The 53,956-nt window shown below is 73.2% G+C and carries 59 protein-coding genes, 1 tRNA gene and 2 riboswitches (1 of these 62 cut by a window edge); of the genes, 41 read left to right on the forward strand and 19 right to left on the reverse strand.

Going from position 1 to position 53,956, the window contains the following annotated elements:
* The first annotated feature begins 279 nt into the window (after positions 1-279).
* From fdh to AC5RWQ_RS25875, 10 genes are all read left to right on the forward strand, one after another.
* On the forward strand, positions 280-3,582 hold the full coding sequence (gene fdh / locus AC5RWQ_RS25830) for a formate dehydrogenase (protein WP_494285240.1): 3,303 nt from the start codon (positions 280-282) through the stop codon (positions 3,580-3,582).
* Positions 3,575-4,672, forward strand: a complete 1,098-nt coding sequence (locus tag AC5RWQ_RS25835; protein ID WP_494285241.1) for a 4Fe-4S dicluster domain-containing protein — start codon at positions 3,575-3,577, stop codon at positions 4,670-4,672. Before fdh ends, AC5RWQ_RS25835 begins: the two co-directional genes overlap by 8 nt.
* 221 nt (positions 4,673-4,893) lie before the next feature.
* Complete coding sequence (gene nrfD, locus AC5RWQ_RS25840; protein ID WP_494285325.1) at positions 4,894-6,039, forward strand: NrfD/PsrC family molybdoenzyme membrane anchor subunit; 1,146 nt, start codon at positions 4,894-4,896, stop codon at positions 6,037-6,039.
* A 45-nt stretch (positions 6,040-6,084) separates the two neighbouring features.
* Positions 6,085-6,180, forward strand: a tRNA-Sec gene (locus tag AC5RWQ_RS25845).
* A 24-nt stretch (positions 6,181-6,204) separates the two neighbouring features.
* Positions 6,205-7,503, forward strand: coding sequence for an L-seryl-tRNA(Sec) selenium transferase (gene selA / locus AC5RWQ_RS25850; RefSeq protein WP_494285242.1), 1,299 nt, complete (start codon positions 6,205-6,207; stop codon positions 7,501-7,503).
* Position 7,504: 1 nt separating this feature from the next.
* Positions 7,505-9,268, forward strand: a complete 1,764-nt coding sequence (selB, locus tag AC5RWQ_RS25855) for a selenocysteine-specific translation elongation factor (protein ID WP_494285243.1) — start codon at positions 7,505-7,507, stop codon at positions 9,266-9,268.
* 42 nt (positions 9,269-9,310) lie between these two features.
* On the forward strand, positions 9,311-10,018 hold the full coding sequence (locus AC5RWQ_RS25860; RefSeq protein ID WP_494285244.1) for a hypothetical protein: 708 nt from the start codon (positions 9,311-9,313) through the stop codon (positions 10,016-10,018).
* A 36-nt stretch (positions 10,019-10,054) separates the two neighbouring features.
* Positions 10,055-10,252, forward strand: coding sequence for a hypothetical protein (locus AC5RWQ_RS25865; RefSeq protein ID WP_109944258.1), 198 nt, complete (start codon positions 10,055-10,057; stop codon positions 10,250-10,252).
* A 57-nt stretch (positions 10,253-10,309) separates the two neighbouring features.
* Entirely contained in the window at positions 10,310-11,578 is a 1,269-nt protein-coding gene (locus AC5RWQ_RS25870) for a hemolysin family protein (protein WP_494285245.1), read from the forward strand.
* 88 nt (positions 11,579-11,666) lie between these two features.
* The gene (locus tag AC5RWQ_RS25875; protein ID WP_494285246.1) at positions 11,667-11,840 is read left to right on the forward strand and encodes a hypothetical protein; all 174 of its coding nucleotides are present in this window, start codon (positions 11,667-11,669) and stop codon (positions 11,838-11,840) included.
* Between the two features lie 3 nt (positions 11,841-11,843).
* Here the strand turns inward: AC5RWQ_RS25875 and AC5RWQ_RS25880 are convergent, their stop codons facing one another.
* Positions 11,844-12,503 (reverse strand): hypothetical protein, encoded by a 660-nt coding sequence (locus AC5RWQ_RS25880; protein ID WP_494285247.1) that lies wholly within the window; start codon positions 12,501-12,503, stop codon positions 11,844-11,846.
* A 126-nt stretch (positions 12,504-12,629) separates the two neighbouring features.
* Between AC5RWQ_RS25880 and AC5RWQ_RS25885 the strand changes: the two genes are divergently transcribed.
* Positions 12,630-12,833, forward strand: a complete 204-nt coding sequence (locus AC5RWQ_RS25885; RefSeq protein WP_494285248.1) for a hypothetical protein — start codon at positions 12,630-12,632, stop codon at positions 12,831-12,833.
* On the opposite strand, the gene AC5RWQ_RS25890 is transcribed toward AC5RWQ_RS25885, so the two are convergent.
* The 3 genes from AC5RWQ_RS25890 to AC5RWQ_RS25900 form a co-directional block, all read right to left on the reverse strand.
* Complete coding sequence (locus AC5RWQ_RS25890; RefSeq protein ID WP_494285249.1) at positions 12,830-13,306, reverse strand: hypothetical protein; 477 nt, start codon at positions 13,304-13,306, stop codon at positions 12,830-12,832. The two genes, AC5RWQ_RS25885 and AC5RWQ_RS25890, sit on opposite strands and share 4 nt — an antisense overlap.
* The gene (locus AC5RWQ_RS25895) at positions 13,303-13,512 is read right to left on the reverse strand and encodes a phosphatidylethanolamine-binding protein (protein WP_334491361.1); all 210 of its coding nucleotides are present in this window, start codon (positions 13,510-13,512) and stop codon (positions 13,303-13,305) included. The genes AC5RWQ_RS25890 and AC5RWQ_RS25895 overlap by 4 nt, the downstream gene beginning before the upstream one ends.
* A gap of 76 nt (positions 13,513-13,588) precedes the next feature.
* Positions 13,589-14,470, reverse strand: coding sequence for a universal stress protein (locus AC5RWQ_RS25900; protein ID WP_494285250.1), 882 nt, complete (start codon positions 14,468-14,470; stop codon positions 13,589-13,591).
* A 114-nt stretch (positions 14,471-14,584) separates the two neighbouring features.
* Between AC5RWQ_RS25900 and AC5RWQ_RS25905 the strand changes: the two genes are divergently transcribed.
* From AC5RWQ_RS25905 to AC5RWQ_RS25980, 16 genes are all read left to right on the forward strand, one after another.
* Positions 14,585-15,070, forward strand: a complete 486-nt coding sequence (locus AC5RWQ_RS25905) for an SAM-dependent methyltransferase (protein ID WP_494285251.1) — start codon at positions 14,585-14,587, stop codon at positions 15,068-15,070.
* Entirely contained in the window at positions 15,009-15,329 is a 321-nt protein-coding gene (locus tag AC5RWQ_RS25910) for a class I SAM-dependent methyltransferase (protein WP_494285252.1), read from the forward strand. Before AC5RWQ_RS25905 ends, AC5RWQ_RS25910 begins: the two co-directional genes overlap by 62 nt.
* Positions 15,330-15,404: 75 nt before the next feature.
* Entirely contained in the window at positions 15,405-16,580 is a 1,176-nt protein-coding gene (locus AC5RWQ_RS25915; RefSeq protein WP_494285253.1) for a PP2C family protein-serine/threonine phosphatase, read from the forward strand.
* 59 nt (positions 16,581-16,639) lie between these two features.
* Positions 16,640-17,110 (forward strand): MarR family transcriptional regulator, encoded by a 471-nt coding sequence (locus tag AC5RWQ_RS25920; RefSeq protein ID WP_494285254.1) that lies wholly within the window; start codon positions 16,640-16,642, stop codon positions 17,108-17,110.
* Between the two features lie 309 nt (positions 17,111-17,419).
* Entirely contained in the window at positions 17,420-18,049 is a 630-nt protein-coding gene (gene clsA / locus AC5RWQ_RS25925; protein WP_334491356.1) for a cardiolipin synthase ClsA, read from the forward strand.
* Positions 18,046-18,996 (forward strand): DUF881 domain-containing protein, encoded by a 951-nt coding sequence (locus tag AC5RWQ_RS25930; RefSeq protein WP_494285255.1) that lies wholly within the window; start codon positions 18,046-18,048, stop codon positions 18,994-18,996. The genes clsA and AC5RWQ_RS25930 overlap by 4 nt, the downstream gene beginning before the upstream one ends.
* The gene (locus AC5RWQ_RS25935) at positions 18,993-19,325 is read left to right on the forward strand and encodes a small basic family protein (RefSeq protein WP_494285256.1); all 333 of its coding nucleotides are present in this window, start codon (positions 18,993-18,995) and stop codon (positions 19,323-19,325) included. Before AC5RWQ_RS25930 ends, AC5RWQ_RS25935 begins: the two co-directional genes overlap by 4 nt.
* A gap of 10 nt (positions 19,326-19,335) precedes the next feature.
* A complete protein-coding gene (locus tag AC5RWQ_RS25940) occupies positions 19,336-20,364 on the forward strand; it encodes a DUF881 domain-containing protein (RefSeq protein WP_494285257.1) in 1,029 nt (342 codons plus the stop codon).
* A gap of 56 nt (positions 20,365-20,420) precedes the next feature.
* Entirely contained in the window at positions 20,421-20,801 is a 381-nt protein-coding gene (gene gcvH, locus AC5RWQ_RS25945) for a glycine cleavage system protein GcvH (RefSeq protein WP_494285258.1), read from the forward strand.
* A gap of 218 nt (positions 20,802-21,019) precedes the next feature.
* Positions 21,020-21,472 carry an oxoglutarate dehydrogenase inhibitor Odhl gene (gene odhI, locus AC5RWQ_RS25950; RefSeq protein ID WP_494285259.1) on the forward strand — a complete coding sequence of 151 codons (453 nt, stop codon included), beginning with the start codon at positions 21,020-21,022 and terminating at the stop codon, positions 21,470-21,472.
* A gap of 50 nt (positions 21,473-21,522) precedes the next feature.
* Positions 21,523-22,221 carry a transcriptional regulator FtsR gene (ftsR, locus tag AC5RWQ_RS25955; RefSeq protein WP_494285260.1) on the forward strand — a complete coding sequence of 233 codons (699 nt, stop codon included), beginning with the start codon at positions 21,523-21,525 and terminating at the stop codon, positions 22,219-22,221.
* 179 nt (positions 22,222-22,400) lie between these two features.
* The gene (locus AC5RWQ_RS25960) at positions 22,401-22,865 is read left to right on the forward strand and encodes a bifunctional nuclease family protein (protein WP_088979125.1); all 465 of its coding nucleotides are present in this window, start codon (positions 22,401-22,403) and stop codon (positions 22,863-22,865) included.
* A gap of 197 nt (positions 22,866-23,062) precedes the next feature.
* On the forward strand, positions 23,063-23,653 hold the full coding sequence (locus AC5RWQ_RS25965; RefSeq protein ID WP_494285261.1) for a MerR family transcriptional regulator: 591 nt from the start codon (positions 23,063-23,065) through the stop codon (positions 23,651-23,653).
* Between the two features lie 449 nt (positions 23,654-24,102).
* Positions 24,103-25,275 carry a nitric oxide synthase oxygenase gene (locus AC5RWQ_RS25970; protein WP_494285262.1) on the forward strand — a complete coding sequence of 391 codons (1,173 nt, stop codon included), beginning with the start codon at positions 24,103-24,105 and terminating at the stop codon, positions 25,273-25,275.
* Between the two features lie 2 nt (positions 25,276-25,277).
* Positions 25,278-26,507, forward strand: coding sequence for a globin domain-containing protein (locus tag AC5RWQ_RS25975; protein WP_494285263.1), 1,230 nt, complete (start codon positions 25,278-25,280; stop codon positions 26,505-26,507).
* Complete coding sequence (locus AC5RWQ_RS25980; protein ID WP_494285264.1) at positions 26,504-27,148, forward strand: hypothetical protein; 645 nt, start codon at positions 26,504-26,506, stop codon at positions 27,146-27,148. The genes AC5RWQ_RS25975 and AC5RWQ_RS25980 overlap by 4 nt, the downstream gene beginning before the upstream one ends.
* Here AC5RWQ_RS25980 and AC5RWQ_RS25985 read toward each other — a convergent pair.
* Positions 27,145-27,801 (reverse strand): NAD(P)H-binding protein, encoded by a 657-nt coding sequence (locus tag AC5RWQ_RS25985; protein ID WP_494285265.1) that lies wholly within the window; start codon positions 27,799-27,801, stop codon positions 27,145-27,147. The two genes, AC5RWQ_RS25980 and AC5RWQ_RS25985, sit on opposite strands and share 4 nt — an antisense overlap.
* Positions 27,802-27,916: 115 nt before the next feature.
* Here AC5RWQ_RS25985 and AC5RWQ_RS25990 point away from each other — a divergent pair, with 115 nt between their 5' ends.
* Complete coding sequence (locus tag AC5RWQ_RS25990) at positions 27,917-28,804, forward strand: NAD-dependent protein deacetylase (RefSeq protein ID WP_494285266.1); 888 nt, start codon at positions 27,917-27,919, stop codon at positions 28,802-28,804.
* 54 nt (positions 28,805-28,858) lie between these two features.
* Positions 28,859-28,957, forward strand: a riboswitch (glycine riboswitch).
* Positions 28,958-29,029: 72 nt separating this feature from the next.
* Complete coding sequence (gene gcvP, locus AC5RWQ_RS25995; RefSeq protein ID WP_494285267.1) at positions 29,030-31,852, forward strand: aminomethyl-transferring glycine dehydrogenase; 2,823 nt, start codon at positions 29,030-29,032, stop codon at positions 31,850-31,852.
* Between the two features lie 121 nt (positions 31,853-31,973).
* Here gcvP and AC5RWQ_RS26000 read toward each other — a convergent pair whose 3' ends face one another.
* On the reverse strand, positions 31,974-32,174 hold the full coding sequence (locus AC5RWQ_RS26000) for a DUF5999 family protein (protein ID WP_200214490.1): 201 nt from the start codon (positions 32,172-32,174) through the stop codon (positions 31,974-31,976).
* 123 nt (positions 32,175-32,297) lie between these two features.
* Here AC5RWQ_RS26000 and AC5RWQ_RS26005 point away from each other — a divergent pair, with 123 nt between their 5' ends.
* From AC5RWQ_RS26005 to def, 3 genes are read left to right on the forward strand one after another with little or no spacing between them, the layout of a single operon-like run.
* Positions 32,298-33,530 (forward strand): chorismate-binding protein, encoded by a 1,233-nt coding sequence (locus AC5RWQ_RS26005; protein WP_494285268.1) that lies wholly within the window; start codon positions 32,298-32,300, stop codon positions 33,528-33,530.
* 9 nt (positions 33,531-33,539) lie between these two features.
* Entirely contained in the window at positions 33,540-34,295 is a 756-nt protein-coding gene (locus AC5RWQ_RS26010; protein WP_494285269.1) for a TetR/AcrR family transcriptional regulator, read from the forward strand.
* Positions 34,296-34,345: 50 nt separating this feature from the next.
* Entirely contained in the window at positions 34,346-34,855 is a 510-nt protein-coding gene (def, locus tag AC5RWQ_RS26015) for a peptide deformylase (protein ID WP_494285270.1), read from the forward strand.
* Positions 34,856-34,919: 64 nt separating this feature from the next.
* Here the strand turns inward: def and AC5RWQ_RS26020 are convergent, their stop codons facing one another.
* The 3 genes from AC5RWQ_RS26020 to AC5RWQ_RS26030 form a co-directional block, all read right to left on the reverse strand.
* Complete coding sequence (locus AC5RWQ_RS26020) at positions 34,920-36,500, reverse strand: VWA domain-containing protein (protein ID WP_494285271.1); 1,581 nt, start codon at positions 36,498-36,500, stop codon at positions 34,920-34,922.
* A gap of 94 nt (positions 36,501-36,594) precedes the next feature.
* Entirely contained in the window at positions 36,595-37,425 is an 831-nt protein-coding gene (locus tag AC5RWQ_RS26025; protein WP_494285272.1) for a GNAT family N-acetyltransferase, read from the reverse strand.
* Positions 37,426-37,429: 4 nt separating this feature from the next.
* Complete coding sequence (locus tag AC5RWQ_RS26030) at positions 37,430-37,786, reverse strand: winged helix-turn-helix transcriptional regulator (RefSeq protein WP_494285273.1); 357 nt, start codon at positions 37,784-37,786, stop codon at positions 37,430-37,432.
* A gap of 98 nt (positions 37,787-37,884) precedes the next feature.
* Here AC5RWQ_RS26030 and AC5RWQ_RS26035 point away from each other — a divergent pair, with 98 nt between their 5' ends.
* Positions 37,885-38,499, forward strand: a complete 615-nt coding sequence (locus AC5RWQ_RS26035; protein ID WP_494285274.1) for a malonic semialdehyde reductase — start codon at positions 37,885-37,887, stop codon at positions 38,497-38,499.
* Positions 38,500-38,532: 33 nt separating this feature from the next.
* Here AC5RWQ_RS26035 and AC5RWQ_RS26040 read toward each other — a convergent pair whose 3' ends face one another.
* Positions 38,533-39,306 carry a sulfite exporter TauE/SafE family protein gene (locus tag AC5RWQ_RS26040; protein WP_494285275.1) on the reverse strand — a complete coding sequence of 258 codons (774 nt, stop codon included), beginning with the start codon at positions 39,304-39,306 and terminating at the stop codon, positions 38,533-38,535.
* Positions 39,307-39,501: 195 nt separating this feature from the next.
* Between AC5RWQ_RS26040 and AC5RWQ_RS26045 the strand changes: the two genes are divergently transcribed.
* A complete protein-coding gene (locus AC5RWQ_RS26045; RefSeq protein WP_494285276.1) occupies positions 39,502-40,281 on the forward strand; it encodes an endonuclease/exonuclease/phosphatase family protein in 780 nt (259 codons plus the stop codon).
* A gap of 43 nt (positions 40,282-40,324) precedes the next feature.
* Here AC5RWQ_RS26045 and AC5RWQ_RS26050 read toward each other — a convergent pair whose 3' ends face one another.
* Positions 40,325-41,215, reverse strand: coding sequence for a bifunctional 5,10-methylenetetrahydrofolate dehydrogenase/5,10-methenyltetrahydrofolate cyclohydrolase (locus AC5RWQ_RS26050; RefSeq protein ID WP_334491333.1), 891 nt, complete (start codon positions 41,213-41,215; stop codon positions 40,325-40,327).
* Between the two features lie 13 nt (positions 41,216-41,228).
* Positions 41,229-41,310: riboswitch (ZMP/ZTP riboswitch) on the reverse strand.
* Positions 41,311-41,580: 270 nt separating this feature from the next.
* Between AC5RWQ_RS26050 and AC5RWQ_RS26055 the strand changes: the two genes are divergently transcribed.
* Positions 41,581-42,189 (forward strand): dihydrofolate reductase family protein, encoded by a 609-nt coding sequence (locus AC5RWQ_RS26055; RefSeq protein WP_494285277.1) that lies wholly within the window; start codon positions 41,581-41,583, stop codon positions 42,187-42,189.
* Positions 42,190-42,295: 106 nt separating this feature from the next.
* Here the strand turns inward: AC5RWQ_RS26055 and AC5RWQ_RS26060 are convergent, their stop codons facing one another.
* Positions 42,296-43,300: a tyrosine-type recombinase/integrase gene (locus AC5RWQ_RS26060; protein ID WP_494285278.1), complete on the reverse strand. Its 1,005-nt coding sequence runs from the start codon at positions 43,298-43,300 to the stop codon at positions 42,296-42,298.
* On the opposite strand from AC5RWQ_RS26060, the gene AC5RWQ_RS26065 reads away from it, so the two are divergent.
* Positions 43,295-43,792 (forward strand): hypothetical protein, encoded by a 498-nt coding sequence (locus tag AC5RWQ_RS26065; protein WP_494285279.1) that lies wholly within the window; start codon positions 43,295-43,297, stop codon positions 43,790-43,792. The two genes, AC5RWQ_RS26060 and AC5RWQ_RS26065, sit on opposite strands and share 6 nt — an antisense overlap.
* Positions 43,793-43,803: 11 nt before the next feature.
* Here the strand turns inward: AC5RWQ_RS26065 and AC5RWQ_RS26070 are convergent, their stop codons facing one another.
* The 6 genes from AC5RWQ_RS26070 to AC5RWQ_RS26095 form a co-directional block, all read right to left on the reverse strand.
* Positions 43,804-46,197: an ATP-binding cassette domain-containing protein gene (locus AC5RWQ_RS26070; protein WP_494285280.1), complete on the reverse strand. Its 2,394-nt coding sequence runs from the start codon at positions 46,195-46,197 to the stop codon at positions 43,804-43,806.
* A 109-nt stretch (positions 46,198-46,306) separates the two neighbouring features.
* Positions 46,307-46,720 (reverse strand): VOC family protein, encoded by a 414-nt coding sequence (locus tag AC5RWQ_RS26075; protein ID WP_494285281.1) that lies wholly within the window; start codon positions 46,718-46,720, stop codon positions 46,307-46,309.
* Between the two features lie 5 nt (positions 46,721-46,725).
* Positions 46,726-47,175, reverse strand: a complete 450-nt coding sequence (locus AC5RWQ_RS26080; protein ID WP_334491327.1) for a helix-turn-helix transcriptional regulator — start codon at positions 47,173-47,175, stop codon at positions 46,726-46,728.
* Positions 47,172-47,909, reverse strand: coding sequence for a maleylpyruvate isomerase family mycothiol-dependent enzyme (locus tag AC5RWQ_RS26085; RefSeq protein WP_494285282.1), 738 nt, complete (start codon positions 47,907-47,909; stop codon positions 47,172-47,174). The genes AC5RWQ_RS26080 and AC5RWQ_RS26085 overlap by 4 nt, the downstream gene beginning before the upstream one ends.
* Positions 47,910-48,003: 94 nt before the next feature.
* Positions 48,004-48,837: an ArsR/SmtB family transcription factor gene (locus AC5RWQ_RS26090; protein WP_494285283.1), complete on the reverse strand. Its 834-nt coding sequence runs from the start codon at positions 48,835-48,837 to the stop codon at positions 48,004-48,006.
* A gap of 53 nt (positions 48,838-48,890) precedes the next feature.
* Positions 48,891-49,463 carry a GNAT family N-acetyltransferase gene (locus AC5RWQ_RS26095; RefSeq protein WP_494285284.1) on the reverse strand — a complete coding sequence of 191 codons (573 nt, stop codon included), beginning with the start codon at positions 49,461-49,463 and terminating at the stop codon, positions 48,891-48,893.
* Positions 49,464-49,685: 222 nt separating this feature from the next.
* On the opposite strand from AC5RWQ_RS26095, the gene AC5RWQ_RS26100 reads away from it, so the two are divergent.
* Both AC5RWQ_RS26100 and AC5RWQ_RS26105 read left to right on the forward strand, forming a co-directional pair.
* A complete protein-coding gene (locus AC5RWQ_RS26100) occupies positions 49,686-51,110 on the forward strand; it encodes an OFA family MFS transporter (RefSeq protein WP_494285285.1) in 1,425 nt (474 codons plus the stop codon).
* Entirely contained in the window at positions 51,107-51,235 is a 129-nt protein-coding gene (locus AC5RWQ_RS26105) for an MFS transporter small subunit (RefSeq protein ID WP_494285286.1), read from the forward strand. The genes AC5RWQ_RS26100 and AC5RWQ_RS26105 overlap by 4 nt, the downstream gene beginning before the upstream one ends.
* Before the next feature lie 37 nt (positions 51,236-51,272).
* Here the strand turns inward: AC5RWQ_RS26105 and AC5RWQ_RS26110 are convergent, their stop codons facing one another.
* On the reverse strand, positions 51,273-52,001 hold the full coding sequence (locus AC5RWQ_RS26110; protein WP_494285287.1) for an SDR family NAD(P)-dependent oxidoreductase: 729 nt from the start codon (positions 51,999-52,001) through the stop codon (positions 51,273-51,275).
* Between the two features lie 76 nt (positions 52,002-52,077).
* Here AC5RWQ_RS26110 and AC5RWQ_RS26115 point away from each other — a divergent pair, with 76 nt between their 5' ends.
* The 3 genes from AC5RWQ_RS26115 to AC5RWQ_RS26125 all read left to right on the forward strand — a co-directional run.
* On the forward strand, positions 52,078-52,908 hold the full coding sequence (locus AC5RWQ_RS26115; RefSeq protein WP_494285288.1) for a patatin-like phospholipase family protein: 831 nt from the start codon (positions 52,078-52,080) through the stop codon (positions 52,906-52,908).
* Positions 52,909-52,953: 45 nt separating this feature from the next.
* A complete protein-coding gene (locus tag AC5RWQ_RS26120; protein ID WP_494285289.1) occupies positions 52,954-53,412 on the forward strand; it encodes a peroxiredoxin in 459 nt (152 codons plus the stop codon).
* A gap of 67 nt (positions 53,413-53,479) precedes the next feature.
* Positions 53,480-53,956, forward strand: partial view of a hypothetical protein gene (locus AC5RWQ_RS26125; protein ID WP_494285290.1) — the 5' portion only. 213 nt of this gene lie beyond the right edge of the window; 477 of the gene's 690 nt are visible here — the first part of the coding sequence; its start codon is at positions 53,480-53,482; its stop codon lies off the right edge, out of view.

The raw sequence follows: 53,956 nt of genomic DNA on the forward strand, positions 1-53,956 counted from the left end.
TAGCGTGTTGTGACGGGTGTCGGTGTGTTCAGTGTCCCCGGGCCTCACCTAAATTGCCTTCGCGGAATACCGTTCGGCTGGAGCCGCGTCGTGCCACTCGCCGAGAGGCGACCTGCACACCGACACCCACAGCGCCGCCCCCGACCCGCCAGGGCCGGGGGCGGCGCTGCTCTGCGGCCCGCGGGAAAAAGATCGCCGACTCGAGTCGCGCCGCCCGACACCCTGTCCTATGTTCAGGAGGTCAGCTTCCCGCGGCGTGGTGGAGGAGGTGCGGTCCGCGTGGGTCTGCGTACCTTCATCGAGGGTTGGCCGGTCTACCGGCAGCTCACCGGCACCGACCCGCTGGGTCGGGGCGCCGCGGCGCAGTCCGGGCGCTCGGCGGAACTCACCGCCCGCACCGAGACCGCGGACAGCATGGCCCGCTCGGTCTGCCCCTACTGCGCGGTCGGCTGCGGCCAGCGGGTCTTCGTCAAGGACGGTCGGGTCACCCAGATCGAAGGCGACCCGGACAGCCCGATCTCCCGCGGCCGGCTCTGCCCGAAGGGCTCGGCCAGCAAGAGCCTGGTGACGAGCCCGCTGCGGCAGACCAAGGTCCGCTACCGCCGGCCGTACGCGACCGACTGGGAGCACCTGGAGCTCGACGTCGCGCTCGACATGATCGCCGACCGGATCCTCGCCGCCCGCGAGGAGACCTGGGAGGACGTCGACGACGAGGGCCGGCCGCTCAACCGCACGCTGGGCATCTCCAGCCTGGGCGGGGCGACGCTGGACAACGAGGAGAACTACCTCATCAAGAAGCTGTTCACGGCGATGGGGGCACTCCAGATCGAGAACCAGGCCCGTATTTGACACTCCGCCACCGTCCCCGGTCTGGGGGCCAGCTTCGGTCGCGGTGGTGCGACGGACTTCCAGCAGGACGTCGCCAACGCTGACGTCATCGTCATCCAGGGTTCGAACATGGCCGAGGCCCACCCGGTGGGCTTCCAGTGGGTGATGGAGGCCAAGCGCCGCGGCGCCAAGGTCTTCCACATCGACCCCCGGTTCACCCGGACCAGCGCCGTGGCCGACACGTACCTGCCGATCCGGGCCGGCACCGACATCGCGCTGCTCGGCGGCGTCGTCAACTACATCCTGGCGAACGAGCTCGACTTCCGGGAGTACGTGCTGGCGTACACGAACGCCGCGACGATCGTCAGCGAGCGCTTCTCCGACACCGAGGACGGCGACGGCCTCTTCTCCGGCTTCGACCCGGAGACCGGCAGCTACGTACAGGACAGCTGGCAGTACGAGGGCCACGAGGACTCCTCCGGCAGCGGGCACACCGACAAGGAGCGGGACAGCGCGGCCGGGCTGCGGCACGAGTCGCACGGCGCGCAGGTCGGCGGGGAGACCCTGCGCGACGAGACGTTGCAGCACCCGCGCTGCGTCTACCAGATCCTGAAGCGGCACTTCGCCCGTTACACCCCTGAGATGGTGGAGCGGGTCTGCGGCATCCCGCAGGAGAAGTTCCTGGAGCTGGCCCGCGCCTGGACGGAGAACTCCGGCCGGGAGCGCACCGGCTGCCTGATCTACTCGGTGGGCTGGACCCAGCACAGCGTCGGGGTGCAGTACATCCGTACCGGCGCGATCATCCAGCTGCTGCTGGGCAACCTGGGCCGTCCCGGCGGCGGGGTGCTCGCCCTGCGCGGGCACGCCAGCATCCAGGGCTCCACCGACATCCCGACGCTGTTCAACCTGCTGCCCGGCTACCTGCCGATGCCGCACCACGCCGACCACCCGACCTTCGGCGAGTGGGTGGACAGCATCCGCCACCCCGGCCAGAAGGGCTTCTGGGGCGACGCGCGGTCCTTCGCCGCGAGCCTGCTCAAGGCGTACTGGGGGGACGCGGCGACGCCGGAGAACGACTTCTGTTACGGCTACCTGCCCCGGATGACCGGCGACCACGGCACCTACCAGCAGGTGCTCAACATGATCGACGGGAAGATCAAGGGCTACTTCCTGCTCGGCCAGAACCCGGCGGTCGGTTCGGCGCACGGCCGCGCCCAGCGGCTCGGCATGGCCAACCTCGACTGGCTGGTCGTCCGCGACCTGTTCGAGATCGAGAGCGCCACGTTCTGGAAGAACGCCCCGGAGGTGGCCACCGGCGAGATCGTGCCGGAGGAGTGCCGCACCGAGGTGTTCTTCCTGCCCGCCGCCTCGCACGTGGAAAAGGAGGGCACCTTCACCCAGACGCAGCGGCTGCTGCAGTGGCGGGAGAAGGCCCTCGACCCGCCGAACGACGCCCGTTCCGAGCTGTGGTTCTTCTACCACCTCGGGCGCAAGCTGCGGGAGAAGCTGGCCGACTCGGACAAGCCCCGGGACCGGGCGCTGCTCGACCTGGCATGGGACTATCCCACGCACGGTCCGAAGGCCGAGCCGAGCGCCGAGGCGGTGCTCAAGGAGATCAACGGGTACGACGTGGCCACCGGCCGCCCGCTGTCCGCGTTCACCGAAGCACGCGACGACGGCTCCACCGCCGTCGGCTGCTGGATCTACAGCGGGGTGTACGCCGACGGCGTCAACCAGGCGGCCCGGCGCAAGTCCCGGCACGAGCAGGACTGGGTGGCCGCCGAGTGGGGCTGGGCCTGGCCGGCGAACCGCCGCACCCTCTACAACCGCGCCTCCGCCGACCCGGAGGGCCGGCCGTGGAGCGAGCGGAAGAAGTACGTGTGGTGGGACGAGGAGAAGGGCGAATGGACCGGCCACGACGTGCCGGACTTCGAGAAGACCAAGCCGCCGACGTACCGGCCGCCGCACGGCGCGTCCGGCCCCGAGGGGATCGCCGGTGACGACGCGTTCATCATGCAGGCCGACGGCAAGGGCTGGCTCTACGCGCCGAGCGGGGTGCTCGACGGCCCGCTGCCGACGCACTACGAGCCGGCCGAGTCGCCGATGCGCAACCCGCTCTACGGGCAGCAGGCCAACCCGATGCGCAAGGTCTACGCGCACCCGGTGAACTCGGTGAACCCGAGCCCGCCGCAGGAGCACGGTCAGGTCTACCCGTACGTGTTCACGGTCAGCCGGCTCACCGAGCACCACACCGCCGGCGGGATGAGCCGGACGGTACGCCCGCTGGCCGAGCTTCAGCCGGAGATGTTCGTCGAGGTGTCACCGGAGCTGGCCGCCGAGGCGGGGCTGACCCACCTGGGCTGGGCGCACCTGGTCAGCGGACGGGCGGCGATCGAGGCGAAGGTGCTGGTCACCGACCGGCTCACCCCGCTGCGGGTGGACGGCCGGGTGATCCACCAGGTCTGGCTGCCGTACCACTTCGGGTTCGAGGGTGTGGTCACCGGCGACTCGGCGAACGACCTGTTCGGCATCACCCTGGACCCGAACGTGCTGATCCAGGAGAGCAAGGTCGGCACCTGCGACGTCCGTCCCGGCCGCCGGCCGACGGGCCCGGCGCTGCGCGAACTCGTCGACGACTACCGACGGCGGGCCGGGATCGTGTCGGGCGAGGTCCCGCCGATGGTGACCACCGAGGTCCGGCATCCGGCCGGGTCCAGCGACGACGGGCCGAGGGAGAACGGCGACGATGCCTGACGCCAACAGCCTCTACGGCCCACTCGACCCCGCCCCGGACGCCGGCTGGGTCGAGGCCGGGCCGCGGATGGGCTTCTTCACCGACACCAGCGTCTGCATCGGGTGCAAGGCGTGTGAGGTGGCCTGCAAGGAGTGGAACGGGGTCCCGGACTCCGGCTTCGACCTGCTCGGCATGTCGTACGACAACACCGGGGCACTGACCGCGAACTCCTGGCGACACGTGGCCTTCATCGAGCAGCCGGTCCCGGCCGGTCACCGCACCCCGCCGTTCGCCGGTAACCCGACGGGCGGTTCGGTGAGCGCCTCGTCGGCGGCCGTGGCGGCCGGTACGGGCAACCCGACCGGCACCGATCCGGGAGTGCCCCCGGGTTCGCCGTCGGCCGCCGCGCTGATGGCCGGGGGCGGGCTCGCCGACGTCCTCGGGGCCCCGACGAACGGCGCCGCCCCGACGAACGGCGCCCAGTTCCTGGGCATGCCCGGCGCGCAGCCGCCCGGGCGCGGCACCGGCGTCGAGGAGCGCACCGACTTCCGCTGGCTGATGATGTCGGACGTCTGCAAGCACTGCACCCACGCCGCCTGCCTGGACGTCTGCCCGACCGGGTCGCTGTTCCGCACCGAGTTCGGCACGGTGGTGGTGCAGGAGGACATCTGCAACGGCTGCGGCTACTGCATCTCGGCCTGCCCATACGGGGTGATCGACCAGCGCAAGGGCGACGGCCGGGCCTGGAAGTGCACGCTCTGCTACGACCGGCTCGGCGCCGGCATGACGCCGGCCTGCGCGCAGGCCTGCCCGACCGAGTCGATCCAGTTCGGCCCGCTCGACGAGCTGCGGGAGCGGGCCGCGCAGCGGGTCACTGCCTTGCACGAGCGGGGCGTGCCGGAGGCCCGGCTCTACGGCAACGACCCGACCGACGGGGTCGGCGGCGACGGCGCGTTCTTCCTGCTGCTCGACGAGCCGGAGGTGTACGGCCTGCCACCGGACCCGGTGGTCACCACCCGTGACCTGCCGAAGATGTGGAAGCGGGCCGGGCTGGCGGCTGTGGCCATGGCGGCGGCGGCCGTCGCCGCGTTCGTCGGAGGTTCATCGTGAGTCCGGACCGCGCCCCGGTCGGTGCCCTGTTCCGCCGCTTCCGCGAACGGCTGGAGACGGAGGGCCCCGGACGCCTCGGTGGGCCGGGCCACCGCAGCCAGGGCGGCCACGGCCCGAAGGTCGGCGTCGGTGCCAAGGGCGCCGGTGCCCCGCCGGGCGGGCCGGCCGGCGAGCCCTCGGCCGCACCGGGCGACGACCAGCGTCGGGTCGGTGCCGGCGCCATGACGTCCGCTGCCGCGCCGTCGCCGGAGCAGGCCGCGGCCGACGCACCCGGTGCCGGCCGCCCCGGTGACCGCGGCGCGGGCGCGGCGCGCACCGACTCCGGCGCCGCCGAGGTGCGGCTCGCCCCGCACCCGCCCCGGGACGTCGACCCGGTGGACCGACGGGGGCGTCGCAAACGCGGTGGCCGCGGCGGCGAGGAGCTGCGCGTCCCGGAGGCCGAGTTCACCTCCTACTACGGCCGGCCCATCCTCAAGGCGCCGGTGTGGAAGTGGGACATCGCCGCGTACCTGTTCACCGGCGGGCTGGCCGCCGGGTCGTCGCTGCTGGCCGCCGGCGGGCAGCTCACCGGCCGGCCCGCGCTGCGCCGTGCCGGCCGGGTGACCGCACTCGGCGCGGTCACCGCCAGCGCGTACTTCCTGATCAACGACCTGGGCAAGCCCTCGCGCTTCCACCACATGCTGCGGGTGGCCAAGCCGACCTCGCCGATGTCGGTGGGCACCTGGATCCTCAGCGCCTTCGGCCCCGCCGCCGGCATCGCCGCGGTCGCCGAGGGGGCCCACTGGCTGCCCGAGCGGGGCGTGCTCGGGCTGGCCCGCCGGGTGCTGCCGCCGGTGGGGCAGGCGGCCGGCCTGGCCGCCGCGGTCACCGCGCCGGCCCTGGCCACGTACACCGGGGTGCTGCTCGCCGGGACGGCGGTGCCGTCCTGGCACGAGGCGTACCCGGAACTGCCGACGATCTTCGCGGGCAGCGCGCTGGCCAGCGGCGCCGGCGTGGGTCTGATCGCCGCGCCCTGCGCGCAGGCCGGCCCGGCGCGCCGGTTCGCGGTGGCCGGTGCGGCGCTGGAACTGTTCGGCTCGCACTCGGTCGAGACCCGGCTGGGTCTGCTCAGCGAGCCCTACCGCACCGGCACCGCCGGGCGGCTGCTGCGCGCCGGGCGGGCGCTGACCGCCGCCGGCGTGGTCGGGGCGCTGATCGGCCGGCGAAGCCGGACGCTCTCCGCGCTCTCCGGCGGTGCACTGCTCGCCGCGTCCCTGGCCACCCGGTTCGGAATCTTCCACGGTGGCGTCGCCTCCGCGAAGGACCCGAGGTACACGGTGGTGCCGCAGCGGGAGCGGATCCGCCGCCGGGAGGCCGGCGAGGCCTGACACCTCGCCGCGCGGCCCCCGGTCGGCTGTGGTTGACTCCTGGACGGAGGCGTTCAGGCGGCTGGTGCCCCTCCCGGTCTTCAAAACCGGTGTGGTCCGGGACCCGGGCCAGGCGGGTTCGATTCCCGTCCGTCTCCGCCAAAGCTGTCCCGGGAGATGACGCGCATGGGCGACGGGTCGGTCGACCCGCGGCGGCGGGTGCCGCGCACCGACACGCTGCTCGCCGACCCGCGGCTCGCCGCCGCCGTCGGCACCCTCGGCCGGGACCGGGTAAAGGCCGCGATCGGCCAAGCCCAGCAGCGGGCCCGGCGCGGTGAGATCACCCCCGACGAGGTACCCGACGACGCCCTCGCCGCGCTGCCGGCGCCGACGCCCCGCGCGGTGCTCAACGCCACCGGCGTCGTGCTGCACACCAACCTCGGCCGGGCCCCGCTCTCGCCGGCCGCCGTCGCCGCGGTGGTCGCCGCCGCCGGGCACACCGACGTGGAACTGGACCTGCGCACCGGCCGGCGGGCCCGGCGCGGGCGCGACGCGCTCGCCGCGCTCGCCGCCGCCGTCCCCGACGCGGGCGCCGTGCACGTGGTCAACAACGGTGCTGCCGCGCTGGTCCTCGCCGCCACCGTCCTCGCCGCCGACGCCGAGATCGTGGTCAGCCGCGGCGAGCTGGTCGAGATCGGCGACGGGTTCCGCCTGCCCGACCTGCTGGAGAGCACCGGCGCCCGACTGCGCGAGGTGGGCACCACCAACCGCACCAGCCTGGACGACTACGCCCGGGCCGTCGGCCCCCGGACCGGCTTCGTACTCAAGGTGCACCCCTCCAACTTCGTCGTCACCGGCTTCACCTCCGCCGTCGGCGTTCGCGAGCTGGCCACCCTCGGCGTGCCGGTGGTCGCCGACATCGGCTCCGGGCTGCTGGCGCCCGACCCGCTGCTGCCCGACGAGCCGGACGCGGCGAGCACCCTGCGCGCCGGCGCCACCCTGGTCACCGCCAGCGGCGACAAGTTGCTCGGCGGGCCGCAGGCGGGGCTGCTGCTCGGCGACGCGGCCCTGGTCGAGCGGCTGCGCCGGCATCCCCTGGCCCGGGCGCTGCGGGTCGACAAGCTCACCCTCGCCGCGCTTGCCGCCACCCTGCACACACCGGACACCCCGACCCGGGCGGCGCTGCACGCCGACCCCGCCCGGTTGCGGGCCCGGGCCGAGAGTCTGCGCGACGCCCTCGGTGCCGACGGCTGCAAGGCCGAGGTGGTGCCCAGCGCCGCCGTGGTCGGTGGCGGCGGTGCCCCGGGGGTGGAGCTGGATTCGTGGGCGCTGAGCCTGCCCGGCGCGTACGCCGAGCCGCTGCGCCTCGGCGAACCGCCGGTGCTCGGCCGGGTGGTGCGGGGCCGGCTGCTGCTGGACCTGCGCTGCGTACCGGCCGCCGCCGATCCGGTGCTGCGCGACGCCGTGCTGCGGGCGGTCGGCTGAGATGTACGTCGTCGCCACCGCCGGGCACGTCGACCACGGCAAGTCCACGCTGGTCCGGGCGCTGACCGGGATGGAACCCGACCGGTGGGCCGAGGAACGCCGCCGGGGCATGACCATCGACCTCGGCTTCGCCTGGACGGCGCTGCCCGCCGGCGGCACGGTGGCCTTCGTCGACGTGCCGGGGCACGAACGGTTCGTGCCGAACATGCTCGCCGGTGTCGGCCCGGTCCCCGCCGCGCTGATCGTGGTCGCCGCCGACGAGGGCTGGATGCCGCAGTCCACCGAACACCTGGCCGCCCTGCACGCGCTCGGGGTGTCGTACGGCCTGCTGGTGGTGACCCGCGCGGACCTGGCCGACCCGGGCCCGGCCCTCGCCGACGCCCGGCAGCGGATCGCCGCGACGTCGTTGGGCGCGGTGGAGGCGGTGGCGGTCAGCGCGGTCACCGGCGCCGGCCTGCCCGAGGTGCGTGCCGCCCTGGACCGGCTGGTCGCCCGGCTGCCCGCGCCGGACCTCGCCGTGCCGGTACGGCTCTGGGTGGACCGCTCGTTCACCATCCGGGGCAGCGGCACCGTCGTCACCGGCACCCTCGGCGCCGGCCGGCTGCGCGTCGGCGACGAGCTGGAGCTGGCCGGCACCGGCGAGCCGGTCCGGGTGCGGGGCCTGCACTCGCTCAACGCCGCCCACGACCGGGTGGACGCGGTGGCCCGGGTCGCGGTGAACCTGCGCGGAATCGCCCGGGACCGGCTGGGGCGCGGCGACGCGCTGCTCACCCCCGGCCGGTTCCACCACACCGACCTGCTGGACGTGCGACTGGCCGGCGACCCGGCGGCCGACCTGCCGGCCACTCTCACCCTGCACGTGGGCTCGGCCGCGGTGCCCGCCCGGGTCCGGCCGCTGGGCGTGGACACCGTACGGCTGCGGCTGGACCGACCGTTGCCGCTGCTCATCGGCGACCGGGCGCTGCTGCGCGACCCGGGTCGGCACCACGTCGCCGGCGGGGTGACCGTGCTCGACGTGGACCCGCCGCTCCTGCGCCGGCGCGGGGCCGCCGCCGCCCGGGCGGCCGTCCTGGCCGACCTGGACGGGCGGCCGGACCTGGCGGGGGAGCTGCGCCGCCGGGCGCTGGCGCGGGCCGGCACGCTGACCCGGATGGGTGTCGCCGCCACCGTCGCCCCGGTGGCCGGGGACTGGCTCGCCGACCCCGAGCACTGGCGGCGGCTCGGCGCCCGGCTGGTCGAGGAGACCACCCGGTGCGCCCGCGCGCACCCGCTGGAGCCCGGCGTGCCGGTGGAGGTCCTCCGGCAGCGTCTCGACCTGCCCGACCGGGCCCTCGTCGAGGCGCTGGTCCGCCCGCCGCTGACGCTACGGGCCGGCCGGGTCACCGCCACCGCCGCCGACGCCCTGCCGGAGCCGGTGGCCCGGGCCGTGCAGCGGGTCCGCGCCGAGTACGCCGACCACCCGTTCCGCGCCCCCGAGGCCGACCGGCTGGTCACCCTCGGCCTGGGTCCCCGGGAGATCGGCGCGGCCGTCCGCGCCGGCGCGCTGCTGCGGCTGGCGGAGAACGTCGTGCTGCTGCCCGGCGCCGTCGACGACGCGGTCCGGGTGCTGGCCCGGCTGCCCCAGCCGTTCACGCTCAGCGCCGCCCGGCAGGCCCTGGACACCACCCGCCGGGTGGCGGTGCCCCTGCTGGAGCTGCTGGACCGGCGGGGCGCCACCCGCCGGCTGCCCGACGACGCCCGCGAGGTGGTCGGCCGGCCGGCGTGACGCCGCCCCCACCCCCTTGCCGGCGGGTGGCATGGTGAGCCGATGAACGATCTTCCGGAGGTCCGGACCGCGCCCGTCGGTGAGGACCGGCTGGGCCGGGTGCTGCGCTGGGTGATCCTCGGCGGCTGGGTGCTCTGGGCGGCGCTGGCCTGGTGGTCCACCCCGCGTCAGGTGGACCTGGGGCAGCTCGACCGGGATCTCGCCGCCGACCGGGTGGTGACCTGGCAGCGCGCCGACGGGTGGGGCGACGGGACCTGGGAGTTCCGGGGCCGGCATCCCGAGCCCGCGTCGGCGGAGCACGGCCGGATGTTCGTCTGGACGGTGCCGACGGGCCAGACCCGCTACGTCGACGCGATCGTCGACGCCGACGCCGTGCCGGCGGACCGGTACGCCGAGCGGCTCGCCGCCACCGCGCTTCCGTGGCGTGCCGAGCGGGTGCTCGCGCACCGGGTGGCCGACGCCGCCGGCCTGCTCGGCGTGCTGACCGGACTGCTCTGGCTGACGATGCTCGTCGCCGGCCCGCCGCCGCGCCGGGGCACCCGCTGGTACTGGTTCTGGCTCGGCCTGCTGCCGTACGGGGTGGGCATGCTGGCGTGGCTGTACCAGGAGAAGTGGCGGCCGCCGGCCGACCGGGCGAACCGGCACACCGGCTGGCTCGGGGTCGCCTGGGGGATCGCTTTCGGCCTCGTGATCGGGGCGGCCGTCGTCGGCGCCCGGTACCTGCTCGGCGGGAGCGTCGTGCCCGGATGAGCACGGCGGCGGCACCCCGTCGCCTACCGTGACGCCATGGACCCTTCGGCGGTCTGGCGGGACAAGAACCACCGCTGGCGGATCGAGGCGTACCGGGCGCCGGATCTGCGCTTCGCCATCTTCGCCACGAACGGCACCACCGAGTCCGCGCCGCTGTGGCTGTTCGGCATGGCGGCGCTGGCCCGCTGGCTGATGACCCACGCCATCTCCCTGGACGACCTGGAAAACGACTGAGCGCGCCCGCGGCGGCCGGTGCTGCGGTTGAGTGGTCGGCAGGGGAGAGGGGGTCAGGTGGGCGCTCAGCTCGTCCTGGTGGGCGTCCTGGTGCTGGTCAACGCCGTGCTCTCCGGCAGCGAGATGGCCATGGTCACGCTGCGCGAGGGGCAGCTGCGCCGGCTGGGGCGGCGCGGCCGGGCCGGGGCCCGGGTGGCCCGGCTGGCCCGGGAACCCAACCGGTACCTGGCGACCATCCAGCTCGGCATCACCCTGGCCGGCTTCCTCGCCTCGGCCGCGGCCGCCGTGTCGCTGGCCGAGCCGCTGATCGCGCCGCTGGGGTTCCTCGGCGGGGCGGCCCGACCGGTCGCCGTCGTCCTGGTCACCGTGGTGCTGACCTTCGTCACCCTGGTCGTCGGGGAACTCGCCCCGAAACGGCTGGCCATGCAGTGGGCGGAGCGCTGGGCGCTGCTCAGCGCCGCCCCGCTGGACGTGGCCGCCCGGCTGTCCCGCCCGGCGGTGTGGCTGTTGAGCCGCAGCACCGACCTGCTGGTGCGGGTGGCGGGCGGGGACCCGCGGGCCAAGGGCGAGGAGGTGACCGAGGAGGAGCTGCGCGAGCTGCTGGTCAGCCAGCGCGGACTGTCGGCGCAGCAGCGGGAGATCCTCTCCGGCGCCTTCGACATCGCCGGCCGGACGTTGCGGGAGATCCTGGTCGCCCGGCGCGACGTGATGATGCTGCCGGCCACCATCACCGCCCCGGAGGCGATGCGCCGGCTGGCCGCGGCCAGCCGCTCCCGCGCGCCGGTGACCGGCCCCGGCGGGCTGGACGACGTGCGAGGCGTGGTGCACATCCGGGACCTGGTGGACGGCGAGGGGACCACCGTCGGCGAGCGGGCCCGGGAGGCGTTGCTGCTGCCCGGAACCCTTCCGGTGGCCGACGCCATCCGGCAGCTGCGCCAGTGCCACGAGCAGCTCGCCCTGGTCGTCGACGAGTACGGCGGCATCGACGGCCTGATCACCATGGAGGACCTGCTCGAGGAGGTGGTCGGCGAGCTGTACGACGAGACCGACCGGGACGTGACCGGGGTGGTCCGGGAGGCCGACGGGGCGCTGCTGCTGCCCGGGGACTTTCCGCTGCACGACCTGCCCGACGTGGGCGTACGGGTCACCTTCCCGCTGACCCGGGACTTCACCACGGTGGCCGGGCTGGTGCTGGCGGGGCTGGGCCGGCTGCCCACCGGGCCGGGGGACAGCGTGCGGTTGCCCGGGCTGACCGTCGAGGTGGTGACGGTGGCCGACCGGGCGGTACGCCGGGTCCGGCTGCGCGGCCCGGCCGTCGGCGGGTGAGCCGTACCCCGGTCGGGGGATTCCGGTGCGGATCGTCCGTTCCGCGGCGACCCGGCACCGTAGCGTGCGGGACGTGAAGGATCGGGGGATGCGGACGTTCCTGGCGGTGCTCGCCGGACTCGCGGTGATCTACTTCGGGGTGACCGGGCACAGCTCCACCGAGGAGGGCGGCGGGATCTCCGGCGGGGTGCTGTTGCTGGCGGTGCTCGCCGCGCTGGGCGTGTGGTACCTGACCAGGCCGAGGGACAAGCCGGCCAAGTGAGCGTCAGCGGGCCGCCGCGGAGGCGGTCCGGTTGACCTCACCGGCGGACTCCTCGCCGAGGGCCACCCGGACCAGCGCCGAGGCCAACCGCCCGAAGTCCGCCTCGCCGACCAGCCCGGCCAGACCGCGCGGGTTCGCCGGTAGGCCGAGTCGCTTCGCCCCGGCCAGGGCCCGCTTGTCGGCGTACGGGCGCACGTCGGGCCACACCGTTTGTGCCTCGCGCAGGAAGATGTCCGCCCCGGTCGGGCCGATGCCGGGAAACGCGGTCAGCAGCCGGCGCAGCGCGGTGGGCTCCCCGCCGGCCTCCCGGTGCAGCCGCCGCAGGTCGCCGTGCCAGCGGTCCAGGCAGAGCCGGGCCCCGGTGCCGAGCATCGTCGCGGTCCGCTCGTCGTATCGGCGGTAGTGGCCCCGGCCGAGCGCGTCGACCCGCTCCTGCCAGCCCGCAGCCTCCATCGCCTGTGGCGTGCGCCAGCCGGCGGCGAAGAGTTCCCGCGCGGCGGCCAGCGCCACCCCCGCCCGGATCCTGGTGCTCAGCAGCGTCGTGAGCACCAGCAACTGATACAGCGGACCCGGCCGGTCCGTCAGTCGGATGCCCGCCTCCTCGGCGTAGGTGCGGCCCTGCCGGTCCAGCAGGACCCGGGCCACCCGTCGTTCGTCCCCCATCGTCGAGGTGTACCCGCCGCAGCGCGGATCAGCCTGGTCGGCGGTGGTCGAATGCGCGGCACCCGCGCGGGTAACCCGGGATCGGGACGGCGCACGCCGGGCCCGGAAGACCGGGAGGAGACAGTCGTGGTTCAGCCGCAGCAGGAGGAGTTCCGTCGCAACGACAAGGGCGCCACGAGTCAGGACAGCAAGGGGCCCCGGCCGAGCGCCCATCCGGCCAACAGCAGCCACTCGACCGGCGACCAGGGCAGGCCCGTCCCGAAGGGACAGGCCTCCCCGTACGGGCCGGGCGGCAACACCGCCGACGACGAGAGCACCGACCGGGGCTAACGCCCCCGTCCGCAGGACGGCCGCAGCCGGTTCCAGGTGGCTGCGGCCGTCATGCCGTACGCCAGGTGCGGGACGATGTCGGCCAGCCAGTCGGTTCGCCGCCACGTGCGCGGGTCGGAGACCCCGAGCACCGTGAACGACCCGTCGGACATGGCCATCACCCCGCCGCCCAGCAGCACACTGGCCATCGGCAGGGCGAGCCGACGCTGGGCAGCCAGCACGCCGAACCCGGCGCCGGCGGCCACCCCCAGGGCGTAGCCGAGCAGGGGGCCGAGGCCCGAGCGGCGGTTGGCCGCCCGGTCCTCGGGCCCCAGGTCCACGTGGGCCACCCCGGCCAGCCGTCGCGCGCTCTCCTCCGGGGTGCTGCTCGCCGGCCGGGCCCGGATCACCATGTCCAGGTAGCTGACCACGTTCAGCGCGACGCTGCCGACCGCACCGGCGATCGCCCCGTCGACCACGGCCGGCGCCCTCACTTCGGGTCGCCGGGTTCGCGCTCACCCTTGGGGCCGTACGTCCGTTCGCCCCGGACTATGCCCCGCTGTCCGCGATCCTCCTGGAGGATCCGGTTGGCGACCTGGTTGGCCTCCTGGTCGGCCGCCCGCCCCGACTGCTCGACCAGATCGCGCAGTCGGGCCCGTTCCTTGTCGTACGCGTTGCTTCCCGGCCGTGGTCCTGGCATCGCCGCCTCCTCGGTCGTGTCACCGCGTGTGCGTTCCCGCGCCGTCTACCCGTCTGCGCGCCGGCCAACCGCCCGCTCAATCGGGGGCGCGGACCACGGCGACCGGGCAGGCGCTGCGGTGCACCACCGCGTGACTGACCGAGCCGAGCAGCAGGCCGGCCAGCTCCCCGTGCCCGCGACCGCCGACCACCACCAGCCGGGCCCGCCGGGACGCGGCGGTGAGCGCGGCGACCGGCCGTTCCCGGACCGCCTCGCGGTCGATCCGTACGTCCGGGTACCGCTCGGCCGTTCCGGCGAGGGATTCCACGAGGAGCCGCTGCTCGTCGGCGCGGAGCTGCGACTCGTCGTGCACCAGCGGCTGCATGTCGCCGGGGCCGGTGGAGACGGGGTGCGTGTAGGCGTGCAGCGCCGTGAGCGCGGCGCCGTGCAGGCTGGCCTGTTCCGCGGCGAACTCCACCGCCGCGTCGGAGGCCGCCGAGCCGTCCACGCCGACCACCACGGGACCACCGGCGTGTTCCTCGCCGCGGGCCACCAGCACCGGGCATTCGGCGTACGTGGCGACCTGGATGGCGACCGAGCCGACCACCAGGGCGGTGAATCCGCCCAGCCCCCGGTCGCCGAGGACGATCAGCGCGGCGGTGGGGGATTCACCGAGCAGCACCGCGGACGCCTCGCCGTCGATGATCTCGCCGCTCACCCGCAGCCCGGGGGCGTGGCGCTGGGCCGCTGCCACCGCCTCGTCGACCAGCTGCTCCGCCTGGTGGCGCAGTCCGCCGCCGGGTGGCGCGCCGGCGATCGGCTCGACGGGCACCCGCAGCAGCGGCCAGATGAACCCGTGCACCACCCGCAACGGGCGGTGGCGTACGGCCGCCTCGGCCGCGGCGAGCCGGACGGCCCGCAGCGCCGGCTCGGAGCCGTCCACGCCCACCACCACGGCCGCGCCGTTCGCCGAGTTCACCTCATCGCACCTCCTGGCCGCCAGTATCGCGGGCCGGGCACTGTCGTCGGGCCGATACCGCCAGCGCGGTCCTGTCGCTGCGCTGTCGGCCAACCACGACAGGGAGGTTTGTCGATGGCCGAGCCGACGGCGCCGAGCACCGCCCGCATGATCGACTTCTGGCTGGGTGGCACCCACCACCTTCCGGTGGACGTGGCCGGGGCGCGGGCCTTCGAGGAGGCGTACGGGCCGTGTGCGGCGATCTTCCGAGAGCTGCGGGCGTTCCTCGGCCGTGCCGTCGGCGCGATCGCCGACGCCGGTGTCGACGGGTTCCTGGTCCTCGGCGCCGGGCTGCCCACCCGGGGCAACGTGCACGAGGTGGCCACCGACGCCACGGTGCTCTACACCGACGTCGACCCGGTCACCGTCGCGCTGGGCCAGCTGATCCTGGCCGGCGACGATCGCGCCGGCTACGGCTACGGACGCCACCGATCTGGGCACCGTCGATCCGGCCCAACTGCACCGGTTCGTACTGGGGTGGGGGAGGCGCCCGGTCGGGGTGGTCTTCCTCGGGCTGGCCGCGTTCCTCGACGACGAGACCCTGGCCCGTACCCTCGATGAGCTGTACGACGCGGTCGCGCCGGGCAGCTTCCTGGCCTTCGACTTCGACGGTGAGGAACTGGCCGGCCACCCGCGGGCGCTGGCCATGATGGGGCCGCAGTTCCGAATGCGCGCGCCGGCGTCGTTCCCGGCACTGCTGGGCCGGTGGCGGCCGACGGAAGACGGCGTGCTGCCGGTGTCCCGATGGCGTCCGCACGGCGAGCCCGCCGTGGTGCCGGACGCCTTTTACGGTGGACTGGCCACCAGGCCGGCCGACTGACCACCGGTGCGCCGCCCGGCAGGGGCCTCCGTATGATTCTTGCCCTACAGCAAGAATCCCCTCGGAAGGACCAGCATGCCGGAGGCGCCCGCAGTGGTGGCCCGTGCCTTGCACGACGCCCCGCCGGACCAGCTCGTCGAGGCCGTCGACCGGGCCGTCCGGTCGACCCTCGCCGCGTCCCGGGTGGACGTCTTCCTCGCCGATTACCGGATCAGCGGCCTCTGGCCGGTGCTCCACCCGGAGCTGCCCGACGCGGGCTTCCTCTCCTGCCCCGGCGTCGTCCAGCGCTGCTTCAGCAGCCAGCAGCCGGTGCTGGACAGCCGGGAGGACGGCGTCTGCCGGATCTGGGTGCCCCTGACGAGCTGGGGTGAGCGGATGGGGGTGTTGCTCGTCGAGCTGCCCCGGCACCCGGACGACGCCACCGTGGGCTGGGTGGAGGAGATCGCGGGGGTGCTGGCCACCGCGCTGCGCGCCGCGGACCGGGAGACCGACCGGTACCGCCGCGCCCGGCGCCGGGAGCGACTGAGCATGGCCGCCGAGATGCAGTGGGACCTGCTGCCCGGCCGCAGCGTCACCCACAACGCGTTCCTGCTCGCCGGGCAGCTGGAACCGGCGTACACGGTGGGCGGGGACCACTTCGACTGGTCGGTGGACGGCGACCGGCTGACCCTGACCGTGCTCAACGGCACCGGCACCGGCCTGGCGGCGTCAATGCTCACCGCGCTGACCGTGAACGCGATGCGCAACGCCCGCCGCTCCGGCGGTGGCCTGGTGGAGCAGGCGGAGCTGGCCTCGGACACCATCTTCTACCAGCACCGTGGCGAGCGGCACGTGGCCACGCTGCTGCTCGCGGTGGACACCGTCACCGGCCGGGTCCGCGCGGTCGACGCCGGCTCTCCGCACGTCCTGCGACTGCGCGGTGGCACGGTCACCGAGATGCCGCTGGAGCAACAGCTGCCGCTCGGCATGTTCGCCGAGACCCGGTACACCGTCCAGGAGTTCGACCTGGAGCCGGGGGACCGGCTCTTCGTGGTCAGCGACGGCGTCTACGCCGCGGAGCCGGGTGGTCAGGAGGCCTACGGCGTACGGGCGATGGCCCGGTCGATGCGGTCCACGCGGCTGCAGCCGGCGGCCGAGGCGGTTGGTACGGTGATGCGCGAGCTGTTCGCCTATCATGCCGACACCGATCTGCGCGACGACGCCGTCGTCGTGTGCCTGGACTGGCACGGGGTCAGCGGTCGGGACGGTTAGTGCGGATGGTCACCGGGTCGGAAGCGGCACAAGAGCGGGACAATCGCAGAGGACAGCTGGTGGAGCGACCTCCGGATCTTGCCGCGGCGATTGACGCTGCGGCTGAGGCCCTCATCGGCGTGCTCGATTCCGCCAGCCCCCGACATCATGTGACGGTCCCGCCGACCCAGCTGCGGGTGCTCGCGCTGATCAGGGACCGGCCGGAGACGAACGTCAACCGGCTGGCCGAGCTGCTGGACGTGGTCCCGTCCTCCGCCAGCCGCCTCTGTGACCGGCTGGAAGCGACCGGCCTGCTCCGGCGGGTGGCCGATCCCCGCGACCGGCGGGAGGTCCGCCTGGTCCTCACGGCTGCGGCGGAGAGCCTGCTGGGGGAGCTGAGGGACCGGCGGCACCGCGCTGTCCAGGCGGTGCTGGACCGGATGCCGTCGCGCACCCAGCACGAGCTGCTGCTCGCCTTGCTGGCGTTCGCGCAGGCCGCGGAGGCGGGAACGTCGGCGCCGCGGACGGATGCTCCCGCCCGCACCGCCTGAGAGGCGCCCCGGATAGGACTCCTTAGCCGCTTCCTGCGCTCAACTAGTGTCCTAGGATGCCTTACGGGTAGTGGCGCAGCGCACAGAAGCGAAGAGCCGCCGACGCCGACGCGGGGCTCGGGGGCGCGGACGTGAGCCCGATATAGTGGCTGCGCAACTCACCGGCCCGGGGTCGCCAGCCCGCGGGCCGCATCAGGGGGAGGTCCCGGCCCGGGATCGCCGAGGTGCCGGCGTTCGCCGGCCCGGTAGCACGCACGTACCGCCGTGGTGCCTGACAGGCGCCCGGATCGTGCTGCGGAGGGAGGATCGGTGTCGCGTCGGCCGGCAGAGCACCCACAGGGATCCGCCGACGCCGCACGCGACCGGGTGTGGACCCTGCCGAACGTGATCAGCTTCTTCCGGCTGCTCGGCGTACCCCTGTTCCTCTGGCTCTTCCTGGTGGTGGAGGCCGACGTCGCGGCGGTCGTGGTGCTGGCCATCGGCGGCACCACCGACTGGGTGGACGGCTGGATCGCCCGCCGGCTGGGTCAGGTCAGCCGCCTGGGCGAGCTGCTCGACCCGTTCGCCGACCGGCTCTACATCCTGGCCACGCTGCTCGCCTTCACCGCCCGCGAGGTGGTGCCGTGGCAGTTCACGGCCGCGTTGCTGGCCCGGGAGCTGCTGCTGGTCGGGTCGCTCGCGGTGCTGCGACGCCACGGGTACGGCCCGCCGCCGGTGCACTACGTCGGCAAGACCGCCACGTTCCTGCTGCTCGCGGCGTTCCCGCTCCTGCTGCTCGCCGCCGCCACGCCGGCCGCGGCGACCGCGGCGGGGGCGATCGGCTGGGGGCTGGCGTGGTGGGGTCTGGTGCTCTACTGGGTCGCCGGCGTCATGTACGTGGTGCAGGCCTCCCGGCTGGTCCGCGCGGTGCGCCGGCGCTCCGGGGGAGTGGCGGCATGACCACCGGTCAGGGCGAGGAGAAGCGCGCCGGGCGGGTGTACGCCCCGGACTTCCTCACCGAGCTGTTCCGTAACCCGCTGGACCCGGGCTACGCCGACGCGGCGGCCCGACGGCGGGACGCGCCGGCGCCGGCGGGGTGGCGGGGGAGCTCCGCCCGGGCGGTGGCGGCGGTGGTCCTCGCCGTGGTCGGGTTCCTGTTCGCGGTGGCGTACCAGGAGACGATGGCCGACGAGCCGAGCCGCAGCCAGGCGCGGGCCGGGCTGATCGCGCAGATCAAGCAGCGTGAGAGCGAGACCGACGAGCTGAGCGTCCGGGCCGACCGGCTGCGCGAGGAGGTCGGCCGGCAGCGGGACGCGGCGCTGAGCGGCTCGCGGGCGGCGCGGCTGCGCAACCTGGAGGCGGGGACCGGTCTGGGTCGGGTGCGCGGCGACGGCGTGGTGGTGGAGCTGGCCGACGCGGCGCCGAAGGACGACGACGCGGTGACCGGTGACTCCGACGTGGGGCCGCCGCGGGTGTACTACTCGGATCTGCAGAAGGTGGCCAACGATCTGTGGGCGGCGGGGGCCGAGGCGATCGCGATCAACGGGCAGCGGTTGACGGCGACGTCGACGATCCGCTCGGCGGGTGCCGCGATCCTGGTGGACTTCCGGCCGGTGACCAGCCCGTACAAGGTGACGGCGATCGGCCCGGACACGATGCGCGACGACTTCGAGGAGAGCCGGGCGGCGTACCTGATGCGTCGGGTGGCGGAGAAGACCGGGTTGTCGTTCAAGGTGCGGGAGGCGGAGGACGTCACGCTGCCGGCCGCTCCGGAGCCGCGGCTACGCTACGCGGAGCCTTCGGTCAGTCCGAGCCCGTCGCCGTCGGGGTCGGCCGCCGATACCTCGACCAGTCCCGAACCGTCCGGTTCGGGAGCCTCTCCCCGCCCCTCCGGAGGTGTCCGATGATCGCGGTGCTGGCGCTGCTCGTCGGTGTGGTTCTCGGGATCTATCTCGATCCGACCGTGCCCTCGGCGTTGCAGCCGTACCTGCCGATCGCCGTGGTGGCCGCGCTGGACGCGGTCTTCGGCGGGGTGCGGGCGAAGCTGGACCGGATCTTCGACGACAAGCAGTTCGTGGTGTCGTTCATCTCGAACGTGCTGGTGGCGGGTCTGATCGTGTACCTGGGTGACCAGTTGGGGGTGGGCGGTCAGCTCTCCACCGGTGTGGTGGTCGTGCTCGGGGTGCGGATCTTCGGCAATGTGGCGGCGATCCGTCGTCACCTGTTCCGGGCGTAGGTTTGTGGCGATGAGCGATGAGCATCGGGAAACCGGCACCGGATGGCCGGAGCCGGCAGGGCCGGGCCGGCCGTCGGGGCCGGCGGGTGAGCCGGATCCTCGGCCGGACGCGCCGGACCCGGACGAGTTGAGTCCGTTGGTGCCGCCGGCGGAGCCGGACCCGGACGAGTCGGCGGTGGCCGACGACGGCGGGGAGACGGTGAACCTGGCCCGGGTGGCGGCGGGGCGGCCGGTGAGCGGCGATGACGGCGGCGCGACGGTGAACCTGGCGCAGCCGCCGGTGGAGGAGCGACCGGAGGCGGTGGGGTCGACCCCGGAGCCGGTGGCCGCGCCTGCGCCGGGCCGGCGCCTCAGCTCGGCCGGGGTGATGATCGCGGTGCTGCTGGCGTTGCTGGGCTTCACCCTGGTGGTGCAGTTGAAGACGACGTCGACGGATCCGACGTTGGCGGCGACCCGGCAGGAGGACCTCGTTCGGATCTTCTCGGATCTGGATTCGCGGGAGAAGCGGCTGCAGCAGGACATCGCCGGGCTGGAGGAGAGCCAGCGGCAGCTGCGCTCGGGTGAGCAGGGCCGGCAGGCGGCGCTGGAGGAGGCGACGCGTCGGGCGGACGAACTGGGCATCCTGGCGGGGACGCTGCCGGCGCGGGGTCCGGGGTTGACGGTGCGGTTCGAGCCGGGCGTGAAGGGGATCCGGGCGGACCGGATCCTGGACGCGGTGCAGGAGTTGCGGGGCGCGGGCGCGGAGGCGATGCAGGTTTCCGGTGCTGATCGGGTGACGGTGCGGATCATCGCGTCGACGTACTTCCTGGACGGCAGGAACGGGGCGTTGCAGGTCGACGGGCGGACGTTGACGGGTCCGTTCACGATCACGGTGATCGGTGATCCGGAGACGATGCGTACCGCGTTGAACATTCCCGGCGGGGTGGCCGCAGTGGTGCAGGGTGACGGCGGTAACGTGATCGTCGAGGAGCGTGAGGTTGCCGAGGTTTCGGTGCTGCACGCGCCGATGAAGCTGGAACACGCCCGTCCGGTCTCCTGACCGGCGCGGCCGCGCCGGGTACCGCCCGGCGCACCGATGGATGAAGGACGCGTCTGGTGATTCCTGAGGATCTGCGTTACACCGCCGAGCACGAGTGGGTGGTGGGTGCCGAGGCCGGCGCCGTCCGGGTTGGCATCACCCACTTCGCGCAGGACGCGCTGGGTGACATCGTGTTCGTCCAGCTGCCGGAGGTCGGTGCGGTGGTGGCGGCCGGTGAGCCGTTGGGTGAGATCGAGTCGACCAAGAGCGTGTCGGAGATCTACGCGCCGCTGAGCGGTACGGTGGCGGCGCGCAACGACGCGCTGGGTGACACCCCTGAGGTGATCAACTCGGATCCGTACCGCGCCGGTTGGTTGCTGGAGATCACGCCGGACGACCCGGCGGCGGTGGACGGTCTGTTGACCGCTGACGCGTACCGCGAGCTCACCGAGAGCTGACTTGCCCCGGGCGGGCGTGGGTGATGTTCTGCGCGCGTCCCGGTTGCCCTGCATTTCGGCGCTGGCTAGGCTCGCCCAGTCGACCGAGAAAACAACAGTTGAGCGTTGTGTAATTGCCTTCCCTGGCACGGGGAGCCAGCCGCCGGGTGTGTGACCTGCCCGGCGGCCAGACCCGCCATTACCCCGACGCTGACCGAACAGATCCGTGAGGTGGTCCCATGACGCGCCCAGGCGACGAGTTCCCCCCGCTCGACGTCACTTCGACGCTCAATCTCGGTTCGTTGGACGAAGTGCTGGAGGGCCCGGACACCGATGTGGTGCCGAGCCGCATGTCCGGCTCTCTGCCGCCCGGGATGGCGCTGCTGGTGGTTCGTCGGGGCCCGAACGCGGGTGCCCGGTTCCTGCTGGATCACGATGTGACGACGAGTGGCCGGCATCCGGACAGTGACATTTTCCTCGACGACGTGACGGTGTCGCGGCGGCACGCGGAGTTCCACCGGGACGGTGGCACGTTCACGGTGCGGGACGTGGGCAGCCTGAACGGCACGTACGTGAACCGGGAGCGGGTCGAGGCGGCCACGTTGAGCAATGGCGACGAGGTGCAGATCGGCAAGTTCCGGGTGGTGTTCATCGCCGGTCCGCGCCCGGAGGAGGGGGCCGGCCGGGGGTGAACGAGCCTGCGGCCTCCATGCCATCCGGGGCGGCCCGGTCGCACCCGCTGATGAGTATCGGCGAGGTGCTGGGTCAGTTGCGGGTGGAGTTCCCGGACGTCACCATCTCGAAGTTGCGCTTCCTCGAGGCCGAGGGTCTGGTCGAGCCGCAGCGGACGGCGGCGGGTTACCGGAAGTACAGCTGGGACGATGTGGCCCGGCTGCGGTTCGTGTTGACCGCGCAGCGGGATCAGTATCTGCCGTTGCGGGTGATCCGTGACCAGTTGGCGGAGTGGGACTCCGGCGGTGGGGCGCCGGGGCGGCCGCGGCCGACGTTGGTGGCGGTGGGTCCTGGTGGTGAGGTGCCGGGCCGGTCGGTGGAGGAGCCCGAGTCGTCGCAGGTGCGGCTCGGGCGGGCCGATCTGGTGGCGCGCAGTGGCATCGACGAGTCGACGTTGGGCGAGTTGGAGCGGCTGGGTGTGCTGGTGCCGGATCCGCCGGGTTGGTACGACGCGGACGCGTTGATCATCGCGCGGGCGGTGGCGGGGTTGGCGGCGTACGGCTTGGAGCCGCGGCATCTGCGGGCGTACCGGTCGGCGGCGGATCGTGAGATCGGTCTGTTCGCGCAGTTGGTGGCGCCGTTGGCGCGGCAGAGTGATCCGGCGGCGCGGGCGCGGGCGGCGGAGACGGCGCGGGAGTTGGTGGCGTTGTCGCAGCAGTTGCACGCGGCGTTGGTGCGGGTGGGGTTGCGGTCGACGTTGGGTCGGTGAGCCGGCCGGTGTGGTGTTGTGCGGAAAGATCTGCCCCGGGGAGCGTGCCGTAGGCTTGCCGGGGTAACCCCTTTCTGGCGCGGGGCGTGGTGCTGGTGCGCATGGGACGACCGTGTCGCGGTCCGTGTACCGTGCAGGGAAGGGCGCGGTGCGTAGGTGACGACGACACGGAGGCGGCGGTGCGCGAGCTGAGCGTGGTCGGAGTTCGGGTGGAGCTGCCCAGCAACCAGCCGATCGTCCTGCTCAGGGAGGTCGAGGGGGACCGCTATCTGCCGATCTGGATCGGCGCGGTCGAGGCCACGGCCATCGCTTACGAGCAGCAGGGGGTCAAGCCGGCCCGGCCGTTGACGCATGATCTGTTGCGGGACGTGCTGGCGGCGTTGAAGGCGCCGTTGCGGGCGGTGGAGATCACCGAGTTGAAGGAGAACGTCTTCTACGCGGATCTGCTGCTGGGCGACGGGGTGCGGGTGTCGGCCCGGCCCAGTGATTCCATCGCGTTGGCGTTGCGGGTTGGTGCGCCGATTCGTTGTGCGGAGCAGGTCCTCAGCGAGGCGGGGATCGTGATTCCCGACGAGCAGGAGGACGAGGTGGAGAAGTTCCGCGAGTTCCTGGACCAGGTGCGTCCGGAGGATTTCGCCGGCTGAGTGGCCGATCCTTCTCGGTGGCCGGCGCGGTCACGGTGAGTGACCTTCCGATGGGTGTGGTGGTTCGTCGTGTCGTGGCGCGGCGTGTCGCGCCCCTTTCTCCGCGGTAACTCCTGAGCACGGCGATAGGGTTGCCGTGTCGAGGGGTGCACGTTCCGGAAACGACGTGTCACCGCACTGACGGGGAGGTTGTCGGGATGCACGAGCCGCGGGATCCTGAGCCAGGTGTGGAGCGGGGCGAGCCGGGTGCGGTGCCGCCGCCGGTGGCGACTGACGGTGACGGTTCGGTCGGTTATCGGGGTGTGACGGCCTGCCATGCGGTGGGGATCAGCTACCGGCAGTTGGACTACTGGGCGCGCACGTCGCTGGTGGTGCCGAGTGTGCGGGACGCGTCGGGTTCGGGGACGCAGCGGTTGTACTCGTTCCGGGACCTGGTGGTGCTGAAGGTCGTGAAGCGGTTGCTGGATGCCGGGGTGTCCCTGCAGAACATCCGGAAGGCGATCGAGGCGTTGCGGTCGCGTGGGGTGGAGGATCTGGCGGGGATCACCCTGATCTCGGACGGTACGACGGTGTACGAGTGCCGGTCGCCGGAGGAGGTGGTCGACCTGTTGCAGGGGGGCCAGGGCGTGTTCGGCATCGCGATCGGTGGGGCGTTCAAGGAGATCCAGGGTTCGTTGTCGCATCTGCCGGCGGAGCCGGCGACGGCGGCCGGTCCGGCGCCGGAGCCGGAGTCGGACGTGGTGGGTGACGAGTTGGCGGCGCGGCGGGCGCGGCGTCGCGCGGGTTGACGTTGTCGTTGTCCGGGGCGCCGTGGGCCGTATGGTTCGCGGCGCTTTCGTGTGTGGGACTCGCCTGAGTCATCGGCCTTGATGGTTGCGAGGGGCGGGTGTTCGGGCCCGGGTGCGGGACGCCCGCGGGCATGGTCCATTGTGAACACTCCCACGTGGAGTCAGCTTGTTGACAGTTGTGTTCTTCCCAGGAATCCTGTGCAAGGCGATCACCATGAAGCCGGTTCGTCACTCTCAGTGATGGCCGGTGGTGGTGTCGAGCTGATGCGCGGAGGACGGTGCGAGGGCCGCACCGGAGTCTGCCGGAGGACGGGGAAACGAGCGAAGTGCACATTGATCACCATGTTGGCCTTCCCTCCGTACGGGCCGGCAGCGCCGTCGCCGAGCATTCCGATGTCACCGGTTGTCCGGTCACGGGCGCCCCGGGTCGGCGGGAGCCGCACGCCGCGGTGCCCGTCGTCGGGCCGGTGGACGACATCGCCGACGAGGCCGAGGAGTTCCTCGCGCTGTACCACGACGAGCGGAAGCTGCCCGGGCTGGCGGCGCGGTTGGCGGAGGTCCGCGAGGAGATCGCGCTGACCGGGTCGTACCGGCACACCCGCGACGAGCTGGTCCACGGCGCGAAGGTGGCGTGGCGGCAGTCGGCGCGGTGCGTGGGGCGGATCCGGTGGGCGGGGTTGAAGGTGCGCGACCGCCGGCACGTGGCGACGGTGGCGGGGATCGTGCGGGAGCTGACGGCGCACCTGGCGGCCGGGGACAACGGCGGGCGGATCCAGTCGGTGATGACGGTGTTCGCGCCGGATCGTCCGCGGGTGGGTCCGCGGGCGCGGATCTGGAACGACCAGTTGGTGCGCTACTGCGGGCACCGACTGGACGACGGCGCGGTGCTGGGTGACCCGGCGCAGGTGGGGATGACGGAGGCGGCGAAGCGGTTGGGTTGGCGGCCGCCGCCGGTGCCGGGACGGTTCGACCTGCTGCCGTGGGTCATCGAGACGGCGCACGAGGATCCGACGGTGGTGGACGTGCCGCGGGAGCTGGTGCGGGAGGTGGCGTTGAGCCACCCGAGCTATCCCTGGTTCGCGGATCTGATGCTGCGTTGGCACGCGCTGCCGGTGATCAGCAACATGCGGATGCGCGTCGGTGGGGTGGACTACAGCTGCGCCCCGTTCAACGGTCACTACCTGGGCGACGAGATCGGCACCCGCAACATGGGCGACCGGGAGCGCTACGACCAGTTGCGGGTGGTGGCGGCGGCGTTGGGCCTGGACACCGACCAGGAGGACACGCTGTGGCGGGAGCATGCGGTGCTGGTGATCAACCAGGCGGTGCTGCACTCGTTCAAGGTGGCCGGGGTGCGGGTGTCGGATCCGCACACCGAGTCGGAGCTGTTCATGAAGTTCTGCGCGCAGGAGGAGCGGGCGGGGCGGGCGGTGCACGGGGACTGGTCGTGGCTCAACGGCAGTGTGGGTTGGGCGGCGTTGCACGCGGTGCACCACCGCTACTACGACACCCACGTACCCAACCCGAATCTCTGGCAGACTGACCGCGCCTACGACCCCAGCGGCGCGGTGGAGCTGACTCTGCGGCAGCGTCACGACATCGCCCGCGCGCAGGAGGACTGACGATGGACAACGCGGCGCTGCGCCAGAGTTGGAGCCAGTTCTCCGCCGCCGGCCCGGAGGCGGCCAAGTACTTCTACGCCACGCTGTTCATGGTGGCGCCAGAGGCGCGGTCGATGTTCCCGACGAACATGCAGTACCAGGAGGACAAGCTCCTCGCGGCGCTCGGGCACATCATCACCAATCTGGACGATGCGAGCGCGTTGACGGCGTTCACCCAGCGGCTGGGCGCCGACCACCGCCGGTTCCACGGCGAGGATCAGCGCGGCAATCCGGTGATGTTGGGGGAGCGGCACTACATCTGGGTGGGGCAGGCGCTGCTGACCACTTTGGAGCGGTTCCTCGGGCCGCGCTGGACGCCGGCGTTGAGGGCGGAGTGGGCGGCGGCGTACGAGGCGGTGGCGAAGCTGATGCTGTCCGGTGCGGCGGAGGCGGAGCGCAGCTCGCCGCCGTACTGGGAGGCGGAGGTGCTGGGCGCGGAGCGGCGACGCTCGGACGTGGCCGTGTTCACGGTGCGCCCGAACTACCTGTGCAACTACCTGCCGGGGCAGTCGTTGCCGGTGCAGGTGCCGCAGCTGCGGACGTGGCGGTACCTGTCGCCGGCGAACGCGCCGCGGGCGGACGGGACGATCGAGTTCCACGTGCGGGCCACCGGCCGGTTCTCCACCCATCTGGTGCGCAAGCTGCGCGCCGGTGACCGGCTGCTGCTGGGCCATCCGACGGGTACGGCGCTGTCGTCGTACGACCGGTCTCCGCACCTGCCGCTGCTGCTGATCGCCGGGGGTACCGGTCTGGCGCCGCTGCGGGCGGTCATCGAGGCGTTGCAGCAGGGTTCGGGGCGGCGCACCACCCTGGTGGTGGGCGGTCGTACCCCGGACGACCTGTACGACGACACCGCGTTGGCGCAGCTCGCGTCGATGCCACCGGCGGCGGCCTGGCAGAACGGCGGCGCGGGCTGGCTGCGGTACGTGCCGACGGTGGAGACGGGTTGGGGTTGGCAGGGCGCGATCGGCAAGGCCGCTGACACGGCGGTGCGGCTGGGCCCGTGGGGGGACACCGAGGTGCTGGTGTGCGGTAGCCCGGAGATGATCCGGGAGACCATCACGGTCCTGGGTCGCTCGGGTGTGCAGCCCGAGCAGATCCTGACGGAGAGCTACGATCACTCCCTCTACCCGCCCCTCGCCGAGGCCGGCGCCGCTGCCCCGCGCGACTTCAGCTGGACAGGTGCCCGATGAGCATCGACCACACCGACCGCGTCTCCATGTCTCCGCTGGCCGACCAGGGGGAGGTGGGACGGCAGCTTTCCCTGTTGGAGGCCCGACGGTTCCGGGGCAGTCACTGGTTGTCCGCCGAAGAGGTGGCCGACGTGATCCGCTCGGCCGACGACCGGATCTCGTTGCTGCTCAACGAGTTGGAGCGGCAGAAGCGGGAGAACCAGGGGCTGCTCAGCCAGGTGGAGATGCTGCGGCACGGCACGCTGCCCAGCAGCGCGCCGCAGGGCCCGGATCCGATGGCCGTGGAGCTGGCGATGCGGGCCCAGGACGAGGCGAACCGGACCATCGGTGAGGCCAGCGCGGAGGGCGCGGAGATCATCGCCGACGCGCGCCGGCAGGCCGATGAGATCCTCTCCGAGGCGCACCGGCGCGCCGGCGACCTGGGCGCTCCCGGGCAGGCCGCCGGCGCGTCGCACGATCTGCAGCGCAACCTGCAGCAGTTGGAGGAGCGGCACGCCGCGGCGCTCGCGGCGGTCGCGGCGGCGCAGCAGCAGTTGAGCCGCTGGCAGGCGTACCTGACGGCGCAGTCGGACCAGCTGCGGGCGGACGCCGCCGCGGCGGGTGGGGCCAGCGCGCAGCTGCGGGCGGTCCTGGGCGGCTAGCCGGCGACGGCGGCGACCGCGTCGGCGATCGGGGTTTCGCCGCCGACGAGTTCCAGGACCTGGCTTCGGCTGGCCGGGTGGTAGAGCAGCGCGACGACGACCCGGGCGACGTCGGTGCGGGTGACCGTGCCGGGGGTGGCCCGCTGGGCGAGCGTGATCCGGCCGGTGGGCGGATCGTCGGTGAGCCGGCCGGGTCGCAGCACCGTCGCGTCCAGGTCCCGGGCGCGGATGTCGTCCTCGGCGGCCTTCTTGGCGCGCAGGTACGCCGCCCACACCTCGTCGGTGCCCGGGGCTGGCGCGTCGTCCACTCCCATGGAGGAGATCAGCAGGTAGCGGCGTACCCCGGCGGCCTGGGCGGCGTCGGCGAGCAGCACGGCGGCGGCCCGGTCGACGGTGTCCTTGCGGGCGGCGCCGCTGCCCGGGCCGGCCCCGGCGGCGAAGACGACCGCGTCGGCGCCGGTGAGGTGCCCGGCGACCTCGTCGACGCCGGCGTGCTCCAGATCGGTCAGCACCGGGTGGGCGCCGAGGGCGTGCAGCGCGGCGGTGTGCGCGGGGTTGCGGATCAGGCCGACGGCGGTGTCGCCGCGGCCGGCGAGTTCCCGTTCCAGCAGTTGGGCGATCTTGCCGTGTCCTCCGGCGATGACGACGCGCATACCTGCCAACCTAGCCCGCCGGGCCGCGGTGGGTGCTCGGTCGCGGTGGGCCGGCGCGACGATCGTCACGGCGCAGCGGTCGCCGCCGGTGGGGTCGCTGAGGCAGCATGGACGGGTGACGGAGACGATCGACGCGCTGGCCGGCCTGGTGGCCGGCGGTGGTGTCGTGGTGCTGAGCGGGGCGGGGCTGTCCACCGAGTCGGGCATCCCCGACTACCGGGGGCCCAGCGGCGCGGCCCGCCGGCACAGCCCGATGACCTACCAGACGTTCACCCGCGACCCGCTCGCCCGGCGGCGCTACTGGGCGCGCAGCCACCTGGGGTGGCGGATGATCGCCCGGGCGGCGCCCAATGACGGGCACCGGGCGGTGGCCCGGTTGCAGTCCGCCGGCCTGGTCGACGGGGTGATCACCCAGAACGTCGACGGGCTGCACACCGCGGCGGGCAGCCCGGGGGTGGTGGAGCTGCACGGCCGCCTCGACGAGGTGGTCTGCCTGGACTGCGGCAACCGCACCTCGCGGGAGGAGCTGGACCGGCGGCTGCGCGAGGCCAACCCGGGCTTCGACGCGGCGGCCGGGGCGGTGAACCCCGACGGTGACGTGGAGCTCGACGACGATCAGGTGGCCGGGTTCCGCATCGTCGACTGCACGTTCTGCGGCGTCGGCATGCTGAAGCCGGACGTGGTGTTCTTCGGCGAGACGGTGCCCGCGGCGCGGGTGTCGCGCTGCTTCGCCATGGTCGGCGGGGCGCGGCTGCTGCTGGTGCTCGGGTCGTCGTTGACGGTGATGTCGGGCCGCCGGTTCGTGCTGCGCGCCGCGAAACTGGACATCCCGGTCGTCATCGCCAACCAGGGGCCGACCCGTGGTGACCTGTACGCCGCGTTGACCCTCGACGCGCCGCTGGGGCGGCTGCTGCCGGCCCTGGCCGACCGGGTCCGCGCCGGTGCCGCGCCGGCGGCGGGTGAGGGCGCGGTGCCGGCGGGAGCGGCCCCCGTCGCCCTGTGACGGGGTACGACATCTGCCGGAAACGGTGACGCTGGTAGCGTTGACGGTGCCGGTACCACCCACGCGGGAGAGACCGCCCAGCAGTATCCGGGCGGCGCCGAAGGGGCAGCTTCCTCCCCGGAACCTCTCAGGCAAAAGGACCACGTGGGCAGGCACTGTGGAGCGCTTGCGCGTGACTCAGGGGGAGGCCGACTTGTCGACCTCGCCCCTGTAGGAGCGCCGCTCATGACCGCAGAGCAGTTCGCCGACCGTCACATCGGCCCCGACCCGGCCGACGAGCGCCGGATGCTGGAGGCCGTCGGCTACGGCTCGATCGACGAGCTGATGGACGCGGCGATCCCCGAGGTGATCCGCTGGCACGGCACCCTGGACCTGCCCGCCCCGGCCAGCGAGCAGGAGGCGATCGCCGAGCTGCGCGCGTTGGCCGCCCGCAACACCGTCGCCGTGTCGATGATCGGGTTGGGCTACCACGGCACGCACACCCCGGCGGTGATCCGCCGCAACGTGCTGGAGGACCCGGCCTGGTACACGGCGTACACGCCGTACCAGCCGGAGATCAGCCAGGGCCGGTTGGAGGCGCTGCTGAACTTTCAGACCATGGTCACCGACCTGACCGGGCTGGCCACGGCGAACGCCTCGATGCTCGACGAGGGCACCGCCGCGGCCGAGGCGATGACGCTGGCCCGCCGCGCGTCGAAGAGCAAGAGCCCGGTGTACGTCGTCGACGCCGACGCCCTGCCGCAGACCATCGCCGTGATCACCAGCCGGGCCGAGCCGCTCGGCATCGACGTGCGGGTGCTCGACCTGGACGCCGACGAGCTGCCGGGTGAGTTCTTCGGCCTGCACCTGCAGTACCCGGGCGCGTCCGGGGCGGTACGTGACCACGGGCCGCTGATGCAGGCCGCGCACGCCGCCGGGGCGCTGGTCACCGTCGCCGCGGACCTGCTGGCGTTGACCCTGCTGCGCGCCCCCGGTGAGATCGGCGCGGACATCGCCGCCGGCACCACCCAGCGCTTCGGCGTACCCATGGGCTTCGGTGGGCCGCACGCCGGCTACCTGGCGGTGCGCGCCGGCCTGGAGCGGATGCTGCCCGGCCGTCTCGTGGGGGTGTCCCGCGACGCCGACGGCAACCCCGCCTACCGGCTGGCGTTGCAGACCCGCGAGCAGCACATCCGCCGGGAGAAGGCGACCAGCAACATCTGCACCGCGCAGGTCCTGCTGGCGGTGATGGCCGGCATGTACGCCGTCTACCACGGCCCGGACGGGCTGCGGGAGATCGCCCGGCGTACCCACGATCACGCGGCGCGGCTCGCGGCCGGGCTGCGCGCCGGCGGCGTCGAGGTCGCCGACGTGGCGTTCTTCGACACGGTGACGGTGACCGTGCCCGGCCGGGCCGCCGAGGTGGTCGCGGCCGCCGCGGAGCGGCGGGTGAACCTGCGCCTGGTCGACGCCGACCGGGTGGGGGTCTCCTGCGACGAGACCACCACCGGGGCGCACCTGGACGCGGTGTGGGCGGCGTTCGGGGTGGACCCGGTGGCCGGCGAGGTGGACGCGGCGCTGCCGCGGGAGCTTCGTCGCACGTCGGACTTCCTCACCCACCCGGTGTTCCGCACGCACCACTCGGAGACGGCGATGCTGCGCTACCTGCGCCGGCTGTCGGACTTCGACTACGCGCTGGACCGGGGCATGATCCCGCTCGGGTCGTGCACGATGAAGCTCAACGCCACCACCGAGATGGAGCCGGTGAGCTGGCCGGAGTTCGCGCACATCCACCCGTTCGCGCCCGACGCGCAGACCGCCGGGTACCGGGAGATGATCGCCCAGCTGGAAAGGTGGCTGGCGGAGGTGACCGGCTACGACGCGGTCAGCGTGCAGCCCAACGCCGGTTCGCAGGGCGAGCTGGCGGGGCTGCTGGCCATCCGGGCGTACCACCGGGACCGGGGCGAGGGGCACCGGGACGTGTGCCTGATCCCGTCGTCGGCGCACGGCACCAACGCGGCGTCCGCGGTGATGGCCGGCATGCGGGTGGTCGTGGTCGGCTGCGACGCCGACGGCAACGTCGACCTGGTCGACCTCGACGCGAAGATCGAAAAGCACCGCGACGCCCTCGCGGCGATCATGGTGACCTACCCGTCGACCCACGGGGTGTACGAGACGGGCATCGCGCAGCTCTGCGCGAAGGTCCACGACGCCGGCGGGCAGGTGTACGTCGACGGGGCGAACCTCAACGCGTTGGTCGGCTTCGCCAAGCCGGGGAAGTTCGGCGCGGACGTGTCGCACCTGAACCTGCACAAGACGTTCTGCATCCCGCACGGCGGCGGCGGCCCGGGTGTCGGTCCGGTGGCGGTGCGCGCGCACCTGGCGCCGTTCCTGCCGGGTGACCCGCTCGGCACGCACGCCGACGCGCAGCCGGCGATCTCCGCGGCGAAGTACGGCTCGGCGGGGATCCTGCCGATTCCGTGGGCGTACCTGCGGATGATGGGCGCCGAGGGGCTGTCCCGGGCGACCGGGGTGGCGGTGCTGGCGGCGAACTACGTGGCGGTGCGGCTGCGCGGGCACTTCCCGGTGCTGTACGCCGGCAACAAGGGCCTGGTGGCGCACGAGTGCATCCTGGACCTGCGGCCGCTGAGCAAGGCCACCGGGGCGAGCGTCGACGACGTGGCGAAGCGGCTGATCGACTACGGCTTCCACGCCCCGACGATGTCGTTCCCGGTGGCGGGGACGCTGATGGTGGAGCCGACCGAGAGCGAGGACCTGGCCGAGCTGGACCGCTTCTGCGATGCCATGATCGCCATCCGGGCGGAGATCGACACGGTGGGCGCCGGAGAATGGCCGGCGGGGGACAACCCCCTGGCCAACGCGCCGCACACCGCGGCGATGGTCAGCGGCGACTCGTGGCCGCACCCGTATCCGCGGTCGGTGGGGGCGTACCCGGGGTCGGTGGACCGGATGGCGAAGTACTGGCCGCCGGTGCGGCGCATCGACGGCGCGTACGGCGACCGGAACCTGGTCTGCTCGTGCCCGGCGCCGGAGGCGTTCGAGGACTGACCCGTCGCGGGGCCGGGGCGGCCGTCGTGCCGCCCCGGTGGGTCCACCTGGGGAGGGCTTGCCCCGGTTGGGGGACTAGCCTGGTGCGGGGTGACCAGCTCCTGTTACGGAACGTGATCGTTCAGGCGACGAGGGCGTGCCGGGCGGGGCCGCGGTGCGGGGCGATGGTGCTGCCGTCGGGGAGCAGCTCCCCGGTGTCCTCGAAGACGATGACACCGTTACAGAGCAGGCTCCAGCCCTGTTCACGGAAGCAGGCGATGACGCGGGCGGCTTCCCGGTCGGTCGCCTCGGCGGAGGGGCAGGTGGGTTGGTGCAGGCACATCGGGTTCTCCGGACTGTGGGGGCACTGTGTCATGGTTCACATGACCAGTGACGCACAGTACCAAGCGGAAGCGCGCCGAATCGAGCAGGCATCCGTCTTGTTCACCGGAAATCCGCTGAACGGATGAGGAAGAATGGTCCAGACGGCGTGGAAACGCTCCCACAACCGCTGATCGACGTACCGGCGGTGCCGGCGTCCTGCCGCAGCGTGCTCGTCGAACGGGAACGGTTCGAGTGGCGGGTCACCGACGGTGGCGATCCGGCCGCGCTCGCCCAGGAGTTCCTCACCTCGCACGGGCTCGGCGTCGCCGACCTCGCCCGGCCCGGCCGGCACGACCCGTACGGCGTCTGCGGGGCCGCCCTGCACGTCTCCGCCGCCGCCGGGGCCACCATGGTCGGCGCCCGGCCCGGCGCCCCCACCCCGGCACCGGCGCTGCCCGACCTCGCCGTGGTCGTTTTCGGCCACGGCCCCGCGGCGCCCCGCCCGGCGCCGCCCGCCGTCGACACCGGGACGTGGTGGCTGGGCCACTGGCGGGAGAGCTGGACCGCCGGGCAGCACGCCGACGCGGTCCAGGCCGTCCGTGCCGCCATCGGCCGCGGCGACGTCTACCAGGTCAACGTGGTCGGGCACGCCGCCGCCCGCTACCACGGCGACCCCCGCCCGGCGCTGGCCCGGCTCGCGGCGCTGCCCGGGGCCCGCTACGGCGGCACCCTGCACGGCCAGGGCTGGGCCATCGGCTGCGCCTCTCCGGAGACCCTGGTCGAGGTCACCGGCGGCCGGGTGGTCACCCGGCCGATCAAGGGCACCCGCCCGGCCACCGCCGCCGGCCGCCGGGAGCTGCTCGACTCGGCCAAGGAACGCGCCGAGCACGTCATGATCGTCGACCTGGAGCGCAACGACCTGGCCCGGGTGGCCCGGACCGGGTCGGTCCGGGTCGACGAGCTGTTCGCCGTACGCCGCTGGTGCGACCTGTGGCAGGCCGAGTCGACCGTGTCGGCGGCTGTCGCCGACGGCCTGGGCCTGGCCGACCTGCTGCGCGCGGTCTGCCCCGGCGGGTCGGTCACCGGTGCGCCGAAGCTCGCCGCCCTGGACCGGATCGCCGCCCTGGAACCCGTCGGCCGGGGCGCCAGCATGGGCGGGCTCGGCTGGGTCGGCGCCGAGGGCATCGACCTCGGGCTGACCATCCGCACCGCCGCCGCGGACGCCGACCGGCTGCACGTCTGGGCCGGCGGCGGCATCACCTGGGACAGCGACCCGGCCGCCGAGGTCGCCGAGGCCGCGGCGAAGGCCGCCCCGGTGCGCGCCCTGCTCGCCACCGCACACCACAGCCGTACGCCATACGCCACCGGTCCGTAGGGTGGCGGCATGACCGTCGAGTACAGCGGCACCGGGGACCCCGCGCGAAGCCTCGCCCTGCTCTGGCGCACCAGCGAGAAGGCCAGCCGCCGGGGCGGCGACCTGAGCGTGGACCGGATCGTGCGGGCCGCGATCGAGGTGGCCGACACCGAGGGGCTGGCCGCGCTGTCCATGCGCCGCGTCGCCGAGCGGCTCGGCGTGGGCACCATGTCGCTCTACACGCACGTGCCGGGCAAGGGTGAGCTGCTCGACGTCATGCTCGACACCGTCTACGGCGAGACGGCCCGCCCGCGGGAGGTCCCGGGCGGCTGGCGGGCCCGCCTGGAGCAGATCGCCCGGGAGAACTGGGCGCTCTACCTGCGGCATCCCTGGCTGCTGCAGGTGGCCACCACCCGCCCGCCGCTGGGCCCCAACGTCACCGCCAAGTACGACTACGAGCTGCGCGCCGTCGAGGGGATCGGCCTGACCGACCTGGAGATGGACGCGGTCGTCACCCTCGTCGACGGCTACGTCCACGGCGCGGTGCGCGGCGCGGTGGAGGCCGCCCAGGCCGCCCAGCGCACCGGGATGACCGACGAGCAGTGGTGGCGGGCGCACGCCCCCTACCTGGAGCAGGCGATGGACCCGCGACGGTTCCCCACCGCAGCCCGGGTCGGCGCCGCCGCCGGGCAGGAGTACCAGGGGCCCTCGGACCCCGCGCGGGCCTTCGAGTTCGGGCTGGCCCGCATCCTCGACGGGGTCGCCGTGCTGATCGCCGACCGGTGACCGCCGGGGTGGGGCCGCCGCCGCCGTAACGCCCGGATAGCCTTCTGCGCATGACCGTACGCCCGATCCGGATCATCGGTGACCCCGTGCTGCGCACCGCCTGCGAGCCGGTGACCAGCTTCGACGCCGAGTTGCAGGACCTCGTCGACGACCTGATGGACACGCTGCTCGGCGCGCCCGGGCGCGCCGGAGTGGCCGCCCCGCAGATCGGCGTGGGCGCGCAGGTCTTCGTCTACGACGCCGACGGGCACCGTGGGCACATGGTCAACCCGAGCATCGAGTTGTCCGAGGAGTCGCAGGACGACGACGAGGGCTGCCTGTCGATCCCCGGGCTGTACTTCCCGACCTCCCGCGCGATGCACGCCACGGTGCGCGGCTTCGACCGGCACGGGGAGCCGTTGACCATCTCCGGCAGCGGGTTCCTGGCCCGGGCCCTGCAGCACGAGACCGATCACCTCGCCGGCCGGCTCTACGTCGACACCCTGCGGGGGGAGGTGCGGCGTCGGGCCCTGCGCGAGGTGCGCGCCGGCCGCTTCGACTCGCCCAGTCGCCGCCGCTGATCCACCCGGGTACGCGCGACGGGGGTGACCGGCGTGCCGGCCACCCCCGTCACTCATCGTCGGGTCACTTCGGCGGCGGCGCCACCAGGCAGGTCGCCGTGGACTTGTTGCCGTAGTCGTCCACGGCGGTGATCAGGGCGTCACCGCGCAGGGTGACCTTGTAGTCGATGTCCCCGGTGCCGTCCTTGACCTTGGACTGGGCGCCCGGCGCCTGCACCAGCTTGATCTTGGTGCCGGCGGGGAACGGGCCGAACGTCACCGTCGGGTCGGCGGCGTCGGCGATGAAGACCTGCACCGCCGTGTCGACGATGTCGGTCGCGGTGAGCTGGTAGAACCCGTCCGGGTTGTACGAGCCGGGGGTGTTGTCCCCGCTCGGGTTGTTCGTCGGCACGCACTGGGTGACCGGCGCGGTGGTGTCGACCACCCGCATCACCGCGGTGTCGCTGCCGGTGTTGCCGGCCGCGTCGGTGGCCGAGCAGGTGACCGTGGTGGCCCCCAGCGGGAACGTGCCGCCCGACGGCGGCGCGCAGGTCGGGGTGAGCGGGCCGTCGACGTTGTCGGTGGCCGTGGCCGGGTAGTTGATCACCGCTCCGGCGGGGCTGGTCGCCTCGACGGTCCTGTCGTCGACGACCACCACCGGCGGGGTGACGTCGTTGACGGTGACGGCGATCTGCTCCACGAACGCCGGCCCGCCGGACAGGCCGTTGAGCAGGAAGTCGACGGTGCAGTGCAGGGTTGCTCCCTGCGTCGCGTCGCCGGCGACCGTGATGGTCTCGGCGAACGGCACGTCGGTGCCGCTCTGCTGGGTGCGCGAGGCGGCGTCGAAGGTGACGGTCAGCCCCGGGTCGCAGGAGGTCACGGTCGGGGTGACGGTGACGTCGAGATCCCGCAGGCCGCTGAGGATGGCCGCGGTGACCGTGTCCGGGGCGCTGTCGACCAGTTGGCCGCCGGTCGCGTCGGTGACCGCGGTGGCCTGACCGGTGACGTCGAGGCCGGGACCGCTGCCCGGGCCGGTGACGCTGACTGCCAGCACCTTGGCCTCGTCGGCCTGCAGGGCCGCCGTGGCCTGGGCGAGGGTGTGCCCGGCGCTCGGGTCATGGCTGGGCGCGTCGCCGATCAGGACCACCAGACGGCTGCTGCCGGAGCGGTAGGCGATCGCGCCGTCGGAGACCTGGAACAGCGCGTTCACCCACGCCTCCGGCTCGTCCCCGCCGCCGCCGGCGGCGAGGCCGTTGACCGCGGTCTGCAGGGCGGTGGCGTCGCCGGTGAGGTTCTGCCGTACCCGGAACAGCTCCGCGCCGTCGCCCTCGTCCCGGTAGGAGGCCACCGCGAACTGCGCGCCCGGCTGCACCCCCCGGACGTTGCTGATCACCTGCTGGAGGTTGGCCTGCACGTCGACGATCGGGTTGTTCATGCTGCCGGTGGTGTCGACCAGCAGCACGATGTCGGGCTTGGGCGGGATCGGCGGGGTGTGCACGACCTTGCTGATCGGGATGGCCGTACCCGGATTCGCGCTGCGGTCCACGATGGCCGGGTCGACGCCCGGGGCGGCGACGGCCGGGGCGGCCGCCACGATGACCAGCGCCGTCGTGGCGGCGGCGATGACCGCCCACCGACTCCGGCGCTGTCCTGCGCTGATTGCCATACGTACTCCTTCGGCTCCGCCGCGTAATGACGCGGCCTCTGCCGGGAGACGCTAGGGGGCCGCAGGCCCGCGGCCGGTCCGACACCGGCCCAGGTCAGGGTCGGGTTGTTGACCCGGCGGGGCGGCTGGACATGGCAGACTTCCGCGCGCGATCGAAAGCGGTCAACGGGTGTTCGCCGAAGTCGGCCACCCGGGTGAAGCCGAGCCGTTCGTAGAGGCGCACGGCGGCGGTGTTGTCGGCCTTGACGTTGAGCGTGACGTGGTCGACGTGCGGGCGCAGCCGGGCGCAGAGCGCGGCGACCGCGGCGGCGGCGTGGCCCCGGCCGCGTACCCGGGGGTGGGTGGTGACGTTGCCCAGCGCGGCGACCCGGTACGCGGGCGAGTACACGTGCACCCCGGCCACTGCCACCAGGTCGCCGCCGTGCCGGATCCCGACGTACTGGCCGGTGTCGAGCATCCGCGGGTCGAACCAGTTGCCCGGGTAGGCGGCGGCGTAGAGGGCGCGCAGGGTCGGGAGGTCGGCACGGTCGAGCACGTCGCCGGCCGGGGTGACGGTGGCCAGGCGGGCCGGGTCGGTCAGAGCCATCCGGTGGTGCGCGCCGCCACCTGGCTCGACGGCAAACCAGCGGCCCAGCACCTGCAGCAGGCCGGGGGTGAGGTGGGCGTACACCCGGGTCGGCAGCATCGGGGCCAGATCCGCCAACAGGGCGGCCATCTCCGGCAGGTCGTCCGGGGCGGCGAAGGCGAGCAGCACCGGCGGCGTCACCCCGTGGTAGAGCAGCGCGACCTGGTCGCCGCGGCGGAACCACGAGGTGTACGGCCAGAAGAAGTCGTCCAGATCGCCCAGCTGGTAGGCGTGCAGCACCGGGTCGCGGCGCAGCAGGGCGGCCAGGGCGTCCCGGTCGTGTTCGGCGCGGACCGGCATCGGGTCAGCAGCCCCCGGCCGGCTCGGCGGGCAGGTTCTCGTCGGCCCAGCGGGCCAGCGCGTCGAGGGCGGGCAGCAGCGCGGCCCCGCGTTCGGTTAGCCGGTAGCTGACCCCCAGCGGCGGGCCCTCCCGCACGGTGCGGCTGACCAGGCCGACCCGGGCCAGCTCGCCCAGCCGGTCGGACAGCACCGACTCGCTGATCCCGGGCAGCGCCCGGGTGAGTTCGGCGAAACCGGCCGGACCGTGCGACAGGGTGCCGAGGATCACCCCGTTCCACCGCTTACCGAGGAACGCGAAGGCCCGGGCCACGCCCCCGGCACAGGCGCGGGGACCGCCGTCGGCCGGGGGGCAGGCTGTCATGTGCCCAGCATACGTGGTCCTACCATCGCGTTAGGCACTTCTAAAAAGCTAGCTGCTACCGTTGCAGCAGCACCTTTCCCGCGAGTCGGAGGAAACCGATGACCGACGTTCTGCCCGAACACCTGATCACCCTGAGCCCCGAAGCCCAGGCCCAGCTGTTCACCGAAGCGCGCACCGCGAACACCTTCACCGACCAGCCGGTCGACGACGCCCAGCTGCGCGCCATCTTCGACCTGGTCAAGTACCCGCCGACCGCGATGAACATCCAGCCCCTGCGGGTGCTGTTCGTCCGCCCCGGCGAGGGCCGCGACCGGCTGCTCACCCACGTCGCCGAGGGCAACCGGGCCAAGACCGCCACCGCCCCGGTGGTCGCCGTGCTCGCCGCCGACACCGACTTCCACGAGCACCTGGACACCGTGTTCCCGATCCGCCCCGGCATGCGCGACCACTTCGCCGGCGACCCGGCCGGCCGCGAGCAGATGGCCCGGTTCAACGCCGGCCTGCAGGTCGGCTACTTCCTGCTCGGCGTGCGCGCCGCCGGCCTGGCCGCCGGCCCGATGGGCGGCTTCGACGCCGCCGGCGTAGACAAGGAATTCCTCGCCGACACCGGCTGGAAGTCCCTGCTGCTGGTCAACATCGGCCACCCCGGCCCGGACGCCTGGTTCCCCCGGCTGCCGCGCCTCGGCTACGACGACGTGGTCCGGCACGCCTGACCCGCCCACGGCTGGCCGGCCGGGCGATCCCGCTCAGCCGGCCAGCCACTGGTCGTAACCCAGCTTCGCCACCAGCGCCAGCACCACCACCAGCAGCACCACCCGCACGAAACCCGCACCCCGGCGCAACGCCATCCGCGCCCCCAGCACCGCCCCGGCGATGTTGCACACCGCCATCGCCGCGCCCAGCAGCCACCACACGTGCCCGGTCGCCGCGAACACCACCAGCGCGCCCAGGTTCGTCCCGGCGTTGACCAACTTCGCCATCGCCGAACCGTGCACGAAATCCGCCCCCACCAGGGCGGTGAACGCCACCACCAGGAACGTGCCCGTACCCGGCCCGATCAGCCCGTCGTACAGGGCGATGGCCACCCCGGCCACCGCCACCGCCGCGGTCACCCGCAGCCGGGTACGCCGCTGCGGCACCGCCACCACCCCCAGCCGGGGTCGCAACACCACGAACAGCGCCACCGACACCAGCACCAGCAGCACCACCGGCCGGTACGCCCCCGCCGGCACCGCACCCGCCAACGCCGCGCCCACCCCCGCGCAGAGCACCGCCAGACCCGCCGACGGCCCCGCCACCGCCCAGTCGACCTTCGTCCGGCGCGCATACGTCACCGCCGCCGTGGAGGTGCCCGCGATCGCCGCCAGCTTGTTGGTGCCCAGGGCAGTAGCCACCGGCACCCCCGGCGCCGCCACCAGCAGCGCCGGCAACAGCAGCAACCCACCCCCACCGACCACCGCATCGACCCAGCCCGCCATGGCGGCCGCGGCGAGCAGGGTGGTCAGCGACAGGGGATCCACGGGCGGCCATTCTTCCCACCCACCCCGACACACCGCCGCACCCTGTGGCCGACCTCACCGCCGGCCACCGGCCTCAACGCCCCCGACGCCGGCGCAGCCACAACCCCACCGAGGCGACCGCGACGAACAGCAGCACCGAACAGAGCAACGCCTTGACCATCGGGCAACTGTGCCACGGGGACGTAGGGTGCAGGAGTGCGCCTGGCGACCTTCAACCTGCTGCACGGCCGCTCCCTCACCGACGGCCTGGTCGACCCCGACCGGCTCACCACCGCCGTGCGCGCCCTCGACGCCGACGTACTGGCCCTGCAGGAGGTCGACCGCGACCAGTCACGCAGCGGCAACCTCGACCTCACCGCCATCGCCGCCCGCGCCCTCGACGCCCCCGAGCACCGCTTCGCCGCCGCCGTGGTCGGCACCCCCGGCGAGCAGTTCCGCCCGCTGCGCCACGACGACGACGGGCACGGCGAACCCTGCTACGGCATCGGCCTGGTCAGCCGCCACCCGGTGCGCTCCTGGCAGGTCACCCGGCTGCGCCCCGCACCGGTGCGATCCCCGATCTACGTGCCCGGCACCGGCGGCGGGGTGGTCCTGCTGCGCGACGAACCCCGCGTCGTCCTCGCCGCCGTACTGGACACCCCACACGGCCCACTGACCGTCGCCGCCACCCACCTGTCCTTCGTCCCCGGCTGGAACATCCTCCAGCTACGCCGCGTCGTCCGCGCACTGCGCGCCCTGCCCGCCCCGCGGATCCTGCTCGGCGACCTCAACCTGCCCGCCGGCCCCGCCCGGCTGCTGTCCGGCTGGCGGCCACTGGGCCGGCGCCCCACCTACCCGGCCGCGGCGCCCCGGGTGCAGCTCGACCACGTCCTGGCCGACCGGCAGGGGCTGGACCGGCTGCCGCCGGTCACCGCCGTGAACACCCCTCGCTCGACGATCTCCGACCACCGGCCCCTCGTCGTCGACCTCGGCTGACCCGCCCCCCGCGGCGGAACCGGCCGGCCCGTCCGCTCGGCGCTCAGCCCCGCCCGGCCGCCCCCTGCGCCGCCCGCAGCGCGTTGCGGAACAGCATCGCCACCGTCGTCGGGCCCACCCCGCCGACCCGCGGCGTGATCGCCCCCGCCACCTCCGCACACGACTCGTCCACGTCGGGCAGCAACCGCCGCCCCTCGTAGCGCACCCCACCGCCGACGACCACCGCGCCCGGCCGCACATGCTCCGGCCGGACGATGCCCGGCACCCCGGCCGCCGCCACCAGGATCTCCGCCCGCCGCGTGTAGCGCGGCCAGTCCGCCACCCCGGTGTGTACCACCGTCACCGCCGCATTCGCCGTCGGCCGCTTCTGCGCCAGCAACATCGCCAGCGGCCGACCCAACGTGGCACCCCGACCCAGGATCACCACCTCCCGACCGGACACCGGCACCCCGTGGTACGCCAACAGCGCCTCGATCCCCGCCGGCGTGCACGGCAGCGGCCCCGGAAGCCCCAGCGCCAACCGGCCCATGTTCACCGGGTGCATCCCGTCCACGTCCTTGTCCGGGTCGAGGACCTGCAACGCCCGGTCGTAGTCCAGATGCCCCGGGATCGGATACTGCAGCAGCACCCCGTGCACCCGAGCGTCGGCGTTGAAGTCCTCCAGCACCCGGTGCAGGTCCGCCTGCGTCGCCGACGCCGGCAGGTGCACGTGCGGCGACTCGAACCCCAGCTCCGCGGCCTGCCGCTGCTTGATCCGGATGTAGCCGGCACTCGCGTCGTCGTCACCGACCAGCACCGTCGCCAACGCCGGGGTCACCCCGGCCGCCCGCAACGCCGACACACCCTCGGCCACCTCGGTCAGGATCTTCTCCGCCACCGGCTTACCCGGCAGCAGCCGGGCCGTGGTCGTCGTCGCGGAAGGGGAAACAGACATGACTCACCTCGTCCGCGGAGGCCCAGGCGGTCGACCCCCGCGACGAGCTCCCCGATGGTTGACCCATCCCCGTGCCGCCAGTCGCGTCCGACCTCAGCCTGCCACATCCCGACGGCGGATCGCATCCGCCACCTCCCACCACCGGGGCAGCCACCCGAGCACCGCGTCCGCCCGCCGCCGATCCGCCGCGCCGACCGCCCCCGCGTCGGCCAGCGCCGCCACGAACGCCGGTCGCGCCCGGCAGCCTCCGTACCGGTCGAGGCCGGCACCGGATCCTCGCCCGCGCGATGTCGATCCCGGGCGGTGGCGTTCGTGTAGCTGGAGAGAGGCCGGCGAAGGGCTGGCCGCTACGCGAGGAGACCGTCATGGGCAAGGTCGTCGTGGTGCAGAACGTATCGCTCGACGGGGTGATGCAGGCGCCGGGTGGGGCGGACGAAGACGTACGGGGAGGATTCGCGCACGGCGGCTGGGCTCGTCCGTATGCCGACCATGTCATGGCCGAGACGATGGGCAGAAGTATGAGTCAGGACGGCGCGATGCTCTTCGGCCGCCGCACCTACGAACAGTTCCACAGCTTCTGGTCCACGCAGACCGACGGCAACCCGTACACCGAGGTCCTCAACCGCAAGCCCAAGTACGTCGCCTCGCGAACGCTGAGCGAACCACTGCCCTGGCAGAACTCGTCGCTGCTGCACGGCGGCGCGGCCGAGGCCGTGGCCGCGCTCAAGCGCGACGTCGAGGGCACCCTGGTCGTGCTCGGCAGCGGCGAGTTGGTGCGGTCGCTGGCCAGGGCCGGCCTGGTCGACGTCTACCTGCTGTCGATCCACCCACTCACACTGGGCGCGGGGACCAAGCTGTTCGCCGACGGCGAGGACGGCTACGCCACGATGGAGTTGGCCGACTGCGTGCCGACGACAACCGGTGTGATCATCGCGACGTACCGGCCGACCGTCCGAGGCAATCACGTGGCATGAGGCATCCACCAGCCTTACGGCGACCCCGCCGGCCGAGGTCCCGCCCACGGTCACCTGACGGTCGGGCCCTCCAACGCGGGCCCGACACCAGGGAGCTCGGCGTACCTCAGGAGTCCTGAGCGGACGGCAGCAACCCGGCCAGCGCCCGGTTCGTCCGGTTGGACCGCACCGCCGCCCGCTGCTGACCCGCCGTCACCTCGATGTACGTCTGCGACGACGCCAACGACGCGTGCCCCAGCAGCCGCATGATCTCCGCCGCGCTCGCCCCGTCCTCGGCCAACCGGGTCGCGAAGGTGTGCCGCAGCGCGTGCAGCCGCGCCCCCCGTGGCACCCGGTCGGTGATCCCGGCCCGCCGGTAGCAGGAGTCCACCAGGTACTGCAGCCCGCCCCGGCGCAGCGGCTCACCCCGCCGGTCCACCAGCAGCGCCGAGTCCGGCCGTACGCTGCGCGACCCGAAGCGGCGACCCCGACTGGCGAGGTAGGCGACCAGCACCCGGTCCAGCTCCGGCTCAATCGGCACCACCCGCGGCCGGCCGCCCTTGCCCGCCACGCCCACCCGGCGCTCACCGGTTCGCCCGGACAACGACGACACCCGCAACGCCAGCAGCTCCGACAGGCGCAGCCCCGCGCAGAGCGCCAGGGCCAGCACCGCCAGGTCCCGCTCCGGCCACGGGTCCCGCTGCCGCTCGTCCTCCCGGGCCACCGAGGCGAGCAACTCCTCCGGGGTGTCCTCGCCGCGCAGCGGCTTGGGCTGGGGGAGCGGGGCGCGCGGACGCCCGACCGCCGGCATCGGATTACCCGCCACCACGCCCTCGGCGACCAGGAACGTGAAGAAGCTGTTCCAGGCCGACCAGGCGCGGTGCACCGACGACGCCGCGCGGGGAGCGGCGTACCGGGCGAACGCCGCCCGCATCACCCGGGGGGAGAGCTCCGAGATCATCAGCTCATCGAGGGGGAGGGGAGTGGCGGTGCCCGCACCCACCAGCGCGGCGACGCCGCAGAGATCCCGTCGGTACGCCTCCAGGGTGTGGGGGGAGGGCTTGCGGGTGGCCCGCGCGGTCAGGAACTCCTCGATCAGCCGTCCTACCGATTCGTCCTGTTTGTCATGCATAAGGCATATTATGCATCTTTCTCAGGTTCCGGGCTACCCGCAGAGGAGGGGAGCGGGAGCGGCCAGCGCCCGTCCGATGGGACCCTGCTGCGCCCCGTCGCGAACTCGCTCACCGCGTTCTCCTCCACCACGTTGGTGTGGCTGGGGCTGGCGGCGGTGACGGTGAGCGGCGTGCCGGGCGCGGTGGTGCTGGTCGCCACGCTGCACCGCCTGCAGACGGCCGCGCCGGACGCGGTGCGTGGCCGGGTGGCCGCCACGTTCTACGCCAGCGACGCCACGGCGGCGGTCTGCGGCGCGCTGGTCGGCCCGGCGCTCGTCGGTGCGTTCGGTCTGGGCGCGGCCCTGCCTGCGGTGAGCGCGTCGGTGCTGCTGGTCGCCGTGCTGGCGCTGCTCGTGCTGCCGGCACGGGACGCACCCGTGCCCCTCCCGGAGGAGGCCCCCACCCGATCAGCTTTACATAATGTGCATTATCGAATCCGGACTAGCAGGTGAGCGACCCGCGGTCAGGCGCCGACGTAGGCCGCGAGGTGCTCGCCGGTGAGGGTGGCGCGGGCGGCGACGAGGTCCGCGGGTGTGCCCTCGAAGACGATCCGGCCGCCGTCGTGGCCGGCGCCGGGACCGAGGTCGATGATCCAGTCGGCGTGGGCCATGACCGCCTGGTGGTGCTCGATGACGATGACCGACTTGCCGGAGTCGACGAGCCGGTCGAGCAGGCCGAGCAGCTGCTCGACATCGGCGAGGTGCAGGCCGGTGGTCGGCTCGTCGAGGACGTAGACGTCGCCCTTCTCGGTCATCCGGGCGGCCAGCTTGAGCCGCTGCCGCTCGCCGCCGGACAGCGTGGTGAGCGGCTGGCCGAGGCTGAGGTAGCCGAGCCCGACGTCGGCGAGCCGGTCGAGGATCTTGTGGGCGGCCGGCGTGCGTGCCGCGCCGTTGTCGAAGAACTCCTCGGCCTCGGTCACCGACATCGCGAGCACGTCGGCGATGTTCCGGCCGCCGAGCGTGTACTCCAGCACCGACGCCTGGAACCGCTTTCCCTCGCACTCCTCGCAGGTGGACTCGACGGTGGCCATCACGCCCAGCTCGGTGTAGATGACGCCGGCGCCGTTGCAGGTGGGGCAGGCGCCCTCCGAGTTGGAGCTGAACAGCGCCGGCTTCACGCCGTTGGCCTTCGCGAATGCCTTGCGGATCGGGTCTAGCAGTCCGGTGTACGTCGCGGGGTTGCTGCGGCGCGAACCCCGGATCGCGCCCTGGTCGATGATCACCACGCCGTCGCGACCTTCGACGGAGCCCTGGACAAGCGAGCTCTTCCCGGAGCCGGCGACGCCGGTGAGAACGCAAAGCATCCCGAGCGGGATGTCGACGTCCACGTCCTGGAGGTTGTGCGTCGACGCGCCGCGGATCTCCATCGCGCCGGTCGACGACCGCACCGATTCCTTGAGCTTCGCCCGGTAGTCGAAATGGCGGCCGGTCGTGGTGTCGCTCCCCCGCAACTCCTCCACTGTGCCCTCGAAGCAGACGGTGCCTCCGGCGGTGCCGGCGCCGGGGCCGAGGTCGACGACGTGGTCGGCGATCGCGATGGTCTCGGGCTTGTGCTCCACGACGAGCACGGTGTTGCCCTTGTCCCGCAGTTGCAGCAGCAGGTTGTTCATCCGCTCGATGTCATGGGGGTGCAGGCCGATCGTGGGCTCGTCGAAGACGTAGGTGACGTCGGTGAGCGACGAGCCGAGGTGGCGGATCATCTTGGTGCGCTGTGCCTCTCCCCCGGACAGGGTGCCCGCCGGACGGTCCAGTGAGAGGTAGCCCAACCCGATCTCGGCGAACGAGTCGAGCGAGTGCTGCAGCCCGGCGAGCAGCGGGGCGACCGAGGGTTCGTCGAGGCCCCGGACCCAGTCGGCCAGGTCGCTGATCTGCATCGAGCAGACGTCGGCGATGTTCCTGCCGTTGATCTTCGACGAGCGGGCCTCCTTGCTGAGGCGGGTGCCGTCGCACTCGGGGCAGGTGGTGAAGGTGATGGCCCGCTCCACGAAGGCGCGGATGTGCGGCTGCATCGCGTCGACGTCCTTGGCGAGCATCGACTTCTGGATCTTGGGGATCAGGCCCTCGTAGGTGAGGTTGATGCCCTCGACCTTGATTTTGGTCGGCTCGCGGTAGAGAAGGTCGTGCAGCTCCTTCTTGGTGAACTTCTTGATCGGCTTGTCCATGTCGAAGAAGCCGGAGCCACTGAAGATGCGGCCGTACCAGCCGTCCATGCTGTAGCCGGGGATCGTCAGCGCACCCTCGCTGAGCGACTTTGCGTCGTCGTACAGCGCAGTCAGGTCGAAGTCGGTGACCGACCCCATGCCCTCGCAGCGGGAGCACATGCCGCCGAGACGGTTGAAGGTCGCCTTCTCGGTCTTCGTCTTGCCCTCACCGCGGTCGACCGTGATCGCCCCGCTCGCCCGTACGGAGGGGACGTTGAAGGCGAAGGCGCTGGGCGGGCCGATGTACGGCTGCCCGAGCCGGCTGAACAGGATGCGGAGCATCGCGTTGGCGTCGGTGGCGGTGCCGACGGTGGAGCGTGGGTTCGAGCCCATCCGCTCCTGGTCGACGATGATCGCGGTCGTCAGCCCTTGGAGCACGTCGACCTCGGGCCGCGACAGCGTCGGCATGAAGCCCTGCACGAAGGCGCTGTAGGTCTCGTTGATGAGCCGCTGCGACTCGGCGGCGATCGTGTCGAACACCAGCGAGCTCTTACCGGAGCCGGAGACGCCGGTGAACACCGTCAGCCGGCGCTTCGGGATCTCGACGTCGACGTCCTTGAGGTTGTTGACGCGGGCGCCCTGCACGCGGATCAGATCGTGGCTGTCGGCCGCGTGCGGCGCGGGCGGCGGGGTGTCCGTCCTGTTGGCCGTGCTCATCGTGTCTCCATCTGTCACGCGGGGCCGCCTTCGCGGTCGTCGCCGGCGCCGTGCGCGGGCTTGTTCACGACGCCGGCTGTGCAGGTCGTGACGGTGGTCACCGGACGGCTCAGCGCAGTTCCTGGATACGGATCAGGTTGCCGGCGGGGTCGCGGAAGGCGCAGTCGCGGATGCCGTACGGCTGCTCGGTCGGCTCCTGGACGACCTCGGCGTCGCCGGCTGCCTGCAGCTTGTCGAAGGTGCCGTCGAGGTCGCGGGTGGCCAGCAGGATCCAGCCGTAGGTGCCCTTGGCCATCATCTCGGCGATGGTGCGGCGCTCGTCGTCGGTGACGCCGGGGTCGACGGCCGGCGGCGCCAGGAGGATGGACGTGTCGGGCTGGCCGGCGGGGCCGACGGTGATCCAGCGCATCTTGCCGTGTCCGACGTCGTTGCGGACCTCGAAGCCGAGGGTGTCGCGGTAGAAGGCCAGGGAGGCGTCCGGGTCGGTGTGCGGGAGGAAACTGGTGTGGATGGTGATGTCCATGGCAGTCACGCTAGTTGCGGCTCGGTGACCCGTGCTTCTTGATTCCTGATCGGTCTGGTCACCTGTTTCGCCACACACGGCGGCATTTCCGCCGCGCCGCCCGCCGTGCGCCGGTAGGCGCTGGGCGGCATGCCGACCAGTTCGGTGAAGCGGGTGCTGAAGGTGCCCAGGGACGAGCAGCCGACCGCGAAACAGACTTCGGTGACGCTGAGGTCGCCACGACGCAGCAGTGCCATCGCGCGCTCGATGCGCCGGGTCATCAGATACGCGTACGGCGACTCGCCGTAGGCCAGCCGGAACTGGCGGCTGAGGTGCCCGGCCGACATGTTCGCGCCGCGGGCGAGCGCCTCGACGTCCAGCGGCTGCGCGTACTCCCGGTCGATCCGGTCGCGGACGCGGCGCAGCCGCGCGAGGTCGCTCAGGCGCTGGGCCGCGGCGGCGGGTGTGCTGGTCACCTGCGTGATCGTGCCACATCGCGCCGGGGTTGCCGATTGTCGCTGGCGTCTCGGCCCCTCTGCGCGTCGCGTGGCTCGGTGGCTGATCGGGCCCCGCTGCCCCGTCGCATCCTGGTGTCGCCGGGCAGGAGCGGGGCGGGTGTCAGGCGCGCGGTGCCGGATGGCGGCCGAGGAAGGCGATGAAGCGGTCGTTCGGGGTGGCCGTGGGCGGGACCTGCACGGGTTGGCCGAACCGCGGGGAGCGGGCGTCGTCGTCGATCAGTGACCGGGACAGGTCGAGGAGTGCGACGGCGAGTCCGGTCGGGATCTGGTGGTCCGCGCCGCGGGCGGGTGCTGATGTCCCAGCCGTGTGCGGCGAGTTCGATCGCGCCGGCGTGCGCGGCGGTGGTCGCCCATCGGGTCTGCTCCGCGGTCTGACTGCTCGGGTCGCGCTGGGCCGCGGAGGTCAGGGTGTCGCGCAGCCGGTGGATCCGGTCTCGCGCGGCGGCGACCGGGTCGACGCGCGGTCGCGGCGTGGTGGTGAGGTTCAGGTTGCCGGTGGTGACGAGTTCGGTGAGGGCGTCCGCGGTGCCGGCGAGGTGCAGCAGGAGCGTCCGCAGGTCCCAGCCGGGGCACGGTGTGGGGCGGTCGAGGTCGGCGTCGGTGAGGTCCGACAGGCTGTCGAGCGCGTAGCCGGCGGATTGTTCGCACAGTGTGACGGCGTCGGCGAGCGGGGTGGTGGTTGTTCCCGTCATGACCGTTCCTCCGGTGAGGGTGGGCTGGCCGTCGTGACCGAGCGGGTGCCGGCCACGACGGCTGCCGGGGTTGGTGAGGAGTTGGGCGATGGGGTCACCCTCGGGACGGGCTGCTGCTCCACTCGGTGACGCACGCCCGGGACATCTCCCACGGGTCGCTGGGCAGCACCTCGCCGGTTTCCAGCAGCGACTTGAGGTTCGCGAGCACGGCGGGCCACCCGTGCGAGATTCCGGCGTACATCCCCTGGTCGGTGAGGTTTTCGTGGGTGACGGTGAGGCGGACGATGTCGTGGTGCGGTTCGACGAGGAAGGTGACGACCGACGGTCCGGCCGGTGGTGTCTCGTCGGGGCCCTGGAAGGTGATGACCAGGCGCGTCGGGGGCTGGGTTTCGAGCACTCGTCCGACGATGTCGACGCCTGATCCGTCGAGGCGTCGGTGTTCCCAGGTCGAGCCGGGTTGCCAGTCGGAGACGTTGGCGTGTGCCCAGTAGCGGGCCGTCAGGTCGGCGTCGGTGAGGGCTTTCCACACCTGCTCGGCGCTGGCCCGGATGTAGGTGACGTAGACGTAGGTCGGGAGGGTCGTGGTTGCGGTGGTCATGGCGTACTCCTCTGCCTGGTTCTTGATGGCGCTGATCGCGTGCAGGCGGGGCTTGTCGAACCGGGAGATCCAGCGCTCCTCGATCTCGTTGATCGGTACCGGGTTGAGGTAGTGGAGTCGTTCCCGGCCGCGGCGTACGACGGTGACGAGGTTGGCCCGTACGAGGATGTCGAGATGCTGGGTCGCCGACTGGCGTGCCATCCCGAGGTGTTCGCAGAGTTCGCGCAGCGTCTGGCCGTTGTGCTCGCGGAGGCGGTCGAGCAGGAGCCGTCGGGTGGGGTCGGCCAGGGCCTTGAAGACCGGGTCCGTTCCTGTTGCATCGTGGCTCACCCGACGATTATGCAGGCGTTTACCTGCCTAAGTCAATGACGGGCACGTCCGCTTCACGCGTCCGTGCTCAGCCGGGCGTGCAGGTGCATGTCGTGCCAACCGTCGGCGTGCCGCCCGGCACCGCGCGCGGTGCCCTCGGCGGTGAAGCCGGCGTGCGCGGCAACCCGGCAGGACGCCGGGTTGGCGGTCGAGTGCCGCAGCTCCACCCGGTGCAGGCCCAGCTCGGTGAGGCACCAGTCGGCCAGCGCGCGCAGCGCCCGGGGGGCGACGCCGCGGCCGCGGGCGGCGGGCAGCACCCAGTACGACACCTCGGCGAGGCCCTCGTGCAGGTCGAGGTGGCGCAGGCTGATCTGCCCGAGGACGCCGGACGGGTCGGTGATGGCCCAGCCGGCGCCGGTTTCGGCCCGCCACCGCTGTGCCCAGGCGCTGATCCACGCGCGGGCCTCGGGCTCGTTCATCGCGCGGCAGTGCCAGCGTTGGATGGCCGGGTCGGCGTAGCCGGCGATTACGTCGGCTGCGTCGTCAAGCTGCCACGGACGTAGCCGCAGGCCGGCGGTGTCGATCTCGGTCTGGGGTCGGCGCGCCAGGGCGCCGGGCGCGACGGCGGCGGGTACGAGCAGCGGCATGCCGTGATTCTGCCGGTCCGCTCCCCGGTGGCGGACGACGTGGCAGGTCGCCGGACCAGCTACCTGGGGTTGTGCCGGCGTGACCGTACGCATGGTCGGAGCGGCGCCGGGGACCGTTCGGCTCAGCGGATCGACCGTCCGGCGCGGGGCTGGTTTCGGGGCAGCGTGGGCTGCGGGCAAGGAAGGGGAACGTTTCTCGCCATGCTCCGGAGAGGAAGCATCATGCTTTCCGCACTCGATCGTCGGCACACCGTCGCGCCGCCCGGGTACAGCCGTTGGCTGATTCCGCCGGCGGCGTTGGCCATCCATCTCTGCATCGGGCAGGTCTACGCGACCAGCGTGTACAAGAACTCGCTGATCGCGCACTTCGACGCGAGCCAGACGGCGATCGGGGTGATCTTCAGCATCGCGATCGTGATGCTGGGGCTTTCGGCGGCGGTCGCGGGGACGTGGGTGGAGGCGAACGGGCCGCGTAAGGCGATGTTCGTCTCGGCGTGTTTCTGGGCGGCCGGTTTCCTGGTGGGCGCCGCGGGCATCGCCACGAAGCAGCTGTGGCTGCTGTACCTGGGGTACGGGCTGCTCGGCGGGATCGGGCTGGGGATCGGGTACATCTCCCCCGTCTCCACGTTGATCAAGTGGTTCCCGGACCGGCCGGGTCTGGCCACCGGGTTGGCGATCATGGGGTTCGGGGGTGGCGCGATGGTGGCCTCTCCCCTGTCGAGGCAGCTGCTGTCGTTCTACGACCCGGGCTACGACCCGACGAACGCCGGGTCGACGGCGTCGGGGTCGGCGCTGGTGTGGTTGTTCGTGACACTCGGCGTCGGCTACTTCCTGATCATGATGTTCGGTGTGTTCAACGTGCGCGTGCCGGCGCCGGACTGGCGGCCGGCGGGCTTCGACCCGGCGCGGGTGGCCGCGAAGCCGATGGTGACCACGGCGAACGTGTCGGCGGCGAACGCGGTGAAGACCCGCTCGTTCTGGCTGCTGTGGGTGGTGCTGTTCTGCAACGTGACCGCCGGGATCGGGATCCTGGAGCAGGCCAGCCCGATGATCCAGGACTTCTTCCGCGCCGGCGGCACGTCGGCGGTCACGGTGGCCGCGGCGGGTGGTTTCGTCGGCCTGCTGTCGCTGTTCAACATGGCGGGGCGGTTCGTCTGGTCGTCCACGTCGGACCTGATCGGCCGCAAGCCGATCTACATGGTGTACCTGGGCGTCGGGATGGTGCTGTACGCGCTGCTGGCCCTGTTCGGGCAGACCGCGACGGCGCTGTTCGTGCTGCTGGCGTGCGTGATCCTGTCGTTCTACGGCGGTGGGTTCGCCACCGTGCCGGCGTACCTGCGGGACCTGTTCGGCACGTTCGAGGTGGGCGCGATCCACGGCCGGTTGTTGACGGCCTGGTCGGCGGCGGGCGTGGCCGGGCCGCTGATCGTCAACGCGTTCCTCGACGCGCAGGGCAAGCCGGGAACGTTGACGGCGGCGGCGTACCGGCCGGCGCTGTTCACGATGGTCGGGGTGCTGGCGGTGGGATTCATCGCCAATCTGCTGATCCGGCCGGTGCCGGAGCGGTTCCACGAACCGGCCGATGGCCGGGACGACGAGGGTACGGGCGCGCGGAAGGTGGGCGCGGAGAGGAGTGGTTCGCGATGAGGGACGACGTGTCGCGCGGCGGGCAGACGGCCCGACTGTGGATCTCGTGGCTGATCGTGTCGGCGCTGCTGGGGTACGGGGTGGTGCAGACGGTGATCACCGCGGCGAAGCTGTTCACCAGCTGATCGTCGGGCGGCCCGGGGCGATGCTCCGGGCCGCTCGTCACAGGCCGCCGGCGACGCGCAGCACCGCGCCGGTGGTGTAGCCGGCGTCGGGGCCGAGCAGCCAGGCGACGGCGCCGGCGACCTCGTCGGGTTCGCCGGCTCGGCCGAGCGGGATCCGCCCGACGGCGGTGTCGGCGCGGTCGGGCACCCCGGAGTCGGCGTGGATGTCGGTGCGGATGATGCCGGGGGCGACGGCGTTGACCCGGATGCCGCGGGGGGCGAGTTCCTTGGCCAGGCCGATGGTGAGGGTGTCGGTGGCGGCCTTGACCGCGGCGTAGTGGACGTACTCGCCGGGGCTGCCGAGGGTGGCCGCGGCGGAGGAGATGTTGACGATGGCGCCGCCGGTGGTGAGCCGGCGGGCGGCCTGCTGGGCGCAGAGGACGTACCCGATGAGGTTGACGTCGACGACGCGGCGCAGGTCGTCGGCGCGCAGCTCGGTGAAGGGGCCGATCGGGCTGGTGACGCCGGCGTTGTTGACCAGGCCGGTGAGCGGCCCGAGGTCGGCGGCGGCGTCGAAGAGGCGCTGGATCTGGTCGGCGTCGGTGGTGTCGGCGGGGACGGCGACGGCGCGTACGCCGAGACGGGTGACCTCGGCGACGACCGCGGCGGCGGCGTCGTGGTCGCGGCGGTAGCCGATGGCGAGGTGGTGCCCGTCGGCGGCGAGCCGCCGGGCGGTGGCGGCGCCGATGCCGCGGCTGCCGCCGGTGATGACCGTGACCGGATTCAATGTCCCGCTCCCCCGTGCCGTGTGGGCCGACGCTACCGTTTCCGACACGCGACGGTCTCGGAGAGGGTGGTCACACATGACGCGGGCGTTGGTGCTGGGTGGCGGCGGGGTGACCGGGGTGGCCTGGGAGTGGGGGCTGCTGGCGGGGCTGGCGCGGCGGGGGGTGGTCCTCGCCGACGCGGACCTGGTGGCGGGCACGTCGGCCGGGTCGGTGGTGGGCGCGCAGTTGTGCTCGGGGCGGCCGGTGGCCGAGTCGTACGAGGCGCAGTTGGCGCCGGCGCACGGTGAGCTGGCGGCGCGGTTCGGGTGGGCGGCCGTGGCGCGGCTGGTGTGGGCGGGTGGCCGCAGCCGGGACGCGGTGCGGGCGCGGGCCCGGGTGGGGGCGATGGCGGTGGCGGCGCGTACCCCGTCGGAGGCGTCGCGGCGGGCGGTGATCGAGGCGCGGTTGCCGGTGCGGCAGTGGCCGGCGCGGCGGTTGCTGGTGACGGCGGTGGACGCGGCCTCGGGTGAGTTCGTGGTGTTCGACGCCGACAGCGGGGTGTCGCTGGTGGACGCGGTCGGGGCGAGTTGCGCGGTGCCGGGGGTGTGGCCGCCGGTGACGATCGGGCGTCGCCGGTACGTCGACGGTGGGGTGCGTTCGGCGGTGAACGCCGACCTGGCGGCGGGGGCGCAGCGGGTGGTGGTGCTGGCGCCGGTGACGTCGGCGTTCGGGCCGATGCCGCGGTTGGCGGCGCAGGTGGCGGCGTTGCGGTCGTCGGCGCGGGTGGCGGTGGTGTCGCCGGACCGGGCGGCGCGCACGGCGATCGGCCGCAACGTGCTGGATCCGGCGCGGCGGGCGGACGCCGCGCGGGCGGGGTTCGCCCAGGCGGCGTCGGTGGCCGATGAGGTGGCCGCGGTGTGGGGGTGATCGCTTACGCTCACCGCGCGTCGGACGGCTCTGTGGAGGTGCGCGGTGGGTGTGGGTGTCGGTGACCTGGTCGAGGATTTCGAGCTGCCGGATCAGACGGGTACGCCGCGGCGGCTGTCGGAGCTGCTGGCGGCCGGTCCGGTGGTGTTGTTCTTCTATCCGGCGGCGATGACCCGCGGGTGTACGGCGGAGAGCTGCCACTTCCGGGACCTGGCGGCGGAGTTCGCGGCGGTGGGTGCGCAGCGGGTGGGGATCAGCCGGGATCCGGTGGAGAAGCAGGCGGAGTTCTCCCGGCTGCACGGGTTCGACTATCCGCTGCTGTCGGACGTCGACGGTGCGGTGGCGCAGGCGTTCGGGGTGCGGCGGCGGTTGCCGCTGGGGCCGTTGAGCACCCGGCGGATGACGTTCGTGATCGGCCCGGATCGGCGGGTGCTGGCGGTGGTCCACAGCGAGCTGGGCATGAACGAGCACGCCGACGCCGCGTTGCGGGCGTTGGGGGGTTGATCTTCCGGTTGTCGCAGCCGACTGGTATCAAGGCAGGAATCAAACAGGTGTACGGAAGAGGGCTGTGATGGCGGGCGACGGTTTGTCCACTGACGAGGTACGGAACTTCCGGGAGGCGTTGGCGGCGGGCCGCAAGCCCAAGGTGGTGTTCACCGCTTCGGCGGGTCAGATCGCCGGGCAGGTGGGGCAGGTGGTGGAGCTGACCGACCCGGAGGCGTCCGACGAGTTCGTGGTGGTCCGCTTCGGCCGCGACGAGCTGCCCTTCTCCCCCGCCGACCTGGCCGTGGCGCCACGCGGGGCGGGCCGCCGGGTGGCGGAGCCGAAGCCGGAACCGCCGGTGGAGGAGCCGGCCGCGCCGGCGGAGCCGGAGTTCGTGCTGGACACCCCGCGGGTGCCGGCGCCGCGTCGGGAGGAGCCGAAGGTGGAGCAGCAGCAGGTGGAGAAGGCGCCGGCGCGGCGGCCGGTGAAGGCCGCGAAGCCGAAGGGCCCGGCGGGGCTCACGGTGACCCTGGCGTACGCCGACGGCGAGTGGACGGTCGCCGCG

The organism is Micromonospora sp. BS32, from assembly GCF_059089345.1.

Bases quoted from the DNA above. Each gene is read 5' to 3' on its own strand.
- AC5RWQ_RS25935 (WP_494285256.1), top strand. From the start codon at position 18,993: ATGATCGCGGTGCTGGCGCTGCTCGTCGGTGTGGTTCTCGGGATCTAT.
- AC5RWQ_RS26105 (WP_494285286.1), top strand. From the start codon at position 51,107: ATGAGGGACGACGTGTCGCGCGGCGGGCAGACGGCCCGACTGTGGATC.
- AC5RWQ_RS25905 (WP_494285251.1), top strand. From the start codon at position 14,585: ATGGCCGAGCCGACGGCGCCGAGCACCGCCCGCATGATCGACTTCTGG.
- AC5RWQ_RS26020 (WP_494285271.1), bottom strand. From the start codon at position 36,500: ATGGCAATCAGCGCAGGACAGCGCCGGAGTCGGTGGGCGGTCATCGCC.
- AC5RWQ_RS26060 (WP_494285278.1), bottom strand. From the start codon at position 43,300: ATGCATGACAAACAGGACGAATCGGTAGGACGGCTGATCGAGGAGTTC.
- AC5RWQ_RS25875 (WP_494285246.1), top strand. From the start codon at position 11,667: ATGCGGACGTTCCTGGCGGTGCTCGCCGGACTCGCGGTGATCTACTTC.
- AC5RWQ_RS26075 (WP_494285281.1), bottom strand. From the start codon at position 46,720: ATGGACATCACCATCCACACCAGTTTCCTCCCGCACACCGACCCGGAC.
- ftsR (WP_494285260.1), top strand. From the start codon at position 21,523: ATGAGTATCGGCGAGGTGCTGGGTCAGTTGCGGGTGGAGTTCCCGGAC.
- AC5RWQ_RS25915 (WP_494285253.1), top strand. From the start codon at position 15,405: ATGCCGGAGGCGCCCGCAGTGGTGGCCCGTGCCTTGCACGACGCCCCG.
- AC5RWQ_RS26115 (WP_494285288.1), top strand. From the start codon at position 52,078: ATGACGCGGGCGTTGGTGCTGGGTGGCGGCGGGGTGACCGGGGTGGCC.
- AC5RWQ_RS25865 (WP_109944258.1), top strand. From the start codon at position 10,055: ATGGACCCTTCGGCGGTCTGGCGGGACAAGAACCACCGCTGGCGGATC.
- AC5RWQ_RS25980 (WP_494285264.1), top strand. From the start codon at position 26,504: ATGAGCATCGACCACACCGACCGCGTCTCCATGTCTCCGCTGGCCGAC.
- nrfD (WP_494285325.1), top strand. From the start codon at position 4,894: ATGACGTCCGCTGCCGCGCCGTCGCCGGAGCAGGCCGCGGCCGACGCA.
- AC5RWQ_RS25880 (WP_494285247.1), bottom strand. From the start codon at position 12,503: ATGGGGGACGAACGACGGGTGGCCCGGGTCCTGCTGGACCGGCAGGGC.
- AC5RWQ_RS26000 (WP_200214490.1), bottom strand. From the start codon at position 32,174: ATGTGCCTGCACCAACCCACCTGCCCCTCCGCCGAGGCGACCGACCGG.
- AC5RWQ_RS25895 (WP_334491361.1), bottom strand. From the start codon at position 13,512: ATGCCAGGACCACGGCCGGGAAGCAACGCGTACGACAAGGAACGGGCC.
- def (WP_494285270.1), top strand. From the start codon at position 34,346: ATGACCGTACGCCCGATCCGGATCATCGGTGACCCCGTGCTGCGCACC.
- AC5RWQ_RS25930 (WP_494285255.1), top strand. From the start codon at position 18,046: ATGACCACCGGTCAGGGCGAGGAGAAGCGCGCCGGGCGGGTGTACGCC.
- AC5RWQ_RS25965 (WP_494285261.1), top strand. From the start codon at position 23,063: ATGCACGAGCCGCGGGATCCTGAGCCAGGTGTGGAGCGGGGCGAGCCG.
- AC5RWQ_RS26050 (WP_334491333.1), bottom strand. From the start codon at position 41,215: ATGTCTGTTTCCCCTTCCGCGACGACGACCACGGCCCGGCTGCTGCCG.
- AC5RWQ_RS26010 (WP_494285269.1), top strand. From the start codon at position 33,540: ATGACCGTCGAGTACAGCGGCACCGGGGACCCCGCGCGAAGCCTCGCC.
- AC5RWQ_RS26100 (WP_494285285.1), top strand. From the start codon at position 49,686: ATGCTTTCCGCACTCGATCGTCGGCACACCGTCGCGCCGCCCGGGTAC.
- AC5RWQ_RS25940 (WP_494285257.1), top strand. From the start codon at position 19,336: ATGAGCGATGAGCATCGGGAAACCGGCACCGGATGGCCGGAGCCGGCA.
- AC5RWQ_RS26070 (WP_494285280.1), bottom strand. From the start codon at position 46,197: ATGAGCACGGCCAACAGGACGGACACCCCGCCGCCCGCGCCGCACGCG.
- AC5RWQ_RS26005 (WP_494285268.1), top strand. From the start codon at position 32,298: ATGAGGAAGAATGGTCCAGACGGCGTGGAAACGCTCCCACAACCGCTG.
- AC5RWQ_RS26030 (WP_494285273.1), bottom strand. From the start codon at position 37,786: ATGACAGCCTGCCCCCCGGCCGACGGCGGTCCCCGCGCCTGTGCCGGG.
- selB (WP_494285243.1), top strand. From the start codon at position 7,505: ATGTACGTCGTCGCCACCGCCGGGCACGTCGACCACGGCAAGTCCACG.
- odhI (WP_494285259.1), top strand. From the start codon at position 21,020: ATGACGCGCCCAGGCGACGAGTTCCCCCCGCTCGACGTCACTTCGACG.
- AC5RWQ_RS25975 (WP_494285263.1), top strand. From the start codon at position 25,278: ATGGACAACGCGGCGCTGCGCCAGAGTTGGAGCCAGTTCTCCGCCGCC.
- AC5RWQ_RS26065 (WP_494285279.1), top strand. From the start codon at position 43,295: ATGCATAAGGCATATTATGCATCTTTCTCAGGTTCCGGGCTACCCGCA.
- AC5RWQ_RS25860 (WP_494285244.1), top strand. From the start codon at position 9,311: ATGAACGATCTTCCGGAGGTCCGGACCGCGCCCGTCGGTGAGGACCGG.
- AC5RWQ_RS26095 (WP_494285284.1), bottom strand. From the start codon at position 49,463: ATGCCGCTGCTCGTACCCGCCGCCGTCGCGCCCGGCGCCCTGGCGCGC.
- AC5RWQ_RS26035 (WP_494285274.1), top strand. From the start codon at position 37,885: ATGACCGACGTTCTGCCCGAACACCTGATCACCCTGAGCCCCGAAGCC.
- AC5RWQ_RS25985 (WP_494285265.1), bottom strand. From the start codon at position 27,801: ATGCGCGTCGTCATCGCCGGAGGACACGGCAAGATCGCCCAACTGCTG.
- AC5RWQ_RS26025 (WP_494285272.1), bottom strand. From the start codon at position 37,425: ATGCCGGTCCGCGCCGAACACGACCGGGACGCCCTGGCCGCCCTGCTG.
- gcvP (WP_494285267.1), top strand. From the start codon at position 29,030: ATGACCGCAGAGCAGTTCGCCGACCGTCACATCGGCCCCGACCCGGCC.
- AC5RWQ_RS26085 (WP_494285282.1), bottom strand. From the start codon at position 47,909: ATGACGGGAACAACCACCACCCCGCTCGCCGACGCCGTCACACTGTGC.
- AC5RWQ_RS25835 (WP_494285241.1), top strand. From the start codon at position 3,575: ATGCCTGACGCCAACAGCCTCTACGGCCCACTCGACCCCGCCCCGGAC.
- AC5RWQ_RS26055 (WP_494285277.1), top strand. From the start codon at position 41,581: ATGGGCAAGGTCGTCGTGGTGCAGAACGTATCGCTCGACGGGGTGATG.
- selA (WP_494285242.1), top strand. From the start codon at position 6,205: ATGGGCGACGGGTCGGTCGACCCGCGGCGGCGGGTGCCGCGCACCGAC.